This window comes from Aliibacillus thermotolerans (assembly GCF_027853235.1).
GTDB lineage: Bacteria > Bacillota > Bacilli > Bacillales > Marinococcaceae > Aliibacillus > Aliibacillus thermotolerans.
The window spans coordinates 35,705-92,350 of record NZ_WKJG01000028.1; the positions used below are offsets into that span (position 1 = coordinate 35,705).

The window sequence follows — 56,646 nt, forward strand, 5'->3', positions numbered from 1 at the left end:
AGCGTAGCATCTCTCCATCAGAATTATGCCTCCTTGGAAGATAACGTGGCATCTCTCCATCAGAATTATGCCTCCTTAGAAAATAGCGTGACGTCTCTCCATCACAATTATTCTTCCTTAGAAGATAACGTGGCATCTCTCCATCAGAATTATGCCTCCTTAGAAAATAGCGTGACGTCTCTCCATCACAATTATTCTTCCTTAGAAGATAGCGTAGCATCTCTCCATCAGAATTATGCCTCCTTAGAAAATAACGTAACCTCTTTGAACAAGAAATTTTCTTCGTTGGAAGAAAATGTAATCTCTTTGAATCAAAAATATTCTTCCTTAGAGGAAAATGTAGCCTCTTTGAATCAAAAATATTCTTCCTTAGAGGAAAATGTAGCCTCTTTGAATCAAAAATATTCTTCCTTAGAGGAAAATGTAGCCTCTTTGAATCAAAAATATTCTTCCTTAGAAGAAAGATTCACTTCTATGGAAAGTAAAATGGACAACCTTATGAATCAAGTAGCAATAAATACGGAACATATCACTGATATTAAAAATAACCAAAAAGAAATAGTGAAAATTATGGAACAAATGATTTCTGTTCAAGAACAACAAGAGAACACGATCAACCTTCTTGCGAGACGCTCCCTTGATCATGAAGCTCTTCTCAAAAAAATTATGTAAAAAAGTCCAGTATTACGTACTGAACTTTCCCTCTTTATTCCTCTCTTCTACCTTTCCGTTATGTTGTCTCAGGCACTGGAGTTTTCGTAGGAGTTGCATACCCTTCCTTGTATTTTTCGTCAATGGCCTCTCGAATTTCTGAAGGAGAAGCTCCTTGTTCTTTCAGCCCTATCGATTCAACTGCTATATCTAAGCATACCCCACACTTCATTCCATGGTTATCCCAAATAACGGTTCCGTCATCGTTCTTTTGATGGACGAAGCAATCAAATACATTCCGATGCCTTGCTGACTCTCCACAACCACAGTAGCAAGGAATATGTTCTAGCAAATCTTCTTCATGAACTGTCATGGCATAGACATTAGCAATATCCTCATGCGCATTCATTAAAAAAGAAGGTAGTGCGTGCGCAGAGGCGGTCATTTCCCGTATATCAAAGCCAACTTCCTTTTGTTCACCAACTGCTAAGTTCTCTGATGTTCCACAAGCAGATAAAAATGTTATCCACATAATGAGACTGAACCACGTCACGAATCTTTTTATCGCTGTTCACTCCTTTCTCACTGTCGGTATTATAGCATGTTGCTTCATTATATACCTCAGTGATCTTGTGAACAGGTAGTGACATCCTTATTCCCTCTCTCTTTTTTCTTCCCACATGCGATTCCGCTCCTCAAAGCTTACTTCTTTATACACTTGATGGAGCATCCATATATAACCAAAGGGATCCATAAATATTGCATTTGCTACTCCGTAGTCAGCTAGCTCTGTCACCGGTTGTACCTCTTTACACTCTACACTCATTGCTCTGCTATAAGTATCCTTAATACTAGGTACCATCACATTAAACCAAATCGTTTTAGGATCCTCCTCAGTTGGTGCGATCAAGTGAAAATCCGGGTTTTCATCTAAGAGATGAAAACGGACACCGTATAGATTAAAAATTACTTCATTTTGTCCTCGAGGAAAGTTTGTTACCTCTATTCGCTCGATCTCAAAGATTTTTTCATATAACTCCAATGCTTTTAAGCTATCTTTCACAACCATGTCAATTTCAACACCAAGCATGTTTTCCCCCCTTTCATGTCTTTTCCTCTATATTCCCCAATACCTACTCCGTTTAGACAAATCATTTTTTCAAAAAATTCATTCAATTCCGTAGATGTCCAATGATACATGATTTGCAGCCTCTGTCACAGCTTTCGCTACGGTTTCATTGAATTCGTCTGGATTTTGTATTTCTTCCCCATCAATTTGTATATTTACTTCAATCATATCTTTCTTTCGAAATCCAACTCTTTCCCTCTTTTTAGTGCTTTGAAATGATAAAATATTCCGATTACTTTTCGCCAATTCCCTTTTCAATGCATTTTCAAACGAATAATCGGTGTATTGACTTGATTCAAATAAAGTAATCTTTACATCCATTCCTCATCCTCCTCCCATGTTCTTACATGCCATTCTCTCACAATAATGTGTTTTTTCAATATTCATTGGGACTCATTTTTTATGTTAAGATGAAAATTGTAAAGAGTTTTCAAAAGAAAGGACAGAGATTTTTCATGTCAGATTTTAATCGGGAAATGAGACGGAAAGATCGGGAAATGCCGCGTGATTTCGGACTACACGTGATCGACAAAGCCACCTACGGAACGATGGCGATCCCTGATAAACCGTACACATATAGCGTACCCCTTTCCATCGCCCGGTACGAAAATACACTTTATTTCCATTCCGCTCCCGCTGGCAAAAAAACGGAACTGTTTGACCAGGAACCTCTCGTATGTGTTTCCTTCGTAGGGGATGTAGAAGTGCCGGAAAATTATACGAATGAAGAGTTACGTGAATTACTGAAGGATCCGAAACAATGGAGCATGCTTGCACGAAACGTATTCACGACTCAATATGAATCAGCAATGGTCTATGGTAAAGTTCACCAAGTCTCCGATGAAGAAGAAATAAAACTTGCGCTACGTACGATTGCACAAAAATTTACACCTGACAAAATGGAATTTGTGGAGAAAGCGATAGAAGCAGGTATTCATCGCGTGCGCATCTATGCCGTTTCCATCGACCATGTGACGGCAAAACGGAAAAAATATGACGAAGAAGGAGTAGAGATGAAATTTCAACGGGGATGGAGAGAAAATTAACTGGCGTTTTCTATGAATGCCTCGTCTTATTCCTTCGATCATTGTTTTCTTTTTACAAAAAACATATCCATAAACGAAACATTATCATCTATCTCTTAAATCTTACATTCATGCATTGTAAGATTTATTTTTTTGGAAACTTTTCATCCATTTAAGAGGTATATAGAGTGAAGACTTTTTTAAGAGGAGGATGAAGGCTGGTGATTCAAAAAGAAGCCAAATTGATTAAAAAGATTAAAAAAGGTCATCAGCAAGCCTTCAGACAACTATATGATCAATATGCAGACTATGCGTTACGAACGGCGTACTGCCTCACAAAAAGTCATAGTGATGCATCAGATGTTGTCCAAGAAGCGTTTGTGAAAGTATACCGTAACATTGATTCGTTTGATATCCATCGACCATTCAAACCATGGTTTTATCGGATTTTAATCAATGAATGCCGAAGATTTTTAAGCAAATCATCACAAAAAGAAACTGCAGTAGACTCCAATGATTTGCTTGATTATCTTCACCAAAAAAAACATCATTCCACTCCTTCTTATGACAATATTGAAATGGCTCTTGACCGGCTTCACGAACAGCATCGCATAGTTGTGACGCTCAAATATTTAAACAATTTTACGGAAGCGGAAATTGCTGAAATGCTAGAGACGAATATTAGCACCGTAAAATCAAGATTGTACAAAGCGAGACAGAAGTTAAAATTAATATGGGAAGAGGTGAATCAAAATGAGTAAAAAAACGTTCGATCAACACATCAAAGATCACCTCCTACAAGAAACAGAAACCGCTACAAATATAAAAGAAGAAACGTGGAACAACATTGAAAATAGGCTATTTCATGATAAAAAGGAAGCAAAACGTACGGGCGCATCCCGTTGGTTCATGGCAGCAGGGATTGTGGCAATGGTGTTTTTCATAGCAATTGCCTCGTCCACCGATATCGTGCAAGCGATGATCCAAAATATCAAAAGCTTATTTGTGGAAGAAAAACAACAAGAAATAGAAATAGAAGGTCATAAGGAAAAACAAAATATACAACTAGAAGTCAATGAAGAATTAAGATATGTCATTTATATCGATGATGAAAGATACAAAATGGAAATAGGAGATACTAGTGATCGAATTGTACCTGCTCAAGAACTCGGAGAACAGTTTCCTGAAGTATCCATGGAAATCCGAAAGATAAACAATACGTCGAGAGAAGCCGAAATTGAAAAGATTAAACAAGAAATGGATGGACTCATTCTCAGAGAAGAAGAAAACATCCACGAACCCATCGAAGCGGTAAGAATAAGAGCCATTGCGGAAGGAGAAAGTACTTGGGATACCCCCGTCTATAAATGGTACATTACTCCTACAAAAGAGGAGCAAGTGTTTATCATTAAACAAAGTTACTTTTTAGAAGCTGCTGAAGGTCACGGTGCCCGCTTCGATCAAATGCTTGAAAGTTTTGAAATTGTGAATGAATGAGATCATTAAAAATTTCCGAGTCTGAGACAAAACACGAGTCATAAAAAAAGGTACTCGCCAAGTTAGCCGTGAGTACCTCTTTTTGCACAGAAAAAGGACGCTTTCCAGAAATTTTACAAAAGATCTGTCTTTAAGTTTCAATAAGATATTGCTTATCTTGTAAATGCGCTTGTAGAAAGTATGCTTGATGAAGCATTTCAAAGTTTCTTCCGTCCAACGAACGTCCTCCTAGCACCCACAAATGATGATGAAAATTTTTTTATGTGCCTTCACTCAAACCGTTTTTAGGAAAGCATGGGATTTGTAACGAAGTTCTCCTTCCCTATCCAGAAACCCTTGCTTAGTTATTTTTTTCCTTTGTTGTCCATGGTGTCCCCAAGTATGGCAATGCCCAGCGGTCTACTCCGTACCAACCCGCTACTTTCCACGCTAAAATTAAGGCAATTGAAATGACAAACATAACCGGATTTGTACTAACGGTCCCTGCCAGAAGAAAGGACATATTCATTAAAGCCCCGAAAAAAGCTGCAATGCCAGTTAATAACCCAACAATAAGTCCAATCCCTACGAGCACCTCTCCCCAAGAAACCACATAAGCAAAAACAACAGAGTTCGGAACTACTATGTTTTCAAGAAACCAGACATACCAACCTGCAACATCTCCTTCCGAGGATCTTGCTATAGCACCTTCCATAAACCCTTTGATTGCAGCACCTGAATTAGCGCCTGTCCATTCTTCAGCACCAACTTTTCCAAGTCCTGCAGTTAACCAAGAATAGCCTAGATACAACCGTAAAACCAACCAAATCCAAGCTGACTTCGTATTGGTAAACAAGAATCTAGATAAAGGGTTTTCCTCTATTACTACTTCTTTTCCACGTATTTTCTTCTGAACTTCGGCCATGTCATCACCTCATATGCACTCTTTGCAATAATATCATACTTTAGAATCAGGATGATTATACTATCCACAATATAGAAACTATTTATAATTGTCAATTACTACCGATAATTTTTTTAAAAGTTTTCTAGTTTGCAATTTTCGACCTTTACCAAAGAGAGCAATTGTAAAGTTTTCAAAGTCACCATTATTCCCATTTTAAACCCCAGCCTTGCTCATGTGTGGAATACAAAAAGATAATAATGGTATAGTCACGATAGGCACAAGGCTTTATCTCTGTATTTGTCTCCCAGAATGTTTTTATAACTGTTAATAGAAGCAAGTGTCATGTTTCGAAATATCCTATCGTCAATAAAATCTTCAATCGCAAATTTTAGCAACACAAAAAAACCACCTCACTCTAATTAGTGAAGTGGTTTTTACCGTAAGAATAAGGTTTTTCTGCGACCTTATTCTATATTATCTGTTAAAACGCTTAAAAACGTTGATATATCAGTATGGTGACCCGTACTGGGCTCGAACCAGTGACCTCCACCCTGTCAAGGTGGCGCTCTCCCAACTGAGCTAACGGATCTTTTCTTTCGGACATTTACTATTATAATAAGGAAGTTGCGATAATGCAAGGGTTTTTTTATTTATCGCAACTTCTGTTCCTTATTCTTCAAATCCATCTTCCCTCAAGATTATTTGGAGCGCTTGTTGAAGGGTTACTTTCATGTTCGCTTTTCGATCAATGGTAGTTGAATGACCTTCTTTAATCATTTGGTGAATAATGTCTGGACGGAGACCGGTAATAGTAATTTTACAACCCATAATTCCCGCACCATCAATTATTTTAATAATATAACTTCCCATCTTTTCTTCCATGTGAACGACACCAGAAAAATCAATAACTAGTTGCTGAATTCTGTTTTTACCGATTTCAACAAGTGTTTTTTCTTCAATTTTACTCATTCGGGTCGTATCCAATTCACCAATTAACGGTAAAACACTCGTATTTTTTGTAATCGGAATAATCGGAACGGAAAGATTTTCAACGAGTAATTTTTGTGTTTCAATCAATTCGTCCTTATAACGAGAATACGCAATGAAAAAGGCATTTAAAAATTGATCAATGGTGTCGTTCACGTATTTTTCCATTTCATAAAAAGAATTCGGATTATTTTGGAATTGAGTTGTTTCTTCATATTTTTGTAAAAAATACCATATTGTTCGCCGAAGCGCATGGACCCACTCTAATTTTAATGACAGGGTTAAAGAGTATTTCGCCCATGTTTTACCATCAGTATTTGCCAGTTTTAACAGCTGCGTTTCATCTTGTTCAATGACATACTTCGTCAATAGATGTGCATTTTTTACTAAATTAATATTTCCTAAAAACTGAATCTCTCTAATTTTGCTTTCTTTATTTTTCGCCTCTTTGAATAACATTTCCTCAAACGCTTGTTCATGTTCTGCTAAAAAGCGTTGAATCGATTCCGCTTCTTGAGTAATCATATGAGTCATCCTATTCACCTCTTGTGTTTGCTGGACGTTCCGGGTCACGAATGAACAAGCAATCAGAGCACTGGTTATTATTTTACCTTATATTTTGAAGTAAATGAAAGGATAACAGGAGAAAAATAATAAAATTATTCATTCATTGACATTCAAACTTATATTTGAGTATGATAGAATTATTCAAATCATTGCTTGAATATGTAGGAGAAAGGAGGAGCGTTTGTGGCGACGGACAAACATATTTATCGCATAGAAGGGCTTACTTGAGCAAGTTGTGCAAAGACATTTGAACAAAATGTCCGGCACCTGGATGGTGTCAAAAACGCAGAAGTAAACTTTGGTACTTCAAAACTCACAGTTTATGGAAAAACAACGATTGAACAACTGGAAAAAGCCGGCGCATTTGAAAATTTAGTCATACGTAATGAAAAAGATGTTTCTCCTCTTTCAAAGCCATCTTTTTTCCAGAAACATCGAAAGATTTTATGTTCATGTACCATTTTACTTGGTGCGATCATTTCCGATGTTGTTCTCGATGAAAATGAATTACTAACAGTGTTTTTATATCTTCTTACGATTCTGATTGGCGGCTTCTCTTTATTTCGTACCGGCCTTTCCAATCTCGTATGCATTCGTTTCGACATGCGAACGTTAATGACCATCGCAATTATCGGAGCAGCGCTTATTGGAGAATGGCGAGAAGGAGCCATCGTCGTCATCTTATTTGCGATTAGTGAAGCATTGGAAACATATTCTCTCGATCGCGCGCGTCGATCCATTCGCTCACTTATGGAGATTGCGCCAAAAGAAGCGGTCATTCGGCGAAATGGTGTCGAGAAAAAAGTTGCTGTAGAAGAGATTCAAATTGGGGATGTATTGCTTGTCAAGCCCGGGGATTACATCGCAATGGATGGAATCATTCAGAAAGGTATGTCTTCTATTAATGAAGCAACGATTACAGGAGAATCTATGCCAGTCCAAAAAGAAATCGGTAGCGAAGTGTACGCAGGAACACTCAATGGAGAAGGTTTTTTAGAAGTGGAAGTGACAAAGCATATAGATGATACAACGCTTCAAAAAATTATTCATTTGGTAGAAGAAGCTCAAGCGAAAAAAGCACCGGCGCAAGCATTTGTAGACCGTTTTGCTTCTTATTACACTCCGATAATCGTCGTGGTTGCTTTATTGACAGCAATTGTTCCACCTCTTTTCTTTCAAGCGGACTGGTATACTTGGGTGTATCAAGGATTAGCTGTCCTCGTTGTTGGTTGTCCATGTGCACTTGTTATTTCTACACCTGTGGCAATTGTTACTGCCATTGGAAATGCCGCAAGAAATGGCGTATTAGTTAAAGGTGGGATTCATTTAGAAGAAATGGGGCAAATCGACGCCATCGCTTTTGATAAAACGGGAACGTTGACACGAGGAAAGCCCATGGTGACAGATGTCATCCCCTTTGGAGAAGAGGACTCGCTGCTTCTTCGTGATATCGCTGCCCTTGAAAGACATGCTTCTCACCCCATTGCAAAAGCAATTACAGACAGAGCACTCGAGATAGGACTTCCCTTTGAACAGTTGTCTGCAAAAGATGTTCAATCTATTACAGGAGTTGGATTAAAAGGAGTTATTGGTGATCAAAGCTATATCGCCGCAAAACCTTCTTACTTCTCTCATTTATCAGAAGAACAAACTAGAATGATTCATTCCTTACAAGAAGAAGGAAAATCAGTCATTGTCGTCCAAAGAGCAAACGACATCGTAGCTATCATCGGAATAAAAGATCGCATTCGTTCTTCGGTTCCTTCAATGCTTCAATCTCTCCATCAACTTGGAATAAAGGATACCGTGATGTTGACAGGAGATCATCAGCATACAGCCGAACGTATCGGAAAAGAAGCAGGAATTCATCATATTCATGCAAATCTGTTACCCGAAGATAAGCTCTCTTTCATTCAAACATTCATGAAACAAAACAAAAAAATAGCGATGGTTGGAGACGGGATCAATGACGCGCCAGCTCTTGCTCATGCCACTATTGGAGTGGCGATGGGAGGAGCCGGAACGGATACTTCCCTAGAAACAGCAGACATCGTTCTCATGGAAGACGATTTAAAGAAACTACCTTTCACAGTGAATCTTAGCAAAAAAGCGCTTGCCATTATTAAGCAAAACATCACTTTTTCTCTTTTAATAAAAGTCACTGCTCTTCTCTTCGTCATACCGGGCTGGTTGACCCTTTGGATCGCAATATTTGCTGATATGGGCGCGACTCTCTTAGTGACATTCAACGGTCTCCGACTTCTTCGATTGAAAAGTTAACATACAACGGTGGAAACAGCACGTTTTCCCCGTTGTATGTTTTCATAAAAAATGATATTTTCCCAGGACATTGGAGAAAAGATCATCTATGATTGCAGCCATATCATTATTGAAATAGCGATTTTTGTCTTATTTTTGATTCAACTTTTGCATAAATCAATCCTGCTTCTTCTGGAGAAATACGAAACTGTTTGCTTGCTTTTTCCTCCACGAGCGTATCGTTTTTCGCTTCGTCAAACCTCTCTCCTGCTTTTTCTAACTGTTTGTATTCATTGTGCATAAAAGTATATACGTCTTGTTCAAAGGATGACACGTTCGTTTGTGTGGAAGTTTGAGATTCACCCATCTGTTAGCCTCCTTTATTTACTATCTTATTACATTCTCGATATTAAGCAACCCTCTTTTAAAATTCCCATTTTCTTTTACATTTCGTTTCATTTCACCTCTTTCTATTTTGATTGAATATAGTATAGAAAACTTCCGTTCTTCCTACACTAAGAGTCAATAAGGAATTGCGAAGATAGGTGATAATATGAATCTTTCCTTTTGGAAAACGTTTTCACATTGGCGTGACAAAAAAAGAGAAGAACGTCTTATCCTTTCTAAACAAGAAAATAAATGTCCTCAATGTCGCGGAAGAGGGTTTTTCGTCATGCCGGGTGACTATTTAGGAGCACTTCCAGTAGATTGTACTGGATGTAACGGCAGCGGCACTTTTTTGGATTGGGAAAAACAATAATCTCCTTCTTAGTATCGCCCATTTCCCCTTATTTGTTGCATAGTACGAAAAACAATCCTTGCGAGAAAAATACTCCACAAGGATTGTTTTCTTTTTAAACAACTTCCAACACTTTTTTCTGTTTTTTAAATCCTTTCGTACGGAATTGTTTTCTTTTTTCTTTGGACCATTTGTTATATTTTTTCAAAAAGGCTTCATACTGTTCCATGACACGTTCCATGTCCCCAAATGCTTTTTTCTCACCAAATTCAAGCCATAATGCTTTGTTGCAAAAGGTTTTCATTTGGCTTGTGGAATGGCTGACAAAAAACATTGTCTTCCCTCGTTCTTTAAACTCCATCATTTTCTCTAAACTTTTCCTTGCGAATGTTTTATCTCCGACAGATAATGCTTCATCCACAATTAAAATATCTGGATCGATACTTACATTAATCGAAAACCCAAGTCGAGACTTCATCCCTTTGGAATATGATTTCACTGGCTGATCAATAAACGTTTCTAGTTCGGCAAATTCAATGATTTCTGGTTCAAGCCGTTTAATTTCTTGTTTCGTAAACCCAAGCATTAAACATTTCAACATAATATTTTCGCGTCCAGTGAGTTTGTTATTGAGTCCAGCCGAAACGTCAATGATTGCTCGTGTGCCATGAACTTTCACCGTTCCACTAGTAGGCGGAACGACGCCAGCGATAATATTTGAAAGAGTCGATTTTCCAGAACCATTCACGCCAACAAGGCCGATAATATCTCCTTTTTCCGCTTCAAAAGATACATCTTTTAATCCATAAAATTCCTCACCAAACTTACCAGGTAACAACAAATCCTTTAATCGATCGGTTTGATTTTCGTATATTTTATATTTTTTCGTTACGTTTTTCACAATGACTGCTTTTTCCATCGTTCATCCCTTCTATCTATAAAAAATCCATAAAGTGACGGCGGAACCTTGTGTGTAGTAAAGAGCCTATCACAAATAAAACAAGGACTAATCCCCAAAAATACAACGTATATTCCCAATGATCAATAAAATACCAAGACTCCCCAAAAAATGAAGCTCGATATCCTTCTACTAAATAGTATAAAGGATTTATTTTCATGAATGTTTGAATAGGCTCTGGTAATTCAGTAGTCACCCATAAAAAAGGTGTAATATATAAAAAAACACGAATGGTCGCTTGAATCAACTTTTGGACATCACGAATAACCAATGTTACCGTTGATGAAATTAACACAAAAGCAATGACAAGAATGACCATACTAAACAAGTAATAAGGAAGTTGTATATAATAGATACTAACTGGATATCCTGCAAACTGCATATAGATGATGACAATAAAAAGTAACACTATATGGGGATATAATTTAGATATAACGACATATACCGGGATCGCACTTGTTGGAAAGTTCATTTTAGAGACCATGCGTATTTTCGTATAAATTGCTTTTGATCCTTGGGTAATTGCCGGTTGCACAAAAAACCAAATCGTAATCCCTGCTAATAACCATGTGAAAAATGGAACCCCATCTACCGGTTCATTGCTACGAATACCATACCCAAACACGAACCAGTAAATCCCGATAAAAAATGCTGGTGTGATGATTTCCCACAACGGTCCGAGATACGTGTTCGTATTTTTAATTTTTATTTCAAATCGTGCTAACCGATTGATTAAATAAATATTGTCCCATAATTCTTTCACAATCGTGCCTACTGCTTTCATCTACTATTCCCTCTTTTATCTTTCACTATGACTATTTGGATCGTCAAACACTGCTTTTACTACTCGTTCTGTCGCGTGACCATCCTCCAATGCGTGAAACGTTTCTTCAAACCATGCAATTTTGTCTTTGTATTTCGACCGAATTTGATCCACTTCCTTCATTTCTTGAATAATTTCTTCTGTTGTTGTGACAAGGGGTCCTGGTGCTTCTTTTTCAAAATCGAAATAAAATCCTCTTAACTTGTCGCGATAACTTTCAATATCATATACGTAAAATATCATCGGGCGTTGAAGTACTCCATAGTCGAACATGACAGAAGAGTAATCAGTAATCATCACATCTGCAATCATATATAAATCGCGAATATCAGGGTAATGAGAAGCATCCATCGCAAAATCTTCTACCCCTTCCAAATTCACGTGATCCGAAACAAGATAATGGAGACGAAGCACTAACATATATTCCTCACCAAGCGCTTCTTTCATTTTTTCTAAGTCCATTTGCACGTTAAATTTATACTTTCCGATGAAATAATATTCGTTGTCTCGCCATGTTGGTGCATACAAAATCACTTTTTTAGAAGCCGGTATTCCTAATCTTTCTTTGACTTGTTTTACATCATCTTCTGTATAATGGAATAAATAATCATTCCGTGGATACCCTGTTTCAAGAATCCTTTGATCAAAGTCGAATGCCCGCTTAAAAATTTCCGTTGAATAACGATTCGGGGAAATTAAGTAATTCCACCGACTAGCTTCTGTCACAAAATTTTTCTTATACATATCTGTCGTCGTTCCAGGCATCAATACCTCTTCCATGTCTAATGCCAATTTTTTCAGCGGTGTACCGTGCCACGTTTGCAAATAAATCGTGTCTTGCGGCTTTGGAATCCATTTTGGTAGTCGGCTATTAAATACCCAATATTTTGCTCTCATCATGACAATAAACCATTTTATCGTGAAGCGCTGGATGGTCTCTACGTTATGTTCTTCAAATTTTGCTTTGTAGCGATGATCAATACTCCAATAATAAGTGAAGTCACGATTTTGGGATTGAAGCAATTCATAAATCGCACGGGGATTACAGCTGTACTGTTTTCCCAGAAAACTTTCAAAAACAATGATTTCTTTTTTAGGTAACTTCCCAATGAGACCAAAAACTCGCTGATACCATTTGCGCACCCGGGGAGATTTCTTTGCTTTATTCCATTTTTTCTTCATTTTCTTTTTCCACTTTTTTGTCCATTTCTTCATATTTTCTTCTTACCTTTCTTTTTTGAAAAAATGACAACGCCTTCTATTATACTCTATTTAAAAAGAGAAAGAAAAACACCGCCATTCTCTGCGTTATCATTCTTCCTTCTCTAAAAAGTAAAAAAGAGAGAAATACTTCTCCCTTTTTTAATACGCTTTTGCAAGTAACAATTCATTTTTTATTTTGGTCGTTGAAATGTTCGCTGTTCGTGGTAGATAAATAACTTTACAATATTTGGAGAGATCGTCGAATTTGCCTTTCCAATCATCTCCCATGACCAATATATCTATATCGTATTTCAAAATATCTTCTTCTTTTTGCTCCCATCTTTCTTCAGGGATCACTCGATCGACGTAACGAACTGCTTCTAACATCATTTTTCGTTGTTCGTATGGGTAGTAAGCTTTTTTATTTTTTTGCGCGTTAAATTCATCCGTTGAAATCGCAACGGTTAAATGGTCTCCAAGAGCTTTGGCACGTTTTAACAAATTGATATGTCCCCAATGTAATAAGTCAAACGTTCCATATGTGATTACTTTTTTCATTATATTAACCCCCTAGTACTTTGAAAACGAACAATCAATAGTTGGCACGTTTGTCACGTACTTTACTTAATCTTTATATTTATTTACATTGACTTTAAAAATTATATCATATAAGCAAATGATTCACTATGAACGAACGGTGGAATATCACTGAATAGTATCAAAAATTGTGTAAAAATATGTGAAGAAAAACGATAGTAAGAAGCGAAGCCTGTTTACATACTATGATATAATACAGCCATCTATTGATAGTAAGGGAGTAATACTTACATGAACTTGCAATTGATTCTCACAACAATGAAACAATTTCTAAAAGAACTTGCAGATGATCGAGCAACTGGTCTGGCGGCAGAGCAAGCCTTTTATTACATGCTTTCATTGTTTCCTATGGCAATACTATTACTTTCTACCCTTTCATATTTTTCCATCGATCAATCGGAAGTGCTTACTTTCATCTATTCGCTACTACCTATCGAAACGGCCCGTTTTGTGGAAGCGACCATTATGTCCATTGTCACAGATGCCCATGGTGGTTTACTTACTTTCGGTATTATTGGGACGATTTGGTCGGCTTCTACTGGAATAAATGCCTTTATTCGCGCCATGAATGAAGCTTACAATGTTGAAAACTCCCGTCCTTTTTGGCAAGCTCGTATTTTGTCTATCGGCTTAACCTTTGGATTAATCATTTCTTTTTTACTGATCTTCTTATTGTTTATTTTTGGGGCAGTCCTTTTACGAACAATCACGAATTATTTCTTCCTTCCTTCAGAAACGGAACAGTTGATTCAAATCGTTCGTTGGATCGCCACCATTCTTATTATGATTTCTCTTCTGTCTTGCATGTACTATCTTGCACCGAACAAAAAGATTCGCTTTCGGGACGTATTACCAGGGGCCATTGCTGCGACCGTCATGTGGCAAATTGTTTCCTACGGTTTTTCTTTCTATGTAAGTAATTTCGGAAACTATTCATCCACATACGGAAGTCTCGGTGCTGTTATCGTCTTAATGATGTGGCTGTTTTTAACTGGACTTGCTCTTGTTACCGGTGGGAAAGTGAACGCCTTTATTTTGGAATATAAAAAACATAGCACACTTAAATGACACTAATTCGTGCTTTCTTCCCGCTCCATTCTTTTTTTCACCCGCTCTTTCGGTTGCCAACAATCAAATTGATACGTTGGCTTCGTTTCATATCCTAGTCGACTACACCGAAATACAGGTGGCCCTCCTCGCTTTTTCTTTACTTCATACCAAATACAGGTGGAACAACAATGAAAACGATTCAACATGAACACCCTCTCTATTTCTATGACAATATATGATACAATAGTCTTATCATCTTCGGAGGTGATATGATTGAATATTAATAAAATAAGACGAACATTGTACTTGATTTCACGTATTCTCGGTGATATTAATGCCGTCAAACGTGGCACGGTAGGGAAACGAGTCGCGCGGCGGGTTGCTGGTCGCCAGACGGGAAAAATGCTGCGTAAGTTATTTAAATAAAAAAGAGTCGCACGCACAATGAGGGCGCGACTCTCTTTTTTTAATCAGGAATTCCTAATGCAATTTTTGCGTAGCGAGACATTCTGCTTTTATCCCACGGTGGATTCCAAACAATCTCTACGTCTACATCGTTAATTTCCCCGAAATCCCGCAAATCTTTTAATGCCGTTTTAATATCTTGAACGATCGTTCCTGCTAATGGACACCCCATCGAAGTGAGGGTCATGCGAATGTGAACGTTTTTTTCGTCGTCGACATCAATATTGTAAATTAAACCGAGATTGACAACGTCAACACCGAGCTCAGGGTCAATCACGCTGTTTTCAATTTCCGCTTCAATTCGTTCAATCAGCTCTTGTTTTTCCTCAGACAATATAGACACCTCCTCGATATATTACCCTTACTGTACCAAATCCTTCGTCCGTTTAACAATATTTTGTTCCACCTGTTCTTCTTTTACAGCTAGGACTCTGTTCGACCGTATAGATGATAAGCATTGCTGCGAAGAATACGCTTCATTTGCGCTTCTGTCATGCGGTGAATGCTTGCTACTTTTTGCGTCACTTGCTGCAGAAAAAGCGGAGTCGTTTGTTTGTGTAAAAAGGGTCCTTGAAACGGCCACGGACCATCGGTTTCTATGAGTAATTGTGCAGGGGGAACGAGCACTGTTAATCGTTCGTCTCGCTTGCGATAACATACTTCCGGTGTCACTGAAATATAATGCCCTGCGCGAACGATGGAATGGACGACCTCCTCCGAACCTTTCAACCAGTGAAAATGAGCCTGCACTTCTGGAAACTCCTCGGAAAGAATCATATACACTAGCTCCGCTTTATCGTGCACCGCGTGAAGAACGACTGGAAGTGAATAGGTGTGAGCGACATCAATATATTCTTTCAAACGTTCGATATAGCGAGGCAAGTGCGAAGGAGACGACCATTTACTGTAATGGGGCAATCCAATTTCACCGATGGCAGAAATCAAAGATAACTCTTGTTTGACAAGTTGTTTCCATTCTTCCACGTCCCGCTCTACTGGCTCCTCATATTCGGGATGAAACCCAACCGCTGCCCAAATAAAGTCCGGAAATCTTTCTTTTAACTCTAACGTTTTGTAAGAAGAACGCAAATCGTTGGAAACCGCGACTACTTTTTCTATTCCTCGCTCTTGCCAGGAAGGAATCAGTGATTCCACCTGTTCATATTGTTCTAAATGAATATGGGTATCAATCACGAGAGCCTACTCCTTTTTCTCCATACTCGTCTAACGATGTCCACGCAAACTGGATGATGTTGTCTATTTGTAAATGATGGATTTGTTCTGAAACATCTACTATCCGTAATTCCTTCCGACTCTCAAAAAATTTGTCCACATAACCAACAATTTCTAATAAATGCCCTTCTTCATAATACGTAATACGTAAGGAAGCTTGTTGAACGAGAGCGGTATGAAGGGTGCGGTTGAGCACATCTAATTCCTGTTCGTCCAATATCGGCTTTGTCACCTTTTGTTGTTCTTTCTGCCAATCGATGAGCGCTTGCTTATGTTCCGGAAGAAACATTCTCGAGCCTTCCCACAGTTTATTTCCCCGTTGTAAATATTGTTCCTTCATTTGTAGTGCCCTCCAATCTTGGCTGCTCGGTGAAACGCCTGAGCGGCGCTCGTTAATGAGGAAGCGTAGATAATGGCAGTATCGCCAAACTTATTTTTTATCCAATCCGTCGTGTAGCCGAGATTTCTTTTGCGAGTGACGTCTTGAAACAAGTCAAGTTGTACATATTTATCACTGCAAAGATTGGACAATCCTACGCTTATTTTACGGATTGGCGACCCGTCCCAAAATCGTTGAAACAAAGTGAGAGCAGAGGCGTACACATCCAGCGTGTTATTTGTCGGATGATATAATGTCACTTGTCTGTGAAATCCCGTCGGAACGTCTCTATTTGCACCGCGAGCGCCAACGGACACAGTCGTACCCATCACGTCGTTTAAACGAGCACGCCGACAAACTTCTTCGGATAACTCGAGCAAAACGACTTTCATTTCTGAGATCGTCTCATAATTCCGCGGTAACGTCATTCCGTGACCGATTGCCTTTTGTCCATCATGAGAATCTCGCCTTACAGGAGAAGCATCGATCCCATTAGCGCTTTCCCAAAGCACTTGTCCTGAAATGCCCCATCTTTTCTTCAATATCGATAAAGGATAAGTGGCAAGCCCTCCTATCGTGCGTATCCCCATATTACGGAGATGTCTGCTCATTTTACTTCCAACACCGTGTAAGTCCTCCACAGGTAAAGGCCACATGTGACACTCGAGATTGGATTCATTTAACTCAAAAATTCCTTTTTTATTTTTTTTTGAAAACCTTTCACAAGCCATTTTCGCAAGCAATTTATTTGGTCCTATCCCTATTCTTGCACGAACATGTGTTTCCTTCCTAATGGCCGCTTGCATCTTTTTCGCCATTTCCCAAGGAGGACCGAACAGTTTCTCTGAGCCAGTGACATCAAGAAACTGTTCATCAATAGAATAAGGTTCTACTTGATCGGTAAAACGCTCGAGTATTTCTGTGATTTGTAATGACACGTCAATGTATCGTTGCATCCGGGGACGAACAACGACGGCTTCAGGACATTTTTCTTGTGCTTCCCACAAACGGATAGCATTTTTCACTCCCATCCGTTTGGCAAGGGGACATGCCGCTAACACCACTCCATTTCTCTCTTTCGGATCTCCTGACACAATGACAGGACGATTTTTCAACGTTGGGTCATCTGCTTTTTCCACACTGGCATAAAAAGATTCCATATCTACGAGAAAAATAGCTCTGTTTTTTATTTCCATCGCCTCCTGTTCTATGGGAACACTAGTTCTTTATATATGCCATTGTATGCGAATATATGTTCTTTTTCAACTTGTAAAGTCTTCCAATGGAAAACATACGATATTGGAAAATGTTGTTTAAATGGTCGAAAACATGTTGAAATAGAACTGCAGGAACATACGAAAAAATGAACGACACCGGACAAATATCCCCAAGCCATCGAATTCGTCGATCACTTACCTAAAACATCCACCGGTAAAATCCGCCGCGTAGGACTCCGCCAAAAAGAGTTTGAAAAAAAGATAAGAAAACCGGTATCCGTGCGATGGAATCTATAAAGAGAAATAATCCAATCGAGTAGGAGGAGGTGATGAACCTCCGTCCTCTCACACCACCGTACGTACGGTTCGCGTATACGGCGGTTCAATTAAGATGGGTAACGCAAGACTTCCTTCCGTGAATAGCTTATCTTCTTATGCCAGTAGTCACTCCACCCTCCAAGAGGTCTTCCACGGAATTCACCGTTTCCTTCCTCAAGTGAGGTACTACGTTTTCTGTGTTCATCATGACCTACTGAATGCAAAGGGCTATTCTCTCTTCATTGTTCCGTCCTTCCAAACCGTTCTAGACCGATTTGTACTATGACCTCTGCTGACTTCTGATGGTTCAGCTACTCCTCATGAAGTAGGTTATGAAGGGTACTTCACGTATCCATCAGACCTCCCTGGGTAAGGATGTCATCTTTCCTTCCATCTATCGGCTTCATTTACTCTGTATCACCTTTGGCATGTCTTGCAAACTCATCCAATGATACCTAGCCTTGTATGAAGTTCGTGTTCCTCGGACCGGAAGTTTGCCGCCCGCTTCCTTCAGATTCCGCGTCGCCACGGACACCCTTGCGTTAAGCTAACCACTACTTCTGCCTTCGTGGCTCGGGACTCTCACCCTATAGATTACACCCATGCCAGGCGCACAAAAAAGAGGTCGTATGAAATGATCATGCGACCTCTTTTCTTCCTTATTACCACTTTATTTGCGTCAAAATCCCAAATCCACCAATCCTATCCATGTCGAATCAATAGAATATTATAACTTAAACGTTCGAATCTCATCTTGTAACCGTTGCGCCATGCGACTTAATTCTTCTGAAGAGCTAGCCACTTCTTCCATAGCTGCTAGTTGTTCTTCTGTACCTGCAGCAACATTTTGTGCGCTGTCGGCCGTTGATACAGCTTCGTTATTTACCGTTTCCATCTGTTTGGATACTTCGATGGATTGTTCTTTCATTTGTTCTGAAACTGTGGAAACTTGCTGAATTTGTGAACTTACTTCTTCAATGGCAGCCAATATTCTTTCAAAGGCTGCTCCCGCTCGATGAATCACCGCAACTCCCGCTTCTGTTTCCTCTTGTCCTCGTTTCATTTTATTGACCGCTTCATCCGTCTCATGTTGAATTCTTTCAATTAATGCAGTGATTTGTTCTGCGCTTTCTTTTGACTCTTCTGCAAGCTTCCTTACTTCATCAGCTACTACTGCAAACCCTTTGCCATGTTCTCCCGCGCGAGCCGCTTCAATGGCAGCATTTAACGCAAGTAAATTCGTTTGCTCGGCGATATTTGTGATTGCTTCGGTAATTGTCCCGATTTCCAAGGAACGTTCACCGAGTCGCTTAATAATCGCTCCGGTTTCATCAACTTCTTTTTCAATGACAGCCATTTGTTCCGAAGAGCGGGTAATTTCTTCATTTCCTTCCTTGGCAGCTTTCTCCGTCTCTTTTGCCTTCACCGAAGCTTCTGATGAGGCCGTGGTGACGCGGGCAATGGCTTCATTTAAACGGTTCATCCCTTGCAAACTTAAACGGGTTTCTTCCATCGTTGTGTCTGTCGCGTTTGACACTGTTTGAATGGTCGTTGCTATTTCATTTGTTGAAGCCGACGTCTCTTGTGCACTAGCAGATAACTGTTCCGAAGTCGCCGCCACTTGTTCCGACGTTTCTTTCGTTCTTCCGATGAGCCGACGTAAATTGTCAGACATTTGATTCACATTGTTTGCTAATTGTCCAATTTCATCGCGCGAATGAATCTCTATTTTTTCCCCTGTTAAGTCACCGTCAGATAACCGAGCGACGTCTGCGGTTATCCGTTGTAACGGTCGGCTAATTCGTATGGAGACAACATATGCGATGATTAACCCAAGAGCCGTTAAAATAACACCCACGGCAATGCTAATCACTCCTAAACGCTCTCCCGCTGCTTCTAAGTAAGCGATATTTTGAAGTGTCTCTTCTTCCCCACTTTCAACGAGTGCCTCTACTTCTGTCGTAATTCTCTCGACAATATGGGATAGTTCTATATGTAGTACGCTTTGAGCAGCAAATTCATCTCCAGCGTCATAAATATCAAACACCCGATTTTCCATTCGGTCTTCCCAATTGGAAATTAAGTGAAAAATACTCGATAGTTCTTCTTCGTCCACGATATTTAAAATCGCTTGTTTAATCTCTTGAGCATCTTCCGTTAACTTGTCATAGCGCTCTCTTCGTTCTTCCACCCCGTTATACACATATGTTTGTGCGACAGCATTCCGCTCTGCCATGTTATAAGCCAAATCTTTATATAACAAAATTTTAGCAAAATCCTCTTCCACGACTTGTTCCATCTCTTTGATCATCCCTTGAAGGGTAAAGTAATTATAAATCGTATAACCTAATAAAAGTGCAAGAATAATAGCAAAAGTACCAATTAATTTAGAACGAATCGTATTCAAAGCTATAAACCCCCTGTTTCTCTGTTTCAAACATACTTGATTCATTTCATCATGCCAAAGAGCTAGTCTTTTACAAACTACATGGAATATCCTCAAGATGAAATGGATTCCATTTAGTATCATAGTATCACAACTATGATACTAAATTGTACGACTTTTTTCACATTTACCGATGTACTTTGGATAAATCGTTCGTTTGAGCTATAATTGGAGAGGGAATTTCTAAATGGGAAAACCCGTACACTGAAGTAAATATTTAGCAGGAGGAATGACGGATGGAATACAGAATTGAAAGAGACACACTTGGAGAAATGAAAGTTCCGAAAGACAAACTTTGGGGAGCACAAACACAACGCAGTTTGGAAAACTTTAAAATTGGAAAAGAAAAAATGCCTCTTGAAATCGTACGAGCATTCGCTATTTTAAAACGCTCCACCGCCCTTGCTAATAGACGGCTCGATAATCTCGAATCGGAAAAAGCAGATGCCATCGTGCAAGCCGCTGATGAAGTCATTGCCGGAAAATATGATGATCATTTTCCACTAGTTGTATGGCAAACCGGCAGCGGTACGCAATCAAACATGAACATGAATGAGGTCCTCGCTCGTCGTGCAAATGAAATTTTGAAAGAAAAAGGATCCGACTTAACGGTGCATCCAAATGACGATATTAATCGTTCTCAAAGCTCCAATGATACTTTCCCAACTGCTATGCACATTGCTGCTGTCGAAAAAGTAGAAGATGTAGTACTTCCTGCCATTGACAAATTAATGAACACACTGAAAGAAAAGGAAGAAGCCTTCCAAGACGTCATTAAAATTGGTAGAACTCACTTACAAGACGCAACACCTCTCACGCTTGGTCAAGAAATTAGTGGCTGGCATCGCATGTTAGAGCGTAGTCGTGAAATGATTGTCGAAAGTATTGACTACGTAAAAGACCTTGCGATTGGTGGAACTGCGGTCGGTACCGGAATTAATGCACATCCAAAATTTGGAGAATACGTCGCGGAAGAAATTAGCAAGTTTACAAATAAAAACTTCCGTTCCGCACCAAATAAATTCCATTCTTTGACAAGTCACGACGAAATTAATTTCGCCCATGGAGCATTAAAAGGACTTGCAGCTGATTTAATGAAAATTGCAAACGACGTGCGTTGGCTCGCAAGCGGTCCTCGTTCCGGACTAGGTGAAATTACCATCCCTGCGAACGAACCAGGTAGCTCGATTATGCCAGGGAAAGTCAACCCAACGCAATCCGAAGCGCTCACGATGGTCGCTGCCCAAGTAATGGGAAATGATGCGGTGATTGGTTTTGCTGCCAGCCAAGGAAACTTCGAATTGAACGTATTTAAGCCAGTGATCATTTATAACTTCCTTCAATCCGCTTATTTACTCGCGGATGCCATGATTTCTTTCAACGATAAATGCGCGGTTGGCATTGAGCCAGATCATGAAAAAATTAAAGCACACTTGAACAACTCCTTGATGCTTGTAACTGCTTTAAACCCGCATATCGGTTATGAAAATGCCGCAAAAATTGCGAAAACTGCTCATGAAAAGGGACAAACGTTAAAAGAAGCAGCGCTGGAAAGTGGCTTGCTCACGGAAGAACAATTCGATGAAATTGTCGACCCTGCAAAAATGGTAAAACCAAACGTATAGTCGTCATCATGAAACAAAGCTGACCGGTAACAGGCCGCGTCAGCTTTGTTTCTTACATTTCATCGTATGTATAGCGCACCACATACTTATTCGTTTTTAACTTTTTTATTTCGACAAAAGGACCAATTTCATACCCATTGTGCCAGTTATCCTCCAGTTTTGCTTTGACACACCCTGCTTGAAATTTAGAACGGAATGTTTTTTTCCAATATATCCAATGCGGTTCTTTGGCCATGACAACATAAACTCCTTTTGTGAATGCTTTTACTGTTAGTAAGAATTTTAGCGCAAACAGAAAAAGAAGTGCAAGGAGAGAGGCAAAATACCTCTTCCTTGTAAACAGTTATCCGATTAATTCTTCATCTTCTCTTTTCTTAATATCGGATTTTTTACGTCCTTCCTCTAAATCCCGAAGTCGATGGGCAAGGCGAGCGGATGCACTGGAAGCAATACTTGCAACGAGATCATCTAAAAAGGTATGAACATGCTTCCCGTCTCGAGTGTCTAATTTCTGAATGATTCCATTTTTCTGCTTATCTAAATATCCGAAAGTTGTCACCGCAATGCTTCCGAAACCAAACACGGACCCTAACGCAATCGTTTCATCCACACCGAATAAACCTTCATCTGACTCCACTAATGATTGTAATGGTTCTGACAACATATTCTTTTCTGCTAATTTATCTAACTCGATCGCTACGAGTAAAGCGTGCTGAATTTCTCTTTTCGTAAGAACGGCATCGGTGCTTTCTTCACACTCTTTTAACGTTAAGGAGGGTGCATATTCGGCTTGCATCTCATAGACAATTTTGGCAATATCTTTTATTTCTACCCCTCGTTCTTTCAACGCTGTGCGAGCTGCTTCTTCTACAACGTCACTGTGTACAGGTTTTTTCATATCGAATTCCTCCTCTGCTTATATTTTATCATATGCACCTCATGTTTTTATCATCTCAGCTATGTTACGATAAATAAAGAATGAATGAAAGATTGTCTTGGCACTTGTCGCAGAAAGGAATTGAAAATATGAAAGGAACCATTTCGACCATTCAATTCAACAGTCAACTGCTTCAACATACGTTTTCGTTACACGTTTACACCCCGCCGCAATACGCGGAAGGACACAAATGTCACCTCGCGATTACACAAGATGGACTCGATTATTTTCAACTTGGAAAAATCGCTAAAAAAATGGACGAAGCGATGGAAAAAGGGGCTCGTCCTGTGATTGTAGTAGGTATTCCTTATCCGTCCATCAAACAAAGAAGCAAATGGTACGCCCCACACCATGATGATCATATCCGCTATATGCAATTTCTCAAAGAAGAACTGCTTCCTTTTGTGGAACAAGCATATGAGACTTGGCAACTACCCCATGCTCGCACGTTAATTGGAGATTCTTTAGCTGGAACCATTTCTTTCTTAACAGCGCTTACTTATCCAAATACTTTTCACCGGGTGATAATGCAATCACCTTATATTGATGCGTACGTTTTAAAGCGAGTGAAAGAAACCGATATTTGGAACAACTTTGAACTTTATCATACCATTGGAACGAAGGAAACTGCTGTAGAGACGACCTTCGGAGAAAAAATGGATTTTTTGACTCCGAACCGAACACTTTCTACTTTGTTGAGAAATGGTCATGCACGCTATCAATACCATGAATTCAATGGGACACATCATTGGAAATATTGGGAGAAAGATTTATATAACGGGCTCCAATTCATGTATGATTTTTAAAAAAGGAGGGACATCATCGTGGAAGTCCGGCGCGCCAAAACGGAAAACCAAATAAAAGATGCGCTTCAAGTGAGATACAAAGTATTTGTAGAAGAACAACGCGTTCCAGAAGAAATCGAAATAGACGGACTCGACGAAGAAGCCAATCATTTCGTATTATATCATCAAAAAAAACCAATCGGTGCAGGTCGACTGCGAGTGTCAGGGACAGTGGGAAAAGTGGAAAGAATTTGCGTATTAACTCCCTATCGCAAGCAAGGATTTGGAAAATTAATCATGGATGCCATCGAACAATCCTCCCCACAAATCGGTGTCTCCAAACTTACCTTACATGCCCAATCTCACGCTGTCCCTTTTTATCTACAGCTTGGATATGAAATTACTTCCGAACCATTTATCGAAGCAGGCATCGAACACGTTTCCATGCAAAAAACGGTTTCTCGCTCGTAAAGAGAAACCGTTTTTTCATTAAGCAAGCGTATCCAGTTTTTTCCCTTTTCCTTCTAATTCTTTTTCCACTTTTTTGCGTTTATCATGTAGTAATTCATACACTTCCTGGCGATTGAGTAACGGATCCCGTTGATATCTATGAATACCATACCATTGTACAGGAGCTGTTGGTTGAATTTTCCGAATAGAAGAGCCACTTTTTACATCACGACTGCCATATTGGACGGCCGTTTCATTACTAGTCGGAGGTACGTATCCCATATCATTCACCTCACTCGTTCCTATCCGATCTCTTTTCATTCTATACCCGTCATTCCCTTTATTAAAACGTATTTTACAGCGTGTTTGCTTTTGCCGATGAGCAGAAGGCCCATTTTTTTATCTTCACATCTTAAATAGCACCTTTTTTCTTTTTTCTTTATATGATGATACAGAAAAGAGAAAAAGGAGTGAATGCAAATGGGTTGCAAAAAACATGACGGTCATGCAGGTGGATGCGTTTGCGATGCCGTTCAATCGATAAAAGAAGCACAAGATAAAGTAGAGAAAGGAGCCGACTGCAAAAATAGTTGCTATGACAAACTATTAAGTCCAAAACGTCATCATCGTTCAGGTTCTGATACAGTCCCATTTATGTTGCAAAATAAAAAAGGAAATTACTTTTATTCCGTAGGCGGCGTCGGCACAGATCATTGTTTTCAAACGGTGTTTTTCCGCGTAGAAAAAGTGGATGAAAAATCTTGTTGTGCTACCTTATCCTTGTTACGTCCTGATACAGATATTGAATTAGATGGTTGTTGCGTGGACCCTACTTCCATTTGTGCAGTAGATGATTTAGAACGGACTGGATATTGCATCGAAGTAGACCTCGACTGCTTCTGTGCGATTCAATGTCTTGATCCGGATCTCGTTGGCGGTAACAACCATCATCACGGCTGCTGTAAATAATCCATCTTTATTTGGAGCTGTCCAAAAAGTCATGATTGGTGACTTTTTGGACATTTTTTTGTTACCGCTTCATCAAAAATTGCTTTTGGAAACGCCTCTTGGCCGAATCATGGCATGTTTCCAACACCAAATTGTTGATGGAAGTAAGTCATGGATAGTCATGCCATCGTTTCATATAAAAATAGCTAATGGAAGCAAGCCATGAATGGCTCATAACACTGTTTCATTCAAAAATGTCTGATGAAAGCAAGCCATGGATCGCTCATGCCACCGTTTCATTCAAAAATAATAGTTTGTGGAAACAAGCTATGAATGGATCATGGCACCGTTTCAGCGCTAAATGATTGTTGAAAGGAACGCTCGATTTATTTTTCAGAACTTATTAGACAGCCTCCTTTTTTTATAAAGAGACAATATACATTTTTTCTATTTCTTTTAAATCCAGTGTATATTCTAACTGATCGGCTTCGTTTAACAAAGTAATCGCTTTTTCATCAATCGTGACAACTAAACCTTGAATTCTCTTATCTTTCGTTTCGCACGCAATCACTGGATCAATATAATGAGGCAATTCTTTTACGTACTGAATCATTTCTTGTACGCTCGTATCTTCCTCCTTTATTTCTGCTGGTGACGTTGGTACTTCTTCTTTTTTCGTTAATTTTTGTTGTTTTTCTTGGTCCGTTGTAGTTGAGAACGTACTTCTACCTTCGCTGACTTCTCTATGTTGGTGAGATGCATACTGCTTTCTCTTCTTTCCTCCTTTTTTTCTTTTCTTTTCGCCTACTTGTTTTTTTACAACCATTCGTTGTCCTGGTTGTTCAATTTTTGCAGTGAGCTGAGGTTGATCAATATAATAGAGCGGCTCTGATTTATCATTCCGATTCACCATGTGATCCCTCCGCGCTTCTATCTTTTCTTTAATAGCATGTATATGCATCGTGAAAATCGTTCATTCTTTTTTATTTTCGGCATATAGTGATAGATATAGGGAGGAATGGCTCATGCTTTGGTTTTTTTTCGCGTTAAATATGTGGTTTGTATTGCTATTATATTCTTATTTATTGAAAAAAAGGCATCGTACGGAAAACAGTGCTACCTTTATCGTCAACGTGACCATGACCCCTCCTCTTCTGTTTGCACTCTGTAATGGACTGTTATTTACTCATATGTATCCCGGGTTTCTAGTAGAAACGAGTATTGCGGCAGCTTTTTTAGGAGCAAGTTGCGGACTGTTATTTGGAAGTTTATTTGATAATCATTCGAGTATGTTTGGCGGAGCGAGTGGGATATTAGCCGGTATTATTTCCCCTTTTATGAGCGAAATTACCGGTCGTTCTCTTTCTTTATTATTATTTACTCACGCTATATTTTTTCTTTTCCTGCTTTATCTTCGCTATCAAAAATTCAATCATTAACTTATTTCCCAAAAAAACCGACTCCGTGCTAGAATAGATGACGCGATGCGGTTTCTTTTTTTTGAATTTTTTGCGACAAGGTGGTGACACAAGTGGTTGTAGAATATATTCTTATTTTTATCGGAGCGGCAGTTCCTTGGTTTGAAATAGGACTTGTCATTCCCCTTGGAATCCTTCGAGGCCTTTCCCCTTTTTGGGTAATGCTTCTTGCTTTTTTTGGAAATGTGAGTACAGTTGTTGCCCTTATTATTGGGTTCGATAAATTCAAATTATGGTATACAAAGCGTCAAAAGAAAAAAGAAGCTTCTTCCGCTAAACGAAAAGAGCGGGCGAAGCGAATTTGGAACAAGTATGGCCTGCCAGGACTCGCATTTTTAGGTCCCATTGTACTTGGGATCCATATCGCTGCTTTTATTGGAATGTCTTTAGGAGCTTCGAAATATTGGACAATCCTTTGGATGACGATCAGCTTACTGTTATGGACGCTTTTCTTTGGGATTGTTACGATGCTTGGTTTTGATTTTGTGACGAATCGCTGGTGAATCACTTCGTTACGAAAAAAAGCGAACCCCCCGTACTTCCTTTTCCGGACTGGTTCGCTTGTTGTCATTAAATACCAATTTGATGAAAACCACCGTCGACGTGAATGATTTCTCCCGTAATACCGCGCGATAAATCACTCATTAAAAAGAGCGCTGTATCTCCTACTTCTTCTTGATTCGTTAAGCGACGAAGGGGTGCTCTTTCTTCAATTTCTTTTAACACCTCATTAAATCCACTGATTCCTTTGGCGGATAATGTTCGAATAGGTCCGGCTGAAATGGCATTGACACGGATGTTATCTTTTCCAAGATCATTGGCGAGATAGCGAACACTTGCATCCAATGAAGCTTTCGCTACTCCCATGACATTGTAATTTTTCACGATTCTCTCACCACCAAGATATGTCAACGTAACAATTGAGCCGCCTTCATTCATTAAGCCTAATTCTTTTATAGCTTTGGCTACCGCTGTAAGAGAATAAGAACTGATATTATGTGCCAGTAAAAAGCCATCGCGCGTCGTGTTTAAATAGTCGCCACTTAAATCTTCTCGATTAGCAAAAGCAATGCAATGGGCAAGCCCCTGAATGGTTCCGACCTCTTCTTTGATTTGTTGAAACGCTTGTTCAATTTGGTTGTCGTCGGTAATATCACATGGTAAGATGAGTGAATCATCCCGCTCTAACGTTTCTACTAATTGTTTTACGTTTTTTTCTAAACGTTCGCCGGCATATGTAAAAATAAGTCGCGCTCCTGCTTTTGCTAGACTTTGAGCAATCCCCCAAGCGATACTTCTTTTATTCGCCACCCCCATGATGACATATGTTTTTCCTTCTAACGATAACGGCATCACTATCTCTCCTTCATTCCATATTCTTTCTAGCAATACTATGATAGCATTTTACCATTCTTCCCTACTACTCCCAATATCCTTTTGAATGTACGAACCATTGGTTGAAAATAAGGATGATTATTCGATACAATAAACGGCAAGCAAGAGAACGAACACGAAAAAGCAGGTGATGTGCTTGAATCACACGTATGACATCATTGGAGACGTACACGGATGTTTTCGTGAATTAGTCGCTTTATTGAAAAAATGTCATTACGATGAGTCAGAAGGTATATTTATTCATCCAGAAGGAAGAATGCCTGTTTTCGTTGGAGATATTACCGATCGAGGTCCTGCTTCTGTTGAGACGATCAAGCTTGTTACCAACATGGTAAGAAAAAAAGCCGCACTGTACGTACCTGGGAATCATTGCAATAAATTATATCGTTATTTTCTCGGGAGAAATGTTCAAATTACCCATGGATTAGAAACGACGGTGAGAGAGTTGCAAAAACTATCCTCTAATGAATACGAGAAGGTAAAAAATGCGTTTATGGAGTTATATGAAAACGCCCCTCTTTATTTGCGGTTAGCAGACGACCACGTAGTTGTTGCCCATGCGGGAATTCGTGAAAACTTGATCGGACAAAAAGGGAAGAAAGTAAAAACATTTGTTTTGTACGGAGACATTACTGGAGAAAAACATCCCGATGGATCTCCAGTGCGAAGAGATTGGGCTCGGCATTATCGGGGAAAACGACTCATTGTGTATGGACATACTCCCGTCCATCAGCCAAGACAAATAAACAACACCATAAACATTGACACGGGATGTGTATTCGGAGGGGCGCTTACGGCATTTCATTATCCAGAGAAAATTTTTACAATGGTAACATCTTCCCTTCCGTATCAAAAAGAAAAATTTACAACTTTTTAGCAATTTAATCGCCAATAAATGATTCTTTTACTCGCTTCCAAAATGGAAACGGACGAAATCGAGCAAAGCGGATACTTTCTTCCGCTACTCGACATTGTAACGACTTAATATTTTTTCCAACTAATGAAGCGTGATCGATCGTCAGCATTAAATCGACATCATTCACCGGCTTTAATAAACACGTGTGGTGCTGAGGTAAAACGAGGGGAGAACCGATCGTTCGATAGACGCGATTGTTTATGGACGCCATTTCAGATACTTGTAAAGAGGCAAGGGAAGGATGTAAAATCGCACCTCCTAAAGACTTGTTATAGGCGGTACTGCCGGAGGGTGTCGAGATACATAATCCATCTCCTCGAAACGTCTCAAATGGTTCGCCTTTAATGTCCATTTGACAAACGAGAGAGCCTTCTAAAGATTTTATCGTACATTCATTCAATGCGAGATGGCGATCTGCTCTTGTGTGATCATCATACCGGACAACGACTTCCAACAGCGGATACTCCACGACCTGAAACGGCGTTTTGGCAATGTGAATAACGAGCTTTTCTACTTCTTCCGGCTTCCAATCGGCATAGAACCCTAAGTGTCCGGTATGAATACCGACAAATGCGGTTTCATCTAAACGGTCGTGAAAGCGATGAAAAGCATGCAAGAGCGTTCCATCTCCTCCTACCGTAATTACAATATCTGGTGTTTCTTCATTTAATTCTAGGTCAAATTCTTGTAAATAGTTAATGAGCTTCTTTTGTAAAGCATTCGATGTCTCATCCCCACGTGATGTTACTGCAAATCGCATCGATGACACCTCCAGCGAGACTTTATTTTGACCGATAGTTTTTTTCTTGATTTTTCATCATAATCCGTTGCGCTTCACGAACTTCTCCTTTTATTTTGGACATTTCTTCATCTAACAAGAATGCTGCCTCCGCTGCATTTTGTAATCGTTTTTTGATCGTTGCAGGAATTTCTCCTCGATATTTGTAGTTTAAAGAGTGCTCAATGGTCGCCCAGAAGTTCATGGCCATCGTGCGGATTTGGATTTCTACAAGCACTTCTTTTTTTCCTTCTATCGTATGTACAGGATAGTTGACGACCATGTGATACGAGCGGTATCCACTCGCTTTTTTTTGCTTAATGTAATCCCTTTCTTCAACAATAATAAAATCCGAACGTTCGTGTAACATTTCTACCACTGTGTCAATATCGCTAACAAATTGACAAACGATGCGGATTCCTGCGATATCTTGCATCTGGGTAGATAACTGATCGAGCGGAATATTTTTACGGGCGGCTTTCTCTAAAATACTTGTGACCGGTTTTACTCGACCAGTAACAAATTCAATCGGAGTATGTTGGGAAGACATTTGATATTGATCCCGTAGTCGTTTAAATTTTACTTTTAATTCTTCCACCGCTTGTTTATAAGGTGATAGAAACGTATCCCAATTACTCATCGAACACACCACCTACATTTGTTCTTATTCAGTTATTACGGTTGTACTTGAAAAATCTCCTCTACTGCTTCCACCATTTCCTTTCCATAATTCCCGTTTCCAGGTATGTTCGTTAATACATACTCCATCTCTTCGTGAAAATGAGCAAGTAAAATAGGTTCATAAAGAGATGCATATACGTCCCATTCTTTTTCATACGCTTCTTTTAGCACTGGCCACACTTGTCTTGGAAGACGAAGCTGCACAAAGGCATCATCGGAGTCTAACACGTATACGAATGTTAACGCTTCGGAATCAACCAGCAAGCGCATACCATCTTTCAGTCGTTGCCACTCCGAAAGCGGCCAATTTTCAATCGGATGTAAATGTAGCGCACTTTCTTTTCTTGAAGTGTTAGTAACTGTCAAGACGTGTTCCATCATTCCACCTCGCATTATTTCTTCCTCATCTATTTTACCACAACGAGATAAAGCCACTAGGAAAATGTTTTTCAACAAATATCTATCCCGATATTTTCCTTTCATATGTTATGATAGTAACTAGTTATGATTGCTCTTTACGAGAAAGAGGGAATGTATGGATGGCCAAAGAAAAAGAAATGGAAGTAAAAAATCTTTTAACAAAAACCGAGTTTCAATTGTTATGTGAAAACTTTGGAATTACTGAAGATCAATTCACTTGGCAAACAAACATATATTATGACACACCCGAATTTTCCATTCGGAAAAAACAAGCGTCATTACGAACGCGCGAAAAAAACGACAGTTTCGAGTTGACATTAAAACAAAAAGCTGACATTGGGAAATGGGAAACAAATCAAACGATTTCTCGAGCTGATGTTGAAAGGCTGAAAGAATGGAATGAGTTACCGGAAGGAGAAGTAAAATCACAACTCATACAATTATTTTCCAAACTCCCTTCTCCCATTGAATCATTCGGATCCCTTCAAACAAAGCGAGCAAAAATTCCTTATCAAACAGGTACTCTTTTTCTCGATCACAGTGTTTACTTAGACAAAGAAGACTTCGAAATAGAGATTGAAGGCGAAAGTATGGAAGAAGTGGAAAGATTACTCCATGCCCTTTTATCTCAATACGATATTCCTAAAAGGAATACAAAAAGTAAGATCAAACGCTTTTTCACACGATTACAAGAGCTACAACAATCAACGGAGTGAGGAAAGTGAATATTTCACCATTATTAGAGTTATTATCCATATGGGCAACAGATTCCCGTCAACCTAACCGAACAAATCCACCCGTAGCAGGCGTGTTTCAAACGTATTTACAAAACGCCGTACAATCCCAACAGTCTTCTTTAGCGAACGACTCCACATCTTCTTTATTTTTGTCACCAGAAATGGCATACCGTTACTTTCAAGGGAGCAAGCAAATCGGCGGAGTCACCGCAGATAACATGACAGAACAAGTCTCCGGCACGAGTCAAAATAAGCAACCTCCATTAAAAGTGACGAGCAATTACCAAGACTTAATCGAGCAAGCCGGGAAACGATACGGAGTCGATCCAAACTTAATCTACGCAGTTATTAAGCAAGAGTCAAACTTTAATCCAACAGCGAGAAGTCCGGTTGGTGCGATGGGGCTGATGCAACTGATGCCTGGAACCGCCAAGCATTTAAACGTACGCAATCCTTTTGATCCTGCAGAAAATATTGATGGTGGCACGCGATATTTAAAAGAGATGCTCGATCGTTACAACGGAAACCCAACCTTAGCGCTCGCAGCATACAATGCAGGCCCTGGTAACGTTGATCGCTACAACGGTATTCCACCTTTTAAAGAAACACAAGCTTATGTACCAAAAGTAATGAGTACGTATCGTTCCCTCTCTTCATAGGCTGTACCATAGACTGTCTTAGAAAAGCCCATTTTCTCTTCTAAGACAGTCTTTTTTTATATTGGATGAAAATCAAATCATTTGCGGTGTGAATGAGCCATTGCTACAATGAATCGTAGAAGAACACTTGATGATACCCTTTGTCTACTGTCAGAAAGGAGCACCCCTATGGAAGAAAAAGCGTCTATGTATGAACGAATCGGCGAAGAGTTACTGCACCGTCTCGTCGATCAATTTTATAAAAATGTAAAAAATGACCCAGACCTTTCTCCTATTTTTCCAGATGATTTAACAGAAACAGCGAGAAAGCAGAAACAATTTTTAACCCAATTTTTAGGAGGTCCCCCTCTCTACACGGAAGAGCACGGTCACCCGATGTTACGGAAACGCCATCTTCCTTTTCCAATTACTCCGACGAGAGCGAAAGCATGGCTACGATGTATGGAACGAGCAATGGATGAAGTAAATTTTCACGGCCCCCTACGCGATGTCTTTTATTATCGATTAACGCTCACCGCACAGCATATGGTAAATACACCGGAAGAATAGCGACAGAAAGGAGTCTGGACCAATGAAAGAGTTAGATTATCAGCTAGAGTGTGATGAAAAGCTGGGTATCTGTGGTCTTTCTCCTGGAGAAAAGATAAAAGAAAAGAAAAAGATTGAACTGTATATTTTTACCCATCCGCTTTGTCCGGAATGTTGGGCTTTTGAGCCTGTACTAAAAAAGTTATTGTTGGAGTACGGTCATTATTTTACCGTTCGTTATTTCGTATCCACTCATTTAGATTTGTGGAACATGAACGAAACTCGGTACAAAAAAGAACAAAAGAATTTGGCTCATTTGTATGAAAAAACAGGAAGTCGCTCTGGGATGTCGTGTGATGGAGACGTTTGGTTAGAAGTACCCATTCATTCGCCCCATGCACCGTCCATCGCTATTAAAGCTGCTGAAATGCAAGGAAGACAGCTATCTGTGCAATATTTACGAAGACTAAGAGAATTGTTATTTCTTCACAAAAAAAACATTACGGATGAAGAAGTGCTCATCGAATGTGCCAAAGACACGGATTTAGATGTCGAGTTATTTAAAAAAGATTTCCATTCAAATTGTGCCCTGAAGGCTTTACAATGTGATATGAAAACGACGCTGGAAATGGGTGTCGATAAATCCCCAACATTCATTTTTTTTAATGATATTGTTGAAGACGGTGGTTTAAAAATATCCGGCTTGTACTCTTACGACATTTATGTCGCAATCTTACAAGAAATGCTCGGGGAAAAGCCGATTCCAAAAAAAGCAGTAAACTTACTAGAATTTATGAAACGTTTTAAGTTCGTCGCAACGAAAGAAGTGGAAGTTGTATTTGATTGGAAAGAAAGAGAAGCCATTTCTCAGTTAAAAAAGCTGGTGCTCCAAAGAAAAATTGAACAAGTTCCTGTGAAACACGGAACGTTTTGGCGCTATATCGGACCTGCTTCCCCGTAAGTCGCATAATTTCTTATTCCCTCCAATAATAATGAAAAAAGACGAATGAAAGAAAAGTGACATGGAGGGAGAAGGATGGTAAGAATAAGCGTTGGTCTCATTGGGATTGTGATTTCATTTCTGTTGTTTATTTTAGGGCTGATGAAACTATTTCCGCTCTTCATCGCAAGTTTATTTTTATTTTTATCGATTTTTTATACGGTCTCTTCGCTCAATGGAAAGCGCGGTTTTAAAGGAATTCATTCCTAACATAGAAAAAGGAAGCGACTCACTTGGTGGTTGCTTCCTCTTACATGTTGTCTACTCCTCCAACAATGCTTCCATTTCATCAAGCGTATCGCGGAACAATGTCATTGCCTCTTCAATCGGCTGTGAAGACGTCATATCGACCCCTGCTTTCTTTAAGACGTTAATTGGATAGTCTGAGCTTCCTGCTTTCAAAAAGTCGAGGTAGCGGGAAACTGCTCCATCACCTTCCTTTAAAATTTGTCGGGATAAAGCAGCCGCCGCACTGTAACCTGTAGCGTATTGATAGACGTAAAAATTCATATAAAAATGTGGGATTCTTGCCCATTCTAAAGCAATTTCTTTGTCTAACGTCATATCTTTTCCAAAGTATTTTTCATTTAATCGGTAATACATCTCTTCTAATCGATCAGGGGTAAGGGCTTCTCCTTTGGCTGCACTCTCATGGATCATTTGTTCAAATTCTGCAAACATCGTTTGACGAAAGACCGTGCCGCGAAATCCTTCTAAAAAGTGGTTTAATAAATATGCTTTTTTCTTTTTTTCTGTCGTCTCTTTTAATAAATAATCATTTAAGAGAGCCTCATTGACGGTAGAAGCGACTTCCGCTACAAAAATCGTATACCCGGAATAAGGGTAAGGCTGATATTTTCTACTATAATAACTGTGCATAGAGTGTCCTAACTCATGGGCGAGTGTGAAGGCGTTGTTCATGTTGTCTTCCCAGTTCATCAGAATATATGGCATGGTACCGTAAGCACCCGATGAGTAAGCCCCGCTTCTTTTTCCTTCATTTTCATACACGTCAATCCATCGTTTCTCGAATCCTTCTTTTACTGTATTTACATACGATTCTCCTAATGGTTCAAATGCCCGCAATACGAGTTGTTGTGCTTCTTCATAAGTGACTTTCATCTCGACATCTTGAACAAGGGGGACGTACAGATCATAATTGTGCAATTCGTCTAATTGCAACACTTTTTTTCGGAGGCGAACGTAGCGATGTAGTAGCGGAAGGTGGTTATTCACCGTTTCTACGAGCTGGTCGTAAACCACTTCCGGAATATGATTCTTACTAAGAGCTGCCGCACGAGCCGATGGATAGTTTCGGGCTTTTGCTTGAAATAAATTTTTCTTCACTTGCCCATTTAACATGCTCGCAAATGTATTCCGATATTTCTCATAGGTTCCATACAGCCCATGAAAGGCCTCTTTACGCACTCGTCGATTTGTACTTTCAAAAAAGCGTAAAATACGTCCATGTGTAATTTGCACTTCACGATTATTTTCATCTTTAATTGTTGGAAATTTTAAATCTGCGTTGTTTAACATGCTGTACGTATTCCCAGGTACCGACATCACTTCCGAAGCTTGTGCTAAAAGTGCTTCCTCACTTTCAGATAAAATATGAGGACGCTGTTTATTAATTTCATCTAACGTATGTCGATACAGTTGTAATTCCTTATGTTCTTTTAAAAATTGGGAAATTGTTTCCTCTGATAAAGATAGTATTTCCGGGACAATAAATGCCGTCTGTTCACCAATCTTCGCTGCAAGGGAAGAAGCACGATCTTCCAACCCTTGATAAAAAGAGTTGCTCGTGTCTTGATCCGCACGCATGTGGGCGTACGTATATAATCGTCCAAATCGCTCAGAAATTTGATCTTGCAGCTGTAACGTTTGATATAATTGATCTGCGCTTTTTCCTAAGGTTCCTTTTAATTGCTCTAATTGAGGAAGTAATGCTTGGATGGCATCAAATTCTTTTTCCCATGCTTCATCTGTTTCAAAAATTGCTTCTAAATCCCAAGTCCATTTTTTCGGAATTTCTTCTCTTTTCGGTAGTGCTTGTGATTGTTGATTGTTCATCAGTACACCTCCTACTCCCTTATTTTACCTAACAGAAGAGTGAAACGCTACTTTCGTACGTCTTTCGTTAAAATATGTGATGTTGCCATCTTTTATCCATCCTAAATCCGTCATCCACTGCACGCGGTAAAATAAGCGGAGCTAATTTTCTCCATCCTCCCTTACATTTTTGTAACACGTTCATTCGAGTCAGTAGTTCCAGATAAGCGAACAAACTTTTTTCCAGTGGTTGTGAAATAAAAGGAAATTCTCTCGTTTGAATGGAATAATGATCGATTAATAAAAGAAAGGTGTCCAAAAGAGAAGAAAAGGAAAAGGTGTCATAAAGAAGTACATGTTGTAGAAACTGGAGTAAAAAAATAGTTTGCCATACATAAATGGGTGTTGCAAACGTCTCACTACATAACGTTGGCCAACCTGCTTCACTAGGGTATAGCGACAAATCAGCTTTTTGTTCCAACAATAGTTGCTTTACGGAGGTTATATCAGGATATGGCTGCCAACGAATTCGTTGATAGCGCCAAGACCATTTATGTAAAAGCCATTCTTGGTTCCAATCCAGCGGAGCATCGATCGTTTTCGGTAAGTGAACAACATGGGAAATCGTCGCTTTGGAGAGGGGGAGTGTGTAGTAATCAGCAAAAATCGTTGACCGTTGTACGGTGGTGCGAGGAAATAAAAATGAAAAGGAAGCTGTTTGGGGAGAGAAATAAATGAAAGCATGTCTTTGGTCATCCCTTCGTTCTCGAAGACCAATCCATTCGAACGGTTGGATCGAAAATTGAGCGTATCTTTTAGGTCGAAGGCGATTTTTCCCATACATCCAGATCGGTTCTATTTGTAGTGATAAGTAATCCGTCGTTCGTTTCAACATTTCTTCTGGAGAGAGGGGCGATTGTTGGTATTCGATCACATAATTTTTTGATTGCCACTGCAAAAATAAATCTGCTTGTCGTTCGATCTTTGGAAAATATTTTTCCATTTCCACGCGTACTTTTTGTTGCCGTAACCATTGATACAAAATCATTTTTGCTTCGCGATGCATCTCTGACTCTCCTTTGTGAGAGACAGGGCAAGCTTTTTGTGGGAGATGGGCAAAATGCCAACGACGATGATTTCCTGTTTTTAAAATAACTTCTTGCTGACACACCGGACAATAAAAAGGAGGGGAATACTTCTCTAGAAAAGTAGGGGAAATTGGAGGAATCAGAGAGACTTGTTCATTCTCTTTTGTTTTTGCAATGAACATCACATCATACTCCTTTGACAAAGAGAAAATAAAAAACCAACTCCTTGTTGTGGAGCTGGTATAAAAAATTAAGATAAGAATTTCTTGCGAAGTGTTTCCAGTCCATCTTCCGCAATAATCACTTTTCCGTATTCGCGAATACGGTGAATAGAAATATCAGATTCTTCGCCGTATTCAAGCACATGACTAATCATATCATCTTGTTCGTCTTCAGTGTAGTAGTTATCAAATCTTAAATACAAATAGTACTTGTCTTCGAAATGGTATACTTCGTTTTGAATGTGTGGAATAGTAAACACTTCACTTAAAGACAACAAATCTTCAAAGTCTTTGAAAGAGATAACAATCTCTAATTCATCATTGTCATGATTTCCATTGGCATAGCGAGATTTCTGTGAAGAGTGAAACTGTTCATCAAGCATATCCACGATATTATCATCCATCACATCATCTTTATGGTGGGAAACAGGAATCTCTAATTTCACGTTTCCGTCAGTAATCTGTCCTCTTGTCACGACAATTTCCATCCCGTTATCTAACGCTTGGACTTGTATCCAAAGCGGACCTTCAATCTCAAAATTTTCACGATCATGTGCTTCGTTAATCATTTCGAAAAATAATTCTTCGCCTCGTTCCCGATTGTACCAAATTTCGTCCCGGTCAAATCCTCTTTCCTCTATATCTTTATAAGTGATAAAAAATTTGACCGTTGATTCATTAATTCTTTCGATCTCCACGATCTTCTCCCTCCTTCAGCAATAGGGTGGACCTTCGCTTCCATTCTCTCTTCAATTCATTCTTATCTCTGTTGATACTACTATTGTATAAGATAAGAGCAAGGTTGTTAAGGAACAATGCTCATCCCAAATTAATGAGTGTAAGATTGATGAGGGAGCGGAGCGGTGAAAGAGAAGGAAAACCATAATTTAAACATATCGTTCCACATTGATAGCGATAATTATGACTCACTGTCGTAAATCCACTTAAAAAATTCATCTATTAAGTGCTTATTTTCAATCATTATCAGTGAATTGTCAAGAGATAAAGTCCATTTATTTTCCTAAAATGAAATAAAAAATAGAGAAAAACTTCCACACCTTCTCTTCGTAGAAGTTTTCCTTGTCTTCTTTATTAGTTCACCAATTTTTGTGCTTCTAATAAATTAAACGTGCGTACTTTTCTAGGTAAAAAGCGACGAATTTCCGCTTCATTGTAACCTACTTGTAAACGTTTTTCATCAAAAATAATCGGGCGACGAAGAAGTCCAGGATGTTCGCTGATTAATTCAAACAAACGTTGTAATGGCAGGTTTTCGAGATCAATGTTGAGATCTTGAAACACTTTCGAACGTTTGGAAATAATTTCATCCGTGCCATCTTCGGTTAGACGGACAATTTCTTTCACTTCTTCCACCGATAACGGGTTGGAAAAAATATTTCTTTCTTCAAAAGGAATATCGTGTTCTTCAAGCCACGCTTTTGCTTTCCGACAAGACGTACAACTCGGTGATACGAGTAATTTAACCATTAGCAGCGTTCTCTCCCTTCCAGCCATACAGCAGCTGTTATATATCTTTTATGATCTTCATTGATAAAACTTGGCTTTCATTGTACTTTTATTATACAATAATAATTCTAATTTGAAAAGGGTTTTAAAGAAAATTTTTTCTTATAATTATCGATAAAACAGACACTTTGCACCATCGTTTGGTGGTAGTTTTCTCATTCCCTCTTTTCTTAATGATAAACCTTTTTATGATGAAAAAAGCTGTCCCCATTTCATTCGCCTATTCCATGGAGACAGCTTTCACCATTAAGCAATGGACTTGGATGACGTTCTTGCCACTTGTTCAGGGGTCGGGACCTTCTTCAAACCTTTGACATTTTTGCGGAGTAAATCTTTCCACAACTCTCGCTTTAAACGACGTTTTCTCTTTTCTTTATTTTTCACGATAGATCCCTCCTTTACACGTTAGACTTCATCAACCATAGAGTCCTTCTTTGAATCTTCATTAAAGGATAATACTTCCTCTGTGTTTTGATACGATTTTCCATACAACTCTTTATCTTTATACGTATGAATGTTTTCATACGTATGTTTCATCTTTTCAAAAATACTTTCTTCATCTTCATCTTCCGGAGACCAGTACAAAATCTCTAATGTGTTCTCTTCATCTGTTGCTAAAGATTTACGGGTGTAACCAATAGAAGTCGCGTGTTTAAATCCTTCCCGTTTATAAAAGCGAAGTCGCTTTTCTGTATCCGAATCTTCATAATCGAGAGGTTCTACTTCTAAAATAATTGGTTTATTACGCTCTTTCAATTTTTGTATTAATTTTCTTCCTAAACCTTTCCCGCGGGCTTCTTTTGAAACGTATAAATAATCGATAAATATAAAAGTATCTGTTTCTACATACATCATTACATGATATGGTCCTTCGTCTTTATGATAAATATCTCCTCTATCCTTTAACAATAACTCCATATGTTTCTTTGACTTCATTTCTTCAATCGGAAAATATTGTTTTAATTTCTCATACCAATTCATTCTTTAGAAGGACCCCCATGTTCGTTATATTATATATTATAAAGGAAAAGTAAGCATCACGCCATGTAAATGTCAAAAGACCATTTATCTCTTAGGATGATAAATGGTCTCCACTTTTATTCTACATTCAAAAAATGTGTAAGTAACCACGGTCCTTGTGGGAAGTTAAGACCGATTTGCCAACCACCGATTCCTCCTAAGCGATACTGTTGTACGAGCTTCATTTTAAAAGATAAGCTTTTCGAATCTTCAAACCAGACGACTCTTCTCGTCCCATGATCAACATAGTAAAAGTAAGGAGTTTTCGACTCTTCATCAAATTGAATGACAGCTCCATTCCTAATGGCGATATTTTGGGCTGCTAGTAGGGAGATTGCTTTCCCTTCTCCACCGTCTACTGGCCAATCGTATCCGTATAGCGCAACGCCTAGAAGTATTTTTTCTGCCCTTGTTTTCGTTAAGGCATAGTCGATCGTTTCTTTTACATTTTCAATCGGAGCTACTGGTCCGGGTTCACTTCCAAAGTAATGCCAATCGTAAGCCATAATGAACATATAATCGACACTTGCTCCGATTCCCCCATAATCAAATCCTCGTAACCACGAAATGTCTTCTTCCGTTTTTGGAGGGACAGCAACTGTCACTAGGCGCCCAAGCGGTACTAACCGTTCCCGCAGCTCTCTTAAAAATATTGTAAAAAGATCTCGGTCTTCAGCGACAATTTGTTCAAAGTCAATGTTTACGCCACCGTAACCTCTTTCCATCACAAGGCGAGCAATTTCTTCAACGAGTAAACCGCGCCTCTCTCTTAATACTTTCGATACGATGTCAGGGTTAAATCCTGTTTCTGTTAAATTTGTAATCGTCGCAAGGGGAGTGGAGCCAGAATTCCACGCCGCTTCAATCGCTCGTAAATCGTTTAAAGAACTTACATTTCCTTCCGGTGTCAGATGGTATTCAAAAAAGCCATAGTACGTCGTATATGGCGCAAAGTCTCTTATCACCCTTGCATCTCTTTCTGTTCCGGTAATATATAAATAACTTAAAGTTGCAGCAACATGCGCCGGTTGTTCTGGTATGATGATTTGCATTCCAATATACAATATGTCTCCAACCGTCGGATTTTGTTGGCGCAATGCATGAACGGATACGTATGCCATTTGAGCGATAGATTCCCACGTATCCCCTGGTTGCACGATATAAATGTTACGATGAACGATGATTGACTGCCCGGGAACGAGATCAGGACCTGTTAAGCCATTTATAAGCATTAATTCATCGATGGACACTTGATACTTTTGACTAATTTGAAACAGAGAATCACCGCTTTTCACCGTATATACAAACAAAATAACTCCCCCTTATTTACGTACGTTTCTATTTTATTTGTATCGTAAATAAAGGAGAGTATGACCTATGGAGTGTAATCCACTCCTTTTGTATATCTGTTCGCCGCATTCCATAATAAAAACTCATGAATTCCTGCTTCATTTAAAGCTCGAATTTGCTCTTCTACTTCTTTCACTCCATATTTTTTGTAATTTCCCGCCCCTAACCAGCTGGCAGTAAAGTCTTGAATCCAAGGGCGAGAGACGGGCGGGTCGTCCAATTGAGCGAGTACTTCCTTTTCCACTTCCGCATACGCTTTTGTTAATTCATAAGGGTAAAGGTCCGGCTTATCCAGTCCAAAATAAGGCGTCCAATGACTCGGGTAAATCATCGAAGAGATGACATCGACATGTTCTGAAATTTTGGCAAAATTTTGCCCAATGCCAGGGGCTTCATCAATCGTTGCGGCGTAGCCAAAAATGTCAACAGAGATATCGACATCATATTTGGACGTTAATTTTTCATAAGCGTAATGAACGAAATCAGTAACCGCTGTGACCCGCTGGGTAACACGATTTTCTTCTTCAGCGTAATCCCCTCGGGAATATTCAAGAATTTCATCCCTCGTTTCGAACCCTTCAGGAAAGCGGACGTAGTCGAATTGAATTTCTTGAAAGCCTAACTTCGCTGCTTCTTCGGCAATTTTTACATTATAATCCCATACATCTTTCACGTATGGATTCACAAAAGCTTCTCCGCGACCATTTTTCCAAACGGAGCCATTTTCAGTAAAAGACCATTCCGGTTTTTTCTCTGCCAGCACCGTATCTTTAAAGACAACAATGCGAGCAATCGGATAAATCTCATGTTCTTCTAGCACGTCCATCATCTTGACCGGGTCGCGAATCATATTTTTACCAATGTCAGGCACGTTCATTTCTTCCGTAGGTAAAAAAGTAAGATTACCGTAATCATCTTTAATATCAATGACCATTGCGTTCAATTCCGTCGATTGAATGAGATCGATTAACTCTTGAAATTTTTCTCCTCCAGCAGAATGCCCAGTAACATACACTCCTTTTACACCATCTTCTGGGTAAGCAAATTGATAGCCGCTGTTATAATAAAACCGAGACATGTCTTGTGGCAACTCTTTATATCCTACCGTTAATTCTTTATATGTATGTGGAATTACCGTGACTGTCTCCATTTCCTCCTCTCCGCTAGCTACGCCTATTCCTCCGAGTAACATCAAACTACAATAAATCCCAATGACCATTTTACCGATTCTTTTCATCCTACCCCCGACTTTCTATCTCTATCTTCCTATCAAATTATACATCTTGTGACAACAATTCCCAATAGAAAATTGAATTTTTAGGAGATTGTCTTTTCTCTTTCACTATACTTTCATTCCGCGATTCTTTATACTTTAGTAGTGAGACTTCACTAGAGGAGGGATTGACGTGCATCATAACCTTCGCTCGTTTATGAAAGCACTGAAAAAAGAAAAAGAAATTGTTGAAATAAAAACAGAAGTAGATCCATATTTAGAAATTCCCGAAATTCACCGACGCGTCATTGAAGAACAAGGGCCGGCGTTGTTTTTTACGAACGTAAAAGGTTCAAAAACACCGGTGGTGACCAATTTATTTGGGACAGAACGCCGAGTGGACATTGCATTCGGACCGAAACCTGAAGCGTTTACGAAACAAGTAGTGAGAGCGCTCGATTCATTGTTGCCGCCAACCCCGAAAGCATTGTGGAAAGAAAAAGCATTGTTTCAACAATTACGCCGCATCGGAATGAAAGAAGTATCGAAACAAAAAGCACCCATTCGACAAATAGAAACAGAATCTTTTTCCCTTCACGATCTTCCAGCGGTCACTTCTTGGCCTGAGGACAGCAATCCCTTTGTCACTTTGCCTCTTGTCTATACGGAAGACCCAAACACAAAGAGACATAATCTCGGGATGTATCGCGTAGAAATTAGGGAGCCGAAACGCGGGGGAATGCATTGGCAAATTCAACGCGGAGGTGGCTTTCATCATTACGAAGCAGAGAAAAAAAATGAGCCGCTTCCAACGACGTTATTTATCGGTGGCCCACCGGCATTGATTGTAACAGCCATTTCTCCATTGCCAGAAAATATCCCTGAGCTCGTGCTTGCTTCTTTATTACTCGATGACAAATTACCGTTAACAAAAGTAAAAGATTATCCACATCCATTAATTGCCGAAGCGGAGTTTGCTTTTGGCGGGGTTGTACCACCTCACGTACGCGAACCGGAAGGACCGTTCGGAGACCATTATGGTTATTACTCTTTAAAACATGATTTTCCAGTCTTTGACATCAAAAAAATGTGGCGGAGAAAAGACGCCATTTACCCGGCAACGATTGTAGGAAAACCGCGTCAAGAAGACTATTATATCGGAGAATATTTACAACGACTGTTAAGCCCATTTTTCCCAGTAGTCATGAGCGGAGTACATAGTTTATGGACGTACGGTGAGACCGGCTTCCATTCGTTAGCAGGAGCAGTTGTGCGGGAGTCTTACTATAAAGAAGGCCTTGCCCACGCACTTGCCATTATGGGACAAGGACAACTGACGCTGACGAAATTTTTAATGGTCACAAACAAAGTGATTGACCTGTCTGATGCCCGGCAATTGTTCGAAGCAGTATTAGAACGTTTTCGACCAGAACGGGATTTACTCATCATGAATGATACTTCCATGGACACGTTAGATTACACAGGAAGAAGTTTTAATGTCGGCTCGAAAGCAATTATGACAGGACTTGGAGAGCCGGTTCGAACACTCACCCGAACATATCTTGGTGGAAACATCCCAGGAATTTCGAAAGTAAAACCATTCTGTGGTGGCTGTCTCGTCATTTCCGGTTCTTCTTATGAAGAAGATGAAAAGTTAGCTGAGCGACTGGTGGATATAGCAAAAGAGCAGCTTGTTGACTGGCAAATGGTCTTTTTAGTCGACGATGCGGACATTGCGGACTCACAAATATCGTTCTTATGGACGACGTTTACACGTTTTGATCCTTCCCATGACTTATATGCAGAAGCTGACATTGTGCGTAACAACATCCGTTATCAAGGCCCACTCATCATTGACGCACGCATGAAACCTTTCTATCCAAAAGAAGTAGAACCGGACCCAGATACAGTGAAATTAGTCGATGAGAAATGGAAAAAGTATAAAATAAAAATGAAATAGCACGAGAAAAGGAGACGATGTCAACTAGGTCGTCTCCTTTCGTCAATCTTTAATTGTTGACGTAATGATAAAGGGAACTCATATCTTTTTCTCCGTAATGATTCTCATTTGCTTTCTCAAACATTTCTATCATCGGGGTTGCGATTGGTAGTGTCGCTTTTACCTCTTTTGCTAAATCGTCCGCTAAATGAAGATCTTTTAACAATAAGTTCAATGCAAATCCTGGAGTGTCAATATCTTTTGCGATAAATTCACGATAATGCCGGTCAAAAATTTTACTTTGCGCAAATCCATTTGTTAATACGTCATAGACAAGTTTGCGGTCTAAGCCGGCTTTTTCTGCTAAGTGTAAACCTTCACTGACCGCAATGGTATGTAAGCCAACCATGTAGTTGTTAATTAATTTCACTTTTGTTCCCATGCCAATCGAGCCACAATGGGTAATATTTTTCCCGACGACATCAAAATACGGCTTTGCTTTTTCAAATGCTTCTGCTTTCCCCCCTACCATAATGGAAAGAGTGCCTGCTTCCGCTCCTGTCGTTCCTCCACTGACTGGAGCATCAACATAGTAAACTCTTTTCTTTTCTGCTTCCATTTCGATTTTTTCATGCAGAGAAGGAGAGACGGTGCTGAAATCAATGACTAACTGATTTGCCATTATGTGGGTTAACACGCCATCTTCCCCGAGGATCACTTCCTCCACATCTTCTGGAAGCGGAAGACACGTCATCACGACGTCGACTTGTTTTACTAGCTCAGGAAGTGAAAAGCCGACGTTTCCCCCCATCTGTTTGAATCTCTCTTCTTTCTGTTTCGAGCGATTCAAACCGTACACATCATAGCCTGCTTTTAATAAATTGTGTGCCATCGGCATGCCCATATTTCCAAGTCCGATATAGCCGATTTTCGCCATCCTATTTCCTCCTTACTCCCAATCTTCTGAATTCATCATCCATTCACGAATGTCATATGTTCGTGCACCTGATTCCACATACGGATCTTGTTTTACTAGCGCTTCTACTTGTTTCAAAGATTCTCCTCTGTAAATAATTAATCCCCCGGAACCATCTGCAAATTTTCCATAAGCGGCAACGTTTTTCTCTCGATGTTGCTCTTCTAAAAAAGCAAGATGAGCAGGACGGTATTCTTTACTTAATGATTCGTCTTTCATTTTTAAATGAACTGCAAAATAAGACATATGGAATCACCTTCCTACACGTTTGTTATTTGGTCACGAGAAGACGTCTTTTCCTCGTACCTTATTTCCATGTTATCATGGGAAAGGATGTATGGAAAGGAAGGACAACAATGGATAAACGTGTATATCTTCTGATGATCGTATCTTTTGTGGCAGGATTAGTAGAATTAATTATTGTCGGTATCCTTGATTTAGTCGCGGCTGATTTAGGGATTAAACTTTTGCAAGCAGGCTTGTTTATCTCTGCTTTTTCGGTTACTTTTGCTATCTCAGCACCTGTCCTTCTTCTCATGACTCGAAAAATCGAACGAAAAAAATTATTACTGCTCACTTTAACTGCTTTTTTCTTTGCGAACGTCTTTGCCACTGTTAGTCACACCTTCTGGACGTTCATGATAGCTCGAATGATTTCTGCCATGAGTGCTGCTCTCTTAGTTGTGTTAAGCATTACCATCGCTTCGAAAATTTCTACTCCGGAAAAACGAGGGCGCGCCATTGGTCTTGTATATATGGGAGTTAGTGGTTCCCTTGTATTAGGGGTACCAATCGGTGTACTCATTGGAAATATGTTTAGTTGGCAAGCGCCATTTATATTTATTTCTCTCCTTACTTTACTGGCAATGATCGGTATATACTTCTTATTACCGCCAATGGAACCTTCTTCTCCCGTGCCTTGGAAAGAACAATGGAACAGCATTAAAAACAAACAAGTTATTTTTGCTCATCTCTCCACCTTACTTTTTTTAGCGGGACACTATACATTGTATGGTTACTTAAGTCCATATTTGAAATTAATCATTGGTATGGAAGACGTTTGGATGAGCGTCGTTTATTGGGTATTTGGCATTGCTGCTATTACCGGGGGAGGACTTGGCGGGATGTTATCCGACCGAGTCGGAATAAAAGCCACTGCTTTTTCGGTCATTTTTTTATTCATAATGACTTTCATTCTTATTCCAGTCTCCTCTTTTATCCCTGTTTTTATCGTTTTAACAGTGATTTGGGGAGCGATGAGTTGGGCATTATCTCCTCCGTTACAAAACCACTTGTACGACATTGCTCCAAACACCTCTGATATCCAACAAAGTATGAATAACTCAGCTTTACATTTTGGAATTGCGCTTGGTTCTTTTATTGGTGGTGTTGTGATTGAATGGGGTTCTCTTTCCTATAACCCGTATGTTGGTGCGTTTTTTGCTCTTCTCGCTTTCAGCACGTTACTACTTTCTTTTTTCTTTGGGAGGGATGAAAATTGGCAAGAAAAGCGTGGATAATGGGAAGCATTACCATTATTTTATGGGCTTCTGCATTTGCAGCGATTCGACTTAGTTTGAAGGAAGGTTATGAACCAACCTCTCTTGTGTTGATGCGTTTTCTTGTTGCTTCTCTCTTTTTTCTTCTTTTCTTTTTATTTTCAAAAAAACAATTTCAATTACCCGAACGGAAGGATCTTAGCAAAATATTTGTATTAGGATTTTTAGGGATTACTGTCTATCACGTTGGAATCACCTTTGGAATGGAAACGGTGGAAGCAGGAACAGCAAGCATGATCGTCGGTTCTTCCCCTTTTTTCACCTCCATTATTGCTGCTCTTTTTTTAAAAGAGCGAATAGATCTATTAGGATGGATCGGGTTAACAGTTGGTTTCTTTGGCATCGTCTTAATCACCCTTGGAACAAGTGAGGCGGTGTTTTCCATTTCTATCGGTGCGATTTATGTCATTATTGCTACCATTTCTACATCGATATTTTTTGTTTTTCAAAAAACGTTAAACCGTCGCTATCATCCGGTAGAATTAACGGCTTATTTTACGTGGGCGGGTACCATTCCGATGGTTATCTTTTTACCTGATCTTTTTCAAAGTTGGGGGAATGCGACCATTCAAGCACATGTGACAGCGATTTATGTTGGGGTTTTCCCAGCTGCACTTGCATATGCCACATGGGCCATTGCGCTTTCATTAGCTGAAGCGAGTAAAGTCACGATGCTCATGTATCTTGAGCCTGTCCTTGCGATTCTTATCGCTTGGATATGGATTGACGAATGGCCGAGTACACTTTCTTTCATTGGAGGGGCGATTGCGATTTCTAGTATTCTTCTCGTCAATTTTTTTGGTAAAAAAAGAAAAAGTGTATAAAAGCACCTGTGACAAGGGGGGGCGTTCTTTCCATATCTTATGTCTTCTATCAAGGAACAACCTTTCGCGCACGAATGAGTAACAAAAACAAAATCGGTAGCAACAAGAACGAATACCCATAAATTTTAACGAGTCCTTCATATCGGAAAAAGTCATTCCCGATATAAATCGTAGCCACAAAAACGGATAGCGTGAAAAAAGAAAATATTAATTTTTTAAACCACTGCGCGTGATACGATTGTGTACTTAAATCATAGGACAAGCGCAAATACAAACTACAACGAACGTAAGCGCCAATCACCATCAAGATGAGTGAATAGATGTCAAACCGGTCAATAAATTCTAAATTAATGATACGAGTAATAGAAAATGCGGGATAAAGAAAATTTTCTGCTTGTCCTAATCCGAAAATCGTAATAGCTCCACTTGTTGTTGAAAACATCATCAATGCATTTAAAAAAACCCCCGCGCCCCAATACCAAAAGTATTTTTTCGTTTCCGTATGTTTTATAGGAATAATTAATAATAGGAACAATTCTATCCAAATGTTCGTTAGTAGCAATGTTCCTAAAATAACCGGCGTCCAACCAAATTCTAATACAGGAAGGAGGTACCCCCACTCTTTTTTCACAGCGTCCATTAACGTAACGGTGTGACCGGTAACCATTCCGATAAAAGTGAGGATCCCGGCAGTAAGTGCAATTCGTTTTACTCCTTTTAGGGCTGCGTATACAAAGAAAATAAGAAACCAAAGCGCGAGTGCCCAACGAGGGGTATCCGATAAAAAACCGATATAAATTAAATTAATGAGCGATGAATAAGAAACGACAGTCAAAAAAAGAAAGTATATGATTAAAATGACAACCACAATCTTTGCCACCCATTTTCCCAACAATAGAGTGAGCCATTCATTGAAATTTTTTTCCGGGAACTTTTTCCGAATATGAAAAATAAAATAAGCAAGTACGAAACCGATTGGAAGTGCAATAATAATGGATAACCAAGCATCCCTACCTGCGATATCTAATAATAACGGGAGAATGACGACATGTCCCATAATCGGTAAAGTCATAACGAGTACAAATAATGTCTCCCATTTCGTTAACATTGTTTTCACCTTCACATTAAAAAATTGAATACAATGACCTGTCTGGTTCATTTTCTTGTTTCTGCTGTAAGTTGTTCATAAGTAGTCCTGGGTCTCTCACATCGTGCTCAACACGTACGGATACATCCGCTTCTTTAAAATATTCATTCCAATTGTCTTTTAATTTTTGCCATTCTTTTGGGTACTTCCGATGCATGTACACACCTAACTTCATCGCATCTGTTTCTAATTGTTGTAGCTTTTTAATTGTATTGTGAACTAACTCTTTTGTTACTTCTGAAGCTTTCTCTTCTACTTGTAGGATGAAATCTTCACTCACTTCATCATTTGTTACATATTCACCAAGTAAACCGACCACATTCACTTGAATATCGACTTTCACCTTATTACCTTCCAGTCTTGGTTTTATTTTGGCATAACAATCTTTCACGTTAACCGTTGCCCAGTTTTCTTCCTCGTCTTCTCCAAGTTCGACGGTTAAACTTCCCCCTTTTGCTTTATTTAATAAAATGTTCAAACCGACCGATTCATTAATCGTTAACTTTCCAACCATTCTGTTGTTGTTGATAATGGCAGTTCCTTCTAGAGATGTTACGGTGGATTCATCCACTCTTCTCGTTGTGATGATTGGCAAATGGGCGTTTCTCGTTTCTTCTTCTAACAAACGATAAAATTCTCTTAAGTTAATCACAGGATATTCCGCATTGTACTCCGTTTGATTAATTGCCGAAATAATTTCCATGGATGACAAATCATCATAAAGAGAGGGGTTTTCCAAAATAGCCAATGGGTCTCCTGGTGTGATAAATAAATAACTATTTAAACGTAGCATTTCATGACGACGTAATATATCCAATTGTTTTACAAACTCTTCTTTAGCTAATTCCTCTCCGATAATCCATGTCCGACAATGGGTGAAAATAAGCCGTCGTTTCGCATAACGAATAAACTGTCTTCCTGCATTGAGCATCGACTTTGACCGTATTTGTAAAATGACATTATCTTTTGTTTGTCCTTGTGGACTAGTTCCTGCCGACGTCGGTTTAATACTTTCCGTACTAAAAATAAGGTCCCCATCACTGCGATTGATCCCTGCTCCAATGACAAATAACGAATCGTCAATTTCATGGCTATTCCAACAACCAACTAACAATGTAATAAACAGCAAGATCATGATTAATTTCTTCATTGTTTCCCACCCGTTTCAGGGAGTGACTCCACTTTTTTCGGTTTTTTATTCGGAATACTTTGAGGACGATGTGTTAACCATCGTTTCGGGAATTTCACGATCGTATCTTTTAGATCTCGTAAATAAAATGGCGATAACGGAGACATATAAGGGACTCCTAGCGATGTTAGCGATACCATATGCGTTAAGATAGCAAGCAACATGACAAATAATCCATATGCCCCGAAAAGACTGCTGCCAATAAAAAATAACAGTCTTAAGAGGGCGGTTACATCTGTAATAGGGGTAATGACAAAAGCTGCGATAAATGAAATGGAAACGATGATGATGGTCGGTGCCCCAAACAAACCTGCAGCGACTGCCACTTCCCCTAAAATTAAAGCACCTACAATACTAAAAGCTGCCCCAATATGCTGTGGCAGTCTTACCCCTGCTTCTCGGATGACTTCAAACATAATAATGGTAATGATAATTTCCAAAGTAAGCGGAAAAGGAACGGCCTCTCTTGCCTGAACAACGGGCACAATCATATCTGACGGAATCATTTCTTTATGAAAGTTTAAAGCGGCCATATAAATGGCTGGAAATGTCGTGCTAATGACGAATGCAAAGAAGCGAATGATTCGAATTAAGGAAGTATAGTACGGTCTCGAGTGATAATCTTCGACGTTTTTCAAGCTTTCAATAAACAAATAAGGAACATAGAGACAGACGGGAGTACCATTAATTAAAATAATAACGCGTCCATCCAACAGAGCAGAAACGGCAACATCTGGTCTTTCGGTATTTCCAATGGTCGGAAATATGGAGTAAGGATGATCTTCTATATGTTGTTCAATATCCCCAGAACTTTCAATGCTATCCACTTTGATGTCTTGCAATCGTGTTCTTACTCGCTCTACCAGTGCGTCATCAACAATGTGACTCATATATCCAATGACAACGGTAGTTCTCGTAATTTCTCCAATCTCAAATGTTTCAAAATGCAAATGAGGGTCTGCGATACGTTGGCGAATTAACGAAATATTTACTTGGAGCGATTCAATAAAACCATCCCTTGCCCCTTGTATCGTTTGCTCCGCTTCTGACTCCTCAATCGATCTCGACTCATATTTAGAAGCATTAATTAGTAACCCTTCCGTCAAACCATCGACAAGAAGAAGGGTGTTTCCTTTTAATACTTTAGGGAGGCTTTCTTTTAACGCTTTTGTTACTGTGACTTCGTTGATATAGATCCGTTGTTGAATAGCATCAAGCAACTCTCCAACATCATCTATCGGTTCTTCCTTGAGCGGTCGAATCACATGTTCTCTAATTGCTTGTTGATCAATTATTCCATCAATGGATAAAACGACCGCTTTTATTTTCTTATTTTTCGTCAAAGGAATCGTAATCGAACGTATTCTCACGTCAGGACTATTTCCAAGAATCTGCTTGATGGCGGTTACATTTTCTTCTAGGTTAGGAGAGAGTGAGTCATTATGTGAAGAGTCCGAGTGTTGTGCTTCTTGTTTCTTTTTCTTTCCTTGCAGTCTTTTTATCACTCGGTGAACATTGTTGTAAGAACCCATAAAACACTCTCCTTTCCGATATTTAGCTTGTCTTATCTTTAAATAAAAAATGTAGGAATATGTATGACCGAGCAAAAATATAAAAGTGCGACATTCTCGTGATATTTTTACTTCAGTGATACATTTTCATGTAAAGAAGGGTAGCGGAAGAAAAGGTGGTACAATGAGCGAATGGTTGAAAACGGAGCATTGGCTACAAGGATTCAATGGTTATTTTTTATGTTTACGAATATTGTTGTTATTCCAATGACGATAGGGCTGCATTTGATTTACAGGAAGATACAACCGCTTCATTACTGCTGTTATCGTTTATTGTGACAGGGCGTGCATCATGCAGGCTTTTTTTGGTCACCAGTGAGCCATTATGGAAGGACAATCTTACTCATAACATAAAAGCGAAAGACCTGTTCTGCAACAGGCCTTTCGCTGTTATTAATGACTTTTTTCAATTTGAGCAACCGTCTGTTCCACTTCTTCGCGGGACATTTTTTCGCGACCATCCCGCAATGCTTGTAACGTCTTTTTTGCAAGGGCAAGGGGAATCCGGCAAAACAACAAAATTGAACGACTGCGAATATCCTTGATATACTCATCGGCAATGGCTAAATTTTCCTCAGCATAACGAAATAATCTCTCCGTCGACCACTCTTTCGGGATAAAGGAAACACCGCGCTCTTTGTCTTCTTCTTGATTTCGTAAAATGTTGACAATTTGAAGCCCCCGACCGTATGCAATGGCCTTATCACGATCCGTTTCTGTTCCATCTCGCCACTCCCAAATATCAGAAAGCATGACTCCCACTAATCCGGCGACATAGTATGTATAGTCGTCCAAATCTTCTTTCGTTTCCACACGCCAACCTTTTCCAGCCCAATCTCCCATTCCTTTTGCCATTTCACTCGTAGACTTTTTCACACGATTTACAATCTCTTTCGGGCAAACGGATAACCAATCACTAAGTCTTAAAGTCACTTCCGGCAGCATGGCTTGATAGGGAGTAATTAGTTGTTGATACGCCTTTTCATCAAATGACTTGTCCTCTAACAAAACACTCGTGTTGTAAAGAATGTGTTTCTTCGTGTCTGTATCTAATTGTTCATGGTCTTCTACTTCATCGATGGCTCTCATACATAAATAAGCAGAAGCGACCGTCTTTTTTAACGTAGGCTCGAGCAACATAATCGGCGTATAAAAGGTCCGACTCGTTTCTTTCAGCACACGCAACGCATCTTTTTGTAATGCTTTTGGATTCAACTGTTTTCCTCCTCTAACTCCTATCAAATTCCTCTTTAAACATCACCATTTCAGTCAATGTGAGGAATATCCACTTCCTCCTATTTTATCACGTAATGATGATTTATCCAATGAGGAATCGAGGAGGAGGTGTCACTTGTCGTCATTGGGATGAATGATCATTTCTACCCGACGGTTTTTCGCTCGATTCTCTTCTGTATCGTTTGAAACAAGTGGTTTTGTTTCACCGAATCCTTTTGTGATGAAGTTGAGATGATCAAGTTCCTCTCGTTCCTGAAAATAGGATTCTACCGCTTTCGCTCGATCTTCGGACAACCTTTTGTTATAGGATGGATCTCCTTGATTATCCGTATGCCCATGGATTTCTACGTCCGCTTCGGAGTAATCTTCCAATTCCTTGCTTATTTCTGCTAATAAATCTTTCGCATCTTCTCTTAAAGTGGCATCATCAAAATCAAATAATAAATCATCTGGTACTTCCATGATGATCGAGTCATTTTCCACTGACACTGACACTTCCGGTGCACTTATTTCTGGCGGTTGAATATTTTTCGGTGGTGACACATCCGGTGCAGAAATCTCGGGAATAGTCATTGGAGCATCGTTCTCTTCTGCTTTTTTCTGTTCTTCTTCGTCATGAGTTTGACTTTCTTCCATGTCGACTTCCACGCGCGTTTCTTCTTGATTGTCTGGTTCTCGGGCCGTTTCTTCTTGGTCTGAACACGCGGTAAAAAGCATCATCAGAACGATGACGAAGAAAAAAAACTTCTTTTGATACATAAGATTTCCTCCAACATGAATAAAAATATGTGACTAAAAAAGCGAACGAATGACAGGCCAATCATTTTTCCATTCAATCAGAAAAGTGACAATAACCAATAAAATAATCGCGTTTTTTAAGTGTACAAGTCTCACTTCTTTTTCCTTATGATAAATCCTGAGTAAGTTCGTGACAGCACTAACAAATAACACGATATTTATAAATAGGCCTCCAAATTTTATCCATGGAATGGAAAAAAGCTCCTCCGCTCCAGCCGGATTGACCGTAGCAAAGGTGGCAAGAGCAATGATCCATAAGATTAAAACGACGACACTGATATTTAATAAACGAACCAACATGCTTGCTCCATCCTTTTATGAAGTGATTATCACCAGTTGTTTATTCGAAAAGAAACAAAGAGCAGGTCTGACATTCTTTCTTTGGGTATATTCTTCGCGAAGTCATCATCCTGCTCATTTTTTTCATGACGATTTATTTTCCACTTCTCGTTGAAGTTCCTCGGTATCCAGATGTTCCACGTTGTTTAAGTTACCGTTAAAAAGGCGATCCCATCCATTTGACAACTTATCTCCAATGAAATTAAAACCATTGGCAATTGGTTCTTTCAATAATTTGTTCACCGTATTTTGCAAATGTCCAAAGGTAAATTCAAATGTTAATGCGGCAATGTTTCTCTCATGGGTCACTAACGATCCCGTAAACGGACGTTGAGTGATATTCAATAACCTTGGTGAAATTCCAAAGAAAACACCTGTAACGAGAGCTCCTGTGACAAATGTTGAGAGTGAGACCGAACCATCCAACACCCATTCATTTAAGGACAACAACGTTCCACCAATTCCTGAGGCTGTTAACACCCTTCTTAATTTTTCAGCGATGTTTAAACTGAGAAAACCTCCGGCTAATGGAGCTACTAATCCACCGATGGCAGCTCCTGTTACCACATCTACTAACAATGATTTTAAACTAAAGGAGGAAGGATCTGTAAATAAAAGGTTTATTTGATCAAATGAAGAAAGTAATCCACCGATAAGAAAACCTGTTTTATATTTTACAAGAAAGGCCGATAAAGCACCCCAACCCGTAGCTAATTTCGAAAGAACCCAACTAAAAGCTAATTGCCCTCGTACTCCTAGCATCAGAGCCACTCGTGTACTTAACAATGCACTTGATATCTTTCCGGATAATGGGATGAAAACGACGGCGAAAACGATCCCTCCGGCTACCCAAGGGTTAAAGTTTTCTCCTCCCACAATCGCTCCATAAATGGCGGAAGCAAGCGCCCCAATTCCCGCGAGCAACGTGACCGTTAGAAACGTACCGAGAGCAATAGCTCCTAACGCTAACAGCGCATAGGCACCGGCAACAATGAGAGCGGCCACAAGAACACCAATGGCAATTCCTTTCAATAATCCTTGCAACCAATCAGGCATCGCATTCCATAGGTCAACGAGTCCATTTGCTAATAAATCCAGTGTCACTGCCGTGAAACCGATTGGTGAAAAGAAAAAGAGCGCTCTGGCCAATCCTTCAAGGAAGTCTAAAAAGGAATCTGGATTCGTTAAGGTAGTAATTAAACTTTCTAGTTGATTGCTGTACTCTGTAATCCTTTCTCCAAGATTAGGAGCAAAAGTAGAAACAAAATCACCAAAAGCACGACCGATATCACCAATCAAGTTCGCGAGGGCTTCTCCTCCTTCTTGTATCCAATCCTGGAGTTGATTGACACCCTCTTCAATCATATCTGTCCCCCAATCCCATAAATCACGTAAAAAGTCAGGGACGATGCCGCCGGGGCTATCAGATGGAATATCACTATCTCCTACATTCCCTCCGGAAGTGCTATCTCTCCCCTGATTTTCAGTCGGGGTTAATGTTGGATGCTCCTCTTCATACTCAATCTGTATACTGGATGCTGCCATACCGTGCGGACTGATAGCAAGAGGAAAGATCATAGAAAAAGTTAAAAAAATAGCGATGATTTTTTGAAAAGATTTCATTCTCAATCCTCCTGACTAATGGCACGAGCTCGGTACAAATTCAACCCCGTTAGGAAGGGGGATGCTTGCAGAAGCTTCAGTACCTAAGTCTCTAACGCCTGATGGAAACGCTTCATCTGGAACGGTAATAAATGAGGTTTCCGTTTCCACCGATACGTATATTTCAAAATGATTTTCATAAGGGAAAATGATGTCATCCAGTTCTCTTGCTCCATTTTCCTTTGCGAAATATTCTGCTTTTGCCGTGATCTCATCTGCATTTTCCCGAATCGCTCCACACATCACCCCGGTTAAAATTTCATCCGGGATGATTTCTAATAGTTGATTGCTAGTGGCGTTCATTAATTGTTCCACTATGCTTGCCGGTAAAATGAAATTTAAAATCGGGAGGGCGACACTTTCTTCCAATGAAGCTAATTCTTCCATTAATTCTTCCAAAAACAATTCCAGTTCTTCTTCCGACACTTGTTTTGCTTCTTGAGCAGCAGCAAGAGCAGCGGCATCCGCTGCTTTTTGTCCTGCATTTTTATAAGCATACGTAGTGAAAATATCAAAAAAGACAAACGCTAAGAATGTGAAACAAACAACGACCATGAGTGAAATCATCATCGTATTGCCACGTTCGTTTTTTACATAGGAAGTATGTAACTTATTCATTTTCCGAACTTTCATATGGCATTGTCGCTTCTCTCGTAATATCATAATCAAACTCTCCTATAAAGGGCACATCAATTGTTTTTAATGCTACGGTCACTTCCACTTGCACTTCGTCTCCATAAGCACCAGAAGACCTTGTAGTGTTTACGTTTAAAACATCCAATCCACCGGCGGAACTTTCAACGCGGGAGTATACAGCTCCCCCGTCTCCTTCCACCGCCGCCACTCTCGCACCATCACGAGCTGCCCCTTCTGCTACGACGACAGTATATGCAACAAGAGCCATTTGCCAGACGAATAGGAAGGCAAAGATAATGAGGGGAAAAACAGCTACAAATTCAATCAATTGCGAGCCGCGTTCATTCTTCATATAATTTACTATCTTTTTCAAGCTATCTTCGCCTCCTTTCATCGTTCATCCTTTTCTATTAGCCGATGCTTTCGATAAATTCTGCAATCTTATCGGTAATGGCGTTGGCAATATTGCTTCCATCCGATTCTCCTAAAGCTGTGACAACAATTCCTACAAGTGCGACACCTAATAGACC

Annotated in this window: 66 protein-coding genes and 1 tRNA gene (1 of these 67 running past the window's edge); 22 read left to right on the top strand and 45 right to left on the bottom strand. The window is 39.5% G+C overall.

Going from position 1 to position 56,646, the window contains the following annotated elements:
- The coding region (locus GJS40_RS03350) for a hypothetical protein (RefSeq protein WP_270896131.1) at nt 1-672 on the top strand (672 nt) is incomplete at its 5' end.
- A 58-nt stretch (nt 673-730) separates the two neighbouring features.
- Here the strand turns inward: GJS40_RS03350 and GJS40_RS03355 are convergent.
- From GJS40_RS03355 to GJS40_RS03365, 3 genes are all read right to left on the bottom strand, one after another.
- Nucleotides 731-1,204, bottom strand: a complete 474-nt coding sequence (locus GJS40_RS03355) for a PCYCGC motif-containing (lipo)protein (protein WP_270896132.1) — start codon at nt 1,202-1,204, stop codon at nt 731-733.
- A gap of 99 nt (nt 1,205-1,303) precedes the next feature.
- Complete coding sequence (locus GJS40_RS03360; RefSeq protein ID WP_270896133.1) at nt 1,304-1,741, bottom strand: VOC family protein; 438 nt, start codon at nt 1,739-1,741, stop codon at nt 1,304-1,306.
- A 78-nt stretch (nt 1,742-1,819) separates the two neighbouring features.
- Nucleotides 1,820-2,101, bottom strand: coding sequence for a hypothetical protein (locus GJS40_RS03365; RefSeq protein WP_270896134.1), 282 nt, complete (start codon nt 2,099-2,101; stop codon nt 1,820-1,822).
- Between the two features lie 134 nt (nt 2,102-2,235).
- Here GJS40_RS03365 and GJS40_RS03370 point away from each other — a divergent pair, with 134 nt between their 5' ends.
- The 3 genes from GJS40_RS03370 (at nt 2,236) to GJS40_RS03380 (ending at nt 4,302) form a co-directional block, all read left to right on the top strand.
- Nucleotides 2,236-2,826, top strand: coding sequence for a pyridoxamine 5'-phosphate oxidase family protein (locus tag GJS40_RS03370; protein ID WP_270896136.1), 591 nt, complete (start codon nt 2,236-2,238; stop codon nt 2,824-2,826).
- Nucleotides 2,827-3,026: 200 nt separating this feature from the next.
- Entirely contained in the window at nt 3,027-3,566 is a 540-nt protein-coding gene (locus tag GJS40_RS03375; RefSeq protein ID WP_270896138.1) for an RNA polymerase sigma factor, read from the top strand.
- Nucleotides 3,559-4,302, top strand: coding sequence for a hypothetical protein (locus tag GJS40_RS03380; protein ID WP_270896139.1), 744 nt, complete (start codon nt 3,559-3,561; stop codon nt 4,300-4,302). Before GJS40_RS03375 ends, GJS40_RS03380 begins: the two co-directional genes overlap by 8 nt.
- A gap of 340 nt (nt 4,303-4,642) precedes the next feature.
- Here the strand turns inward: GJS40_RS03380 and GJS40_RS03385 are convergent, their stop codons facing one another.
- The 3 genes from GJS40_RS03385 to GJS40_RS03395 form a co-directional block, all read right to left on the bottom strand.
- Nucleotides 4,643-5,206 (bottom strand): DoxX family protein, encoded by a 564-nt coding sequence (locus GJS40_RS03385; RefSeq protein WP_270896141.1) that lies wholly within the window; start codon nt 5,204-5,206, stop codon nt 4,643-4,645.
- A 495-nt stretch (nt 5,207-5,701) separates the two neighbouring features.
- Nucleotides 5,702-5,777, bottom strand: a tRNA-Val gene (locus tag GJS40_RS03390).
- An 80-nt stretch (nt 5,778-5,857) separates the two neighbouring features.
- Nucleotides 5,858-6,709 (bottom strand): STAS domain-containing protein, encoded by an 852-nt coding sequence (locus tag GJS40_RS03395; RefSeq protein WP_270896143.1) that lies wholly within the window; start codon nt 6,707-6,709, stop codon nt 5,858-5,860.
- A gap of 216 nt (nt 6,710-6,925) precedes the next feature.
- Between GJS40_RS03395 and GJS40_RS03400 the strand changes: the two genes are divergently transcribed.
- Nucleotides 6,926-9,022 (top strand): heavy metal translocating P-type ATPase, encoded by a 2,097-nt coding sequence (locus GJS40_RS03400; protein ID WP_270896145.1) that lies wholly within the window; start codon nt 6,926-6,928, stop codon nt 9,020-9,022.
- Nucleotides 9,023-9,128: 106 nt separating this feature from the next.
- Here the strand turns inward: GJS40_RS03400 and GJS40_RS03405 are convergent, their stop codons facing one another.
- The 5 genes from GJS40_RS03405 to tagD all read right to left on the bottom strand — a co-directional run bounded on the left by GJS40_RS03405 (nt 9,129) and on the right by tagD (nt 13,282).
- Entirely contained in the window at nt 9,129-9,368 is a 240-nt protein-coding gene (locus tag GJS40_RS03405) for a hypothetical protein (protein ID WP_270896147.1), read from the bottom strand.
- A 487-nt stretch (nt 9,369-9,855) separates the two neighbouring features.
- Nucleotides 9,856-10,659 carry a teichoic acids export ABC transporter ATP-binding subunit TagH gene (gene tagH / locus GJS40_RS03410; RefSeq protein WP_270896149.1) on the bottom strand — a complete coding sequence of 268 codons (804 nt, stop codon included), beginning with the start codon at nt 10,657-10,659 and terminating at the stop codon, nt 9,856-9,858.
- A gap of 16 nt (nt 10,660-10,675) precedes the next feature.
- Entirely contained in the window at nt 10,676-11,482 is an 807-nt protein-coding gene (locus GJS40_RS03415) for an ABC transporter permease (RefSeq protein WP_270896150.1), read from the bottom strand.
- 15 nt (nt 11,483-11,497) lie between these two features.
- A complete protein-coding gene (locus GJS40_RS03420; protein ID WP_270896151.1) occupies nt 11,498-12,736 on the bottom strand; it encodes a CDP-glycerol glycerophosphotransferase family protein in 1,239 nt (412 codons plus the stop codon).
- A 147-nt stretch (nt 12,737-12,883) separates the two neighbouring features.
- Nucleotides 12,884-13,282 (bottom strand): glycerol-3-phosphate cytidylyltransferase, encoded by a 399-nt coding sequence (tagD, locus tag GJS40_RS03425; protein WP_270896152.1) that lies wholly within the window; start codon nt 13,280-13,282, stop codon nt 12,884-12,886.
- Nucleotides 13,283-13,552: 270 nt separating this feature from the next.
- Between tagD and GJS40_RS03430 the strand changes: the two genes are divergently transcribed.
- Nucleotides 13,553-14,389: a YihY/virulence factor BrkB family protein gene (locus tag GJS40_RS03430; protein ID WP_270896154.1), complete on the top strand. Its 837-nt coding sequence runs from the start codon at nt 13,553-13,555 to the stop codon at nt 14,387-14,389.
- A 2-nt stretch (nt 14,390-14,391) separates the two neighbouring features.
- Here the strand turns inward: GJS40_RS03430 and GJS40_RS03435 are convergent, their stop codons facing one another.
- Nucleotides 14,392-14,577 carry a hypothetical protein gene (locus GJS40_RS03435; RefSeq protein ID WP_270896156.1) on the bottom strand — a complete coding sequence of 62 codons (186 nt, stop codon included), beginning with the start codon at nt 14,575-14,577 and terminating at the stop codon, nt 14,392-14,394.
- 67 nt (nt 14,578-14,644) lie between these two features.
- Here GJS40_RS03435 and GJS40_RS03440 point away from each other — a divergent pair, with 67 nt between their 5' ends.
- The gene (locus GJS40_RS03440) at nt 14,645-14,797 is read left to right on the top strand and encodes a hypothetical protein (protein WP_270896158.1); all 153 of its coding nucleotides are present in this window, start codon (nt 14,645-14,647) and stop codon (nt 14,795-14,797) included.
- A 40-nt stretch (nt 14,798-14,837) separates the two neighbouring features.
- Here GJS40_RS03440 and GJS40_RS03445 read toward each other — a convergent pair whose 3' ends face one another.
- The 5 genes from GJS40_RS03445 to GJS40_RS03465 all read right to left on the bottom strand — a co-directional run bounded on the left by GJS40_RS03445 (nt 14,838) and on the right by GJS40_RS03465 (nt 20,390).
- Nucleotides 14,838-15,173, bottom strand: a complete 336-nt coding sequence (locus GJS40_RS03445) for a metal-sulfur cluster assembly factor (RefSeq protein WP_270896447.1) — start codon at nt 15,171-15,173, stop codon at nt 14,838-14,840.
- A gap of 86 nt (nt 15,174-15,259) precedes the next feature.
- Entirely contained in the window at nt 15,260-16,030 is a 771-nt protein-coding gene (locus GJS40_RS03450) for a TatD family hydrolase (protein WP_270896160.1), read from the bottom strand.
- Nucleotides 16,023-16,409, bottom strand: coding sequence for a YolD-like family protein (locus tag GJS40_RS03455; protein WP_270896162.1), 387 nt, complete (start codon nt 16,407-16,409; stop codon nt 16,023-16,025). Before GJS40_RS03455 ends, GJS40_RS03450 begins: the two co-directional genes overlap by 8 nt.
- On the bottom strand, nt 16,406-17,638 hold the full coding sequence (locus GJS40_RS03460) for a DNA polymerase IV (RefSeq protein ID WP_270896448.1): 1,233 nt from the start codon (nt 17,636-17,638) through the stop codon (nt 16,406-16,408). The genes GJS40_RS03455 and GJS40_RS03460 overlap by 4 nt, the downstream gene beginning before the upstream one ends.
- Before the next feature lie 1,072 nt (nt 17,639-18,710).
- A complete protein-coding gene (locus tag GJS40_RS03465) occupies nt 18,711-20,390 on the bottom strand; it encodes a methyl-accepting chemotaxis protein (RefSeq protein ID WP_270896164.1) in 1,680 nt (559 codons plus the stop codon).
- Between the two features lie 275 nt (nt 20,391-20,665).
- Between GJS40_RS03465 and fumC the strand changes: the two genes are divergently transcribed.
- A complete protein-coding gene (gene fumC / locus GJS40_RS03470) occupies nt 20,666-22,054 on the top strand; it encodes a class II fumarate hydratase (RefSeq protein WP_270896165.1) in 1,389 nt (462 codons plus the stop codon).
- Between the two features lie 52 nt (nt 22,055-22,106).
- On the opposite strand, the gene GJS40_RS03475 is transcribed toward fumC, so the two are convergent.
- Nucleotides 22,107-22,289: a hypothetical protein gene (locus GJS40_RS03475; protein WP_270896166.1), complete on the bottom strand. Its 183-nt coding sequence runs from the start codon at nt 22,287-22,289 to the stop codon at nt 22,107-22,109.
- 108 nt (nt 22,290-22,397) lie between these two features.
- Nucleotides 22,398-22,952, bottom strand: a complete 555-nt coding sequence (locus tag GJS40_RS03480) for a phosphatidylglycerophosphatase A family protein (RefSeq protein WP_270896168.1) — start codon at nt 22,950-22,952, stop codon at nt 22,398-22,400.
- A gap of 80 nt (nt 22,953-23,032) precedes the next feature.
- Between GJS40_RS03480 and GJS40_RS03485 the strand changes: the two genes are divergently transcribed.
- Nucleotides 23,033-23,797 carry an alpha/beta hydrolase gene (locus GJS40_RS03485; RefSeq protein ID WP_270896170.1) on the top strand — a complete coding sequence of 255 codons (765 nt, stop codon included), beginning with the start codon at nt 23,033-23,035 and terminating at the stop codon, nt 23,795-23,797.
- Nucleotides 23,798-23,815: 18 nt separating this feature from the next.
- Complete coding sequence (locus tag GJS40_RS03490) at nt 23,816-24,247, top strand: GNAT family N-acetyltransferase (RefSeq protein ID WP_270896171.1); 432 nt, start codon at nt 23,816-23,818, stop codon at nt 24,245-24,247.
- Nucleotides 24,248-24,265: 18 nt separating this feature from the next.
- On the opposite strand, the gene GJS40_RS03495 is transcribed toward GJS40_RS03490, so the two are convergent.
- The gene (locus tag GJS40_RS03495) at nt 24,266-24,547 is read right to left on the bottom strand and encodes a hypothetical protein (protein ID WP_270896172.1); all 282 of its coding nucleotides are present in this window, start codon (nt 24,545-24,547) and stop codon (nt 24,266-24,268) included.
- Between the two features lie 159 nt (nt 24,548-24,706).
- Here GJS40_RS03495 and GJS40_RS03500 point away from each other — a divergent pair, with 159 nt between their 5' ends.
- A complete protein-coding gene (locus GJS40_RS03500) occupies nt 24,707-25,195 on the top strand; it encodes a CotY/CotZ family spore coat protein (RefSeq protein WP_270896173.1) in 489 nt (162 codons plus the stop codon).
- A gap of 400 nt (nt 25,196-25,595) precedes the next feature.
- Here GJS40_RS03500 and GJS40_RS03505 read toward each other — a convergent pair whose 3' ends face one another.
- Nucleotides 25,596-26,084: a hypothetical protein gene (locus GJS40_RS03505; RefSeq protein WP_270896174.1), complete on the bottom strand. Its 489-nt coding sequence runs from the start codon at nt 26,082-26,084 to the stop codon at nt 25,596-25,598.
- Nucleotides 26,085-26,199: 115 nt separating this feature from the next.
- On the opposite strand from GJS40_RS03505, the gene GJS40_RS03510 reads away from it, so the two are divergent.
- Both GJS40_RS03510 and GJS40_RS03515 read left to right on the top strand, forming a co-directional pair.
- Nucleotides 26,200-26,613, top strand: coding sequence for a hypothetical protein (locus tag GJS40_RS03510; protein ID WP_270896176.1), 414 nt, complete (start codon nt 26,200-26,202; stop codon nt 26,611-26,613).
- A gap of 92 nt (nt 26,614-26,705) precedes the next feature.
- Nucleotides 26,706-27,155, top strand: coding sequence for a small multi-drug export protein (locus tag GJS40_RS03515; RefSeq protein WP_270896177.1), 450 nt, complete (start codon nt 26,706-26,708; stop codon nt 27,153-27,155).
- 67 nt (nt 27,156-27,222) lie between these two features.
- Here the strand turns inward: GJS40_RS03515 and fabI are convergent, their stop codons facing one another.
- On the bottom strand, nt 27,223-28,005 hold the full coding sequence (gene fabI, locus GJS40_RS03520) for an enoyl-ACP reductase FabI (protein WP_270896179.1): 783 nt from the start codon (nt 28,003-28,005) through the stop codon (nt 27,223-27,225).
- A 178-nt stretch (nt 28,006-28,183) separates the two neighbouring features.
- On the opposite strand from fabI, the gene prpE reads away from it, so the two are divergent.
- A complete protein-coding gene (prpE, locus tag GJS40_RS03525; protein WP_270896180.1) occupies nt 28,184-28,924 on the top strand; it encodes a bis(5'-nucleosyl)-tetraphosphatase PrpE in 741 nt (246 codons plus the stop codon).
- Nucleotides 28,925-28,928: 4 nt separating this feature from the next.
- Here prpE and GJS40_RS03530 read toward each other — a convergent pair whose 3' ends face one another.
- From GJS40_RS03530 to GJS40_RS03540, 3 genes are read right to left on the bottom strand one after another with little or no spacing between them, the layout of a single operon-like run.
- A complete protein-coding gene (locus GJS40_RS03530; RefSeq protein ID WP_270896182.1) occupies nt 28,929-29,723 on the bottom strand; it encodes an NAD kinase in 795 nt (264 codons plus the stop codon).
- Between the two features lie 22 nt (nt 29,724-29,745).
- Entirely contained in the window at nt 29,746-30,381 is a 636-nt protein-coding gene (locus GJS40_RS03535) for a GTP pyrophosphokinase (protein ID WP_270896184.1), read from the bottom strand.
- A gap of 35 nt (nt 30,382-30,416) precedes the next feature.
- The gene (locus GJS40_RS03540) at nt 30,417-30,875 is read right to left on the bottom strand and encodes a UPF0738 family protein (RefSeq protein WP_270896186.1); all 459 of its coding nucleotides are present in this window, start codon (nt 30,873-30,875) and stop codon (nt 30,417-30,419) included.
- Nucleotides 30,876-30,961: 86 nt separating this feature from the next.
- On the opposite strand from GJS40_RS03540, the gene GJS40_RS03545 reads away from it, so the two are divergent.
- From GJS40_RS03545 to GJS40_RS03565, 5 genes are all read left to right on the top strand, one after another.
- Nucleotides 30,962-31,558: a CYTH domain-containing protein gene (locus GJS40_RS03545; protein WP_270896187.1), complete on the top strand. Its 597-nt coding sequence runs from the start codon at nt 30,962-30,964 to the stop codon at nt 31,556-31,558.
- A gap of 5 nt (nt 31,559-31,563) precedes the next feature.
- A complete protein-coding gene (locus tag GJS40_RS03550; RefSeq protein ID WP_270896188.1) occupies nt 31,564-32,238 on the top strand; it encodes a lytic transglycosylase domain-containing protein in 675 nt (224 codons plus the stop codon).
- A gap of 168 nt (nt 32,239-32,406) precedes the next feature.
- Nucleotides 32,407-32,787, top strand: coding sequence for a globin domain-containing protein (locus GJS40_RS03555; RefSeq protein WP_270896190.1), 381 nt, complete (start codon nt 32,407-32,409; stop codon nt 32,785-32,787).
- Between the two features lie 22 nt (nt 32,788-32,809).
- Entirely contained in the window at nt 32,810-33,727 is a 918-nt protein-coding gene (locus GJS40_RS03560) for a ClpXP adapter SpxH family protein (protein ID WP_270896192.1), read from the top strand.
- Between the two features lie 75 nt (nt 33,728-33,802).
- Complete coding sequence (locus tag GJS40_RS03565) at nt 33,803-33,976, top strand: hypothetical protein (protein ID WP_270896194.1); 174 nt, start codon at nt 33,803-33,805, stop codon at nt 33,974-33,976.
- A gap of 51 nt (nt 33,977-34,027) precedes the next feature.
- Here the strand turns inward: GJS40_RS03565 and pepF are convergent, their stop codons facing one another.
- The 8 genes from pepF to GJS40_RS03605 form a co-directional block, all read right to left on the bottom strand.
- Nucleotides 34,028-35,842: an oligoendopeptidase F gene (gene pepF, locus GJS40_RS03570; protein ID WP_270896195.1), complete on the bottom strand. Its 1,815-nt coding sequence runs from the start codon at nt 35,840-35,842 to the stop codon at nt 34,028-34,030.
- Nucleotides 35,843-35,909: 67 nt separating this feature from the next.
- On the bottom strand, nt 35,910-37,091 hold the full coding sequence (locus GJS40_RS03575) for a competence protein CoiA (protein ID WP_270896197.1): 1,182 nt from the start codon (nt 37,089-37,091) through the stop codon (nt 35,910-35,912).
- Nucleotides 37,092-37,159: 68 nt separating this feature from the next.
- Nucleotides 37,160-37,828: an adaptor protein MecA gene (mecA, locus tag GJS40_RS03580; protein WP_270896198.1), complete on the bottom strand. Its 669-nt coding sequence runs from the start codon at nt 37,826-37,828 to the stop codon at nt 37,160-37,162.
- A gap of 394 nt (nt 37,829-38,222) precedes the next feature.
- A complete protein-coding gene (spxA, locus tag GJS40_RS03585; protein ID WP_270896199.1) occupies nt 38,223-38,618 on the bottom strand; it encodes a transcriptional regulator SpxA in 396 nt (131 codons plus the stop codon).
- A 285-nt stretch (nt 38,619-38,903) separates the two neighbouring features.
- Nucleotides 38,904-39,041: a hypothetical protein gene (locus GJS40_RS03590; protein WP_270896200.1), complete on the bottom strand. Its 138-nt coding sequence runs from the start codon at nt 39,039-39,041 to the stop codon at nt 38,904-38,906.
- A gap of 21 nt (nt 39,042-39,062) precedes the next feature.
- The gene (locus GJS40_RS03595; protein ID WP_270896202.1) at nt 39,063-39,638 is read right to left on the bottom strand and encodes a GNAT family N-acetyltransferase; all 576 of its coding nucleotides are present in this window, start codon (nt 39,636-39,638) and stop codon (nt 39,063-39,065) included.
- Nucleotides 39,639-39,754: 116 nt separating this feature from the next.
- Nucleotides 39,755-40,987, bottom strand: a complete 1,233-nt coding sequence (locus tag GJS40_RS03600) for a glycosyl hydrolase family 18 protein (protein ID WP_270896203.1) — start codon at nt 40,985-40,987, stop codon at nt 39,755-39,757.
- Nucleotides 40,988-41,052: 65 nt separating this feature from the next.
- Nucleotides 41,053-42,264: a putative glycoside hydrolase gene (locus tag GJS40_RS03605; RefSeq protein ID WP_270896204.1), complete on the bottom strand. Its 1,212-nt coding sequence runs from the start codon at nt 42,262-42,264 to the stop codon at nt 41,053-41,055.
- Nucleotides 42,265-42,433: 169 nt separating this feature from the next.
- Here GJS40_RS03605 and GJS40_RS03610 point away from each other — a divergent pair, with 169 nt between their 5' ends.
- On the top strand, nt 42,434-44,200 hold the full coding sequence (locus tag GJS40_RS03610; protein ID WP_270896205.1) for a UbiD family decarboxylase: 1,767 nt from the start codon (nt 42,434-42,436) through the stop codon (nt 44,198-44,200).
- A gap of 49 nt (nt 44,201-44,249) precedes the next feature.
- Here the strand turns inward: GJS40_RS03610 and GJS40_RS03615 are convergent, their stop codons facing one another.
- Nucleotides 44,250-45,116, bottom strand: a complete 867-nt coding sequence (locus GJS40_RS03615; RefSeq protein WP_270896206.1) for an NAD(P)-dependent oxidoreductase — start codon at nt 45,114-45,116, stop codon at nt 44,250-44,252.
- Nucleotides 45,117-45,128: 12 nt separating this feature from the next.
- Nucleotides 45,129-45,401, bottom strand: a complete 273-nt coding sequence (locus GJS40_RS03620) for a YciI family protein (protein ID WP_270896208.1) — start codon at nt 45,399-45,401, stop codon at nt 45,129-45,131.
- A 110-nt stretch (nt 45,402-45,511) separates the two neighbouring features.
- On the opposite strand from GJS40_RS03620, the gene GJS40_RS03625 reads away from it, so the two are divergent.
- Together GJS40_RS03625 and GJS40_RS03630 are read left to right on the top strand one after the other, a co-directional pair.
- Nucleotides 45,512-46,675 carry an MFS transporter gene (locus GJS40_RS03625; RefSeq protein ID WP_270896209.1) on the top strand — a complete coding sequence of 388 codons (1,164 nt, stop codon included), beginning with the start codon at nt 45,512-45,514 and terminating at the stop codon, nt 46,673-46,675.
- Nucleotides 46,654-47,538 carry a DMT family transporter gene (locus GJS40_RS03630; RefSeq protein ID WP_270896210.1) on the top strand — a complete coding sequence of 295 codons (885 nt, stop codon included), beginning with the start codon at nt 46,654-46,656 and terminating at the stop codon, nt 47,536-47,538. Before GJS40_RS03625 ends, GJS40_RS03630 begins: the two co-directional genes overlap by 22 nt.
- A 49-nt stretch (nt 47,539-47,587) precedes the next feature.
- Here the strand turns inward: GJS40_RS03630 and GJS40_RS03635 are convergent, their stop codons facing one another.
- The 10 genes from GJS40_RS03635 to GJS40_RS03680 all read right to left on the bottom strand — a co-directional run.
- The gene (locus GJS40_RS03635; RefSeq protein ID WP_270896211.1) at nt 47,588-48,646 is read right to left on the bottom strand and encodes a GerAB/ArcD/ProY family transporter; all 1,059 of its coding nucleotides are present in this window, start codon (nt 48,644-48,646) and stop codon (nt 47,588-47,590) included.
- Between the two features lie 16 nt (nt 48,647-48,662).
- On the bottom strand, nt 48,663-49,835 hold the full coding sequence (locus tag GJS40_RS03640; RefSeq protein WP_270896213.1) for a Ger(x)C family spore germination protein: 1,173 nt from the start codon (nt 49,833-49,835) through the stop codon (nt 48,663-48,665).
- On the bottom strand, nt 49,832-51,406 hold the full coding sequence (locus GJS40_RS03645; protein ID WP_270896214.1) for a spore germination protein: 1,575 nt from the start codon (nt 51,404-51,406) through the stop codon (nt 49,832-49,834). Before GJS40_RS03645 ends, GJS40_RS03640 begins: the two co-directional genes overlap by 4 nt.
- Before the next feature lie 432 nt (nt 51,407-51,838).
- The gene (locus GJS40_RS03650) at nt 51,839-52,660 is read right to left on the bottom strand and encodes a phytoene/squalene synthase family protein (RefSeq protein WP_270896215.1); all 822 of its coding nucleotides are present in this window, start codon (nt 52,658-52,660) and stop codon (nt 51,839-51,841) included.
- A 132-nt stretch (nt 52,661-52,792) separates the two neighbouring features.
- Nucleotides 52,793-53,440, bottom strand: coding sequence for an OmpA family protein (locus GJS40_RS03655; RefSeq protein ID WP_270896216.1), 648 nt, complete (start codon nt 53,438-53,440; stop codon nt 52,793-52,795).
- 33 nt (nt 53,441-53,473) lie between these two features.
- On the bottom strand, nt 53,474-53,779 hold the full coding sequence (locus GJS40_RS03660) for a hypothetical protein (RefSeq protein WP_270896217.1): 306 nt from the start codon (nt 53,777-53,779) through the stop codon (nt 53,474-53,476).
- A gap of 123 nt (nt 53,780-53,902) precedes the next feature.
- Nucleotides 53,903-55,441 carry a hypothetical protein gene (locus GJS40_RS03665; protein WP_270896219.1) on the bottom strand — a complete coding sequence of 513 codons (1,539 nt, stop codon included), beginning with the start codon at nt 55,439-55,441 and terminating at the stop codon, nt 53,903-53,905.
- Between the two features lie 15 nt (nt 55,442-55,456).
- Nucleotides 55,457-56,143: a pilus assembly protein TadG-related protein gene (locus GJS40_RS03670; RefSeq protein WP_270896220.1), complete on the bottom strand. Its 687-nt coding sequence runs from the start codon at nt 56,141-56,143 to the stop codon at nt 55,457-55,459.
- Entirely contained in the window at nt 56,091-56,489 is a 399-nt protein-coding gene (locus GJS40_RS03675) for a TadE/TadG family type IV pilus assembly protein (RefSeq protein ID WP_270896222.1), read from the bottom strand. Before GJS40_RS03675 ends, GJS40_RS03670 begins: the two co-directional genes overlap by 53 nt.
- 37 nt (nt 56,490-56,526) lie before the next feature.
- Nucleotides 56,527-56,646: the 3' portion of a hypothetical protein gene (locus GJS40_RS03680; RefSeq protein ID WP_270896223.1), read on the bottom strand. The gene runs 90 nt beyond the window's last position; 120 of the gene's 210 nt are visible here — the last part of the coding sequence; the start codon falls outside the window, past its right edge; its stop codon occupies nt 56,527-56,529.

What these genes read in the sequence shown, in the direction of transcription:
- GJS40_RS03660 (WP_270896217.1), bottom strand. Translation starts at nt 53,779, where the DNA reads ATGTTGGTTCGTTTATTAAATATCAGTGTCGTCGTTTTAATCTTATGG.
- GJS40_RS03605 (WP_270896204.1), bottom strand. Translation starts at nt 42,264, where the DNA reads ATGAAAAGAATCGGTAAAATGGTCATTGGGATTTATTGTAGTTTGATG.
- GJS40_RS03670 (WP_270896220.1), bottom strand. Translation starts at nt 56,143, where the DNA reads ATGATATTACGAGAGAAGCGACAATGCCATATGAAAGTTCGGAAAATG.
- GJS40_RS03615 (WP_270896206.1), bottom strand. Translation starts at nt 45,116, where the DNA reads ATGGCGAAAATCGGCTATATCGGACTTGGAAATATGGGCATGCCGATG.
- tagD (WP_270896152.1), bottom strand. Translation starts at nt 13,282, where the DNA reads ATGAAAAAAGTAATCACATATGGAACGTTTGACTTATTACATTGGGGA.
- GJS40_RS03475 (WP_270896166.1), bottom strand. Translation starts at nt 22,289, where the DNA reads ATGGCCAAAGAACCGCATTGGATATATTGGAAAAAAACATTCCGTTCT.
- GJS40_RS03620 (WP_270896208.1), bottom strand. Translation starts at nt 45,401, where the DNA reads ATGTCTTATTTTGCAGTTCATTTAAAAATGAAAGACGAATCATTAAGT.
- GJS40_RS03500 (WP_270896173.1), top strand. Translation starts at nt 24,707, where the DNA reads ATGGGTTGCAAAAAACATGACGGTCATGCAGGTGGATGCGTTTGCGAT.
- tagH (WP_270896149.1), bottom strand. Translation starts at nt 10,659, where the DNA reads ATGGAAAAAGCAGTCATTGTGAAAAACGTAACGAAAAAATATAAAATA.
- GJS40_RS03480 (WP_270896168.1), bottom strand. Translation starts at nt 22,952, where the DNA reads ATGAAAAAACCTGTACACAGTGACGTTGTAGAAGAAGCAGCTCGCACA.
- GJS40_RS03560 (WP_270896192.1), top strand. Translation starts at nt 32,810, where the DNA reads ATGAAAGAGTTAGATTATCAGCTAGAGTGTGATGAAAAGCTGGGTATC.
- GJS40_RS03530 (WP_270896182.1), bottom strand. Translation starts at nt 29,723, where the DNA reads ATGCGATTTGCAGTAACATCACGTGGGGATGAGACATCGAATGCTTTA.
- GJS40_RS03555 (WP_270896190.1), top strand. Translation starts at nt 32,407, where the DNA reads ATGGAAGAAAAAGCGTCTATGTATGAACGAATCGGCGAAGAGTTACTG.
- GJS40_RS03405 (WP_270896147.1), bottom strand. Translation starts at nt 9,368, where the DNA reads ATGGGTGAATCTCAAACTTCCACACAAACGAACGTGTCATCCTTTGAA.
- GJS40_RS03535 (WP_270896184.1), bottom strand. Translation starts at nt 30,381, where the DNA reads ATGAGTAATTGGGATACGTTTCTATCACCTTATAAACAAGCGGTGGAA.
- GJS40_RS03510 (WP_270896176.1), top strand. Translation starts at nt 26,200, where the DNA reads ATGCTTTGGTTTTTTTTCGCGTTAAATATGTGGTTTGTATTGCTATTA.
- GJS40_RS03420 (WP_270896151.1), bottom strand. Translation starts at nt 12,736, where the DNA reads ATGAAGAAATGGACAAAAAAGTGGAAAAAGAAAATGAAGAAAAAATGG.
- GJS40_RS03455 (WP_270896162.1), bottom strand. Translation starts at nt 16,409, where the DNA reads ATGAAGGAACAATATTTACAACGGGGAAATAAACTGTGGGAAGGCTCG.
- GJS40_RS03495 (WP_270896172.1), bottom strand. Translation starts at nt 24,547, where the DNA reads ATGAAAAGAGATCGGATAGGAACGAGTGAGGTGAATGATATGGGATAC.
- GJS40_RS03360 (WP_270896133.1), bottom strand. Translation starts at nt 1,741, where the DNA reads ATGCTTGGTGTTGAAATTGACATGGTTGTGAAAGATAGCTTAAAAGCA.
- pepF (WP_270896195.1), bottom strand. Translation starts at nt 35,842, where the DNA reads ATGAACAATCAACAATCACAAGCACTACCGAAAAGAGAAGAAATTCCG.
- GJS40_RS03665 (WP_270896219.1), bottom strand. Translation starts at nt 55,441, where the DNA reads ATGAAATCTTTTCAAAAAATCATCGCTATTTTTTTAACTTTTTCTATG.
- spxA (WP_270896199.1), bottom strand. Translation starts at nt 38,618, where the DNA reads ATGGTTAAATTACTCGTATCACCGAGTTGTACGTCTTGTCGGAAAGCA.
- fumC (WP_270896165.1), top strand. Translation starts at nt 20,666, where the DNA reads ATGGAATACAGAATTGAAAGAGACACACTTGGAGAAATGAAAGTTCCG.
- GJS40_RS03625 (WP_270896209.1), top strand. Translation starts at nt 45,512, where the DNA reads ATGGATAAACGTGTATATCTTCTGATGATCGTATCTTTTGTGGCAGGA.
- GJS40_RS03365 (WP_270896134.1), bottom strand. Translation starts at nt 2,101, where the DNA reads ATGGATGTAAAGATTACTTTATTTGAATCAAGTCAATACACCGATTAT.
- GJS40_RS03380 (WP_270896139.1), top strand. Translation starts at nt 3,559, where the DNA reads ATGAGTAAAAAAACGTTCGATCAACACATCAAAGATCACCTCCTACAA.
- GJS40_RS03640 (WP_270896213.1), bottom strand. Translation starts at nt 49,835, where the DNA reads ATGAAGAAATTAATCATGATCTTGCTGTTTATTACATTGTTAGTTGGT.
- GJS40_RS03645 (WP_270896214.1), bottom strand. Translation starts at nt 51,406, where the DNA reads ATGGGTTCTTACAACAATGTTCACCGAGTGATAAAAAGACTGCAAGGA.
- GJS40_RS03415 (WP_270896150.1), bottom strand. Translation starts at nt 11,482, where the DNA reads ATGAAAGCAGTAGGCACGATTGTGAAAGAATTATGGGACAATATTTAT.
- GJS40_RS03435 (WP_270896156.1), bottom strand. Translation starts at nt 14,577, where the DNA reads ATGTTGAATCGTTTTCATTGTTGTTCCACCTGTATTTGGTATGAAGTA.
- GJS40_RS03575 (WP_270896197.1), bottom strand. Translation starts at nt 37,091, where the DNA reads ATGTTCATTGCAAAAACAAAAGAGAATGAACAAGTCTCTCTGATTCCT.
- fabI (WP_270896179.1), bottom strand. Translation starts at nt 28,005, where the DNA reads ATGCCGTTATCGTTAGAAGGAAAAACATATGTCATCATGGGGGTGGCG.
- GJS40_RS03385 (WP_270896141.1), bottom strand. Translation starts at nt 5,206, where the DNA reads ATGGCCGAAGTTCAGAAGAAAATACGTGGAAAAGAAGTAGTAATAGAG.
- GJS40_RS03395 (WP_270896143.1), bottom strand. Translation starts at nt 6,709, where the DNA reads ATGACTCATATGATTACTCAAGAAGCGGAATCGATTCAACGCTTTTTA.
- GJS40_RS03485 (WP_270896170.1), top strand. Translation starts at nt 23,033, where the DNA reads ATGAATGAAAGATTGTCTTGGCACTTGTCGCAGAAAGGAATTGAAAAT.
- GJS40_RS03430 (WP_270896154.1), top strand. Translation starts at nt 13,553, where the DNA reads ATGAACTTGCAATTGATTCTCACAACAATGAAACAATTTCTAAAAGAA.
- GJS40_RS03595 (WP_270896202.1), bottom strand. Translation starts at nt 39,638, where the DNA reads ATGAATTGGTATGAGAAATTAAAACAATATTTTCCGATTGAAGAAATG.
- GJS40_RS03635 (WP_270896211.1), bottom strand. Translation starts at nt 48,646, where the DNA reads ATGTTAACGAAATGGGAGACATTATTTGTACTCGTTATGACTTTACCG.
- GJS40_RS03370 (WP_270896136.1), top strand. Translation starts at nt 2,236, where the DNA reads ATGTCAGATTTTAATCGGGAAATGAGACGGAAAGATCGGGAAATGCCG.
- GJS40_RS03565 (WP_270896194.1), top strand. Translation starts at nt 33,803, where the DNA reads ATGGTAAGAATAAGCGTTGGTCTCATTGGGATTGTGATTTCATTTCTG.
- GJS40_RS03655 (WP_270896216.1), bottom strand. Translation starts at nt 53,440, where the DNA reads ATGTATCAAAAGAAGTTTTTTTTCTTCGTCATCGTTCTGATGATGCTT.
- GJS40_RS03545 (WP_270896187.1), top strand. Translation starts at nt 30,962, where the DNA reads ATGGCCAAAGAAAAAGAAATGGAAGTAAAAAATCTTTTAACAAAAACC.